The following is a 56,880-nucleotide window of genomic DNA, read 5'->3' as shown; positions in this document are numbered from 1 at the left end:
TTCACCCTCGCTACCTCGGCTGGGCCATCAAGCTCCTCATGCGCCGCCGCCGTGGCTACCGCCTCATTGACCGCCTGCTCATCCTGCACGTCCTCTCCATGATCTACCGCGTCATCGCCTTGCGGAAGCCGCATTGGATTCCCGGCTTCGCCAAAGAAAGCGCCATGGGCGTGGACGTCGTGTTCCGGTAAGTACGACAGACACTCCTGTCTGTCGGTCAGCGCTTTCGTATCGCTCCGGGCTCACGCGAACCCATCCCGCCCACCGCTGCGGTTGGAGATGACATAGACCAGAAACTACCATGATACGCAGGTCCGTTCATCGCGAATGGGAGAGCGAGTCGAGAGCGCTAGCCGACAGGCAGGAGTGCCCATCGTACTTCAGATCTTCACGTCCCACCCCTTGCGGTACCCTTCCCTCCCCCACAGCTTCATTGCTTCCGCGTTATCCAGCACCTTGCCGGTCTTCGGATCACATTTCACCACGGTATTCGTGCGGTAGGCCATGTTCCCCAGATGGCACAGCATCGTGCTCTTCTGCCCTTCTTCGATGGGGCTGTTCAGCTTCGCATTGCCACGGATGGCCTCAATGAAATTGCCCATGTGGGCGACATCACCACCGCCAGCGCCTTTGCCCTTGCTCACTTCGACACCTTTCAGGTCGTAATTGATCCATGAATCACGTGCGATGGCCATCGTGCCGTTGTCGCCATAGAAGATCACTTCACCGAGTGGCTTCTCTGCTGCGCGTGCGTGGCAGCTGCTCTGCACCCACTCGATGCCGGCGTGGCCGAAATCATAGACCGCCGTGCCGGTGTCCGGTGTTTCCTGTGCATCATCGTAAAAGTAGCGGCCGCCGTTGTAGGTGGTGCGCAGCGGATACTCGCCCTTGATGCCCCAGCGCAGGATGTCCAGTGAATGGATGCCGTTGTTGCCCAGCTCGCCATTGCCCCAATGCCAGAACCAGTGCCAGTCATAGTGCGCGAGCGATTTGAAATCATGCTTCGCATCATCCGGCACCGGGCCCTGCCAGAGATCGTAGTCGATGTCCGGTGACGCAGGTTTCTCATTGGAGGCCACGGACTTGCGCGTGTTGTAGTAGAAGCCACGGCCAAAGCGAACAGGTCCGATGGCACCGCCGTGCAGCGCCTCAATCGCCTCCTTCATCCAGGTGCGGCGCTGATTGCCCATCTGCACCAGGCGGTCATACTTCTTCGATGCCGCCACGATCATCTCCGCCTCATGCGCGTTCTGGCTGCCGGGCTTTTCCACATAGACGTGCTTGCCAGCCTGCATGCACAGCAACGCGGCGGGTGTGTGCCAGAAATTCGGCGTGGCGATGAAGACGGCGTCCAGCGTCTTGTCATCCAGGAACGAGCGAAAATCCTTCACGCCCACGCAGGACACCTGCTGCGTGCCATTCACCACCTTGAGACCTGCTTCGAGGCGTTTCGGATCCGCCTCCGCCAAGTAGGCGATCTCCACGCCCGGGATTTTCAACAGGGCCTGCACATGCTGCATGCCACGCCCCAGCGCCACCACCGCCACTTTGATCTTCCTCCCCGCTGCATCCGCAGCATAGAGTTTCGGCAGCGCAGACACCGCGGCCAGCGCGGACGTTTGGTGGAAAAAAGTACGGCGGTTCATGAGGGTGAGACCAAATCGCCCTCCAAGGGGTCTGTCTTGCACGCCAACCGCATCGTTCTCGGCAGCAGCCACCCTTCGTCACCGATTGGGGTCACAAAAAATCTGCGGGTTCCCTGAATCTGCGGGAAAAATTCTGAAGTGCGTACCCCAGCAGCCCCGGAAAGGAAGCCGCCGAGGAGGAGCAGGATTGCCAAAACACCCTTTTTGCGCCAATGATGGGCGCTCATGACTTTCGCCGAACTTCACCGCATCTATCACCAGCCCTTTTTCGACCTCCTCAAGCAGGCCCGCGCTGTGCATGACGAGCATTGGACCGGCAACGAAGTCCAGCTCTGCACCCTTCTCAGCATCAAGACCGGCGGTTGCAGCGAAGACTGCGGCTACTGCGCCCAGAGCGCCCGCTACAGCACCGGCCTGCAAAAGGAAGACCTCATGCCCAAGGAGCAGGTCATGGAGCGTGCCCTCGCCGCCCGTGCCAACGGCTCCACCCGCTTCTGCATGGGCGCCGCCTGGAAGGGCGTGCGCAAAGGCACCCAGAAATTCGACCAAGTGCTTGACATCGTGCGCGATGTTTCCAAGCTCGGCATGGAAGTCTGCGTCACCCTCGGCCAGCTCGGCGCGGAAGAAGCCACCGATCTCAAGGAAGCAGGCGTCACCGCTTACAACCACAACGTGGACACCTCCCCGGAGCACTACCCGAACATCGTCACCACGCACACCTTTGACGACCGCCTGCGCACCATCCGCCACGCGCAGGATGCGGGCATGTCCGTCTGCTGCGGCGGCATCCTCGGCCTCGGCGAGACCATCGAAGACCGCCTTAAAATGTTGGAGGTCATCTCCAACTTCAATCCCCAGCCCGAGAGCATCCCGATCAACGCCCTCATGCCCATCAAAGGCACCCCGATGGGTGACAACGAAGTCGTCGATGCCTTCGCCTTCGTCCGCATGATCGCCGTCACCCGCATCGCCGTGCCCAAGGCCAAGGTGCGCCTCAGCGCCGGTCGCACGAATTTGAGCCGCGAAGCCCAGGCCCTCGCCTACTTCGCCGGAGCCAACTCCATCTTCTACGGCGACAAACTCCTCACCGCCGCCAATCCCCGCGCCAACGAGGACATGAAACTCCTCCGCGACCTCGGCCTCGCCCCTCAGGCACCGAATCCCGCCATGGAAGCCCCCGGCACCAACGAAGACCGCCCCCTCATGCCTTGCTGCAACGAGGATCACGCCTGCGAGATGGAGCCGGCTCAGACAAACGGCTGCTGCTAGTAAAACCTCAAACGGTTTCGCAAGATGAGTCTCCGCATGAAAGCCATCATTTCGGGTGTGGTGATCGAGGGCATTCTTTTGGCGTTGATGTTCTCGGGAGTTGCAGAAGGTGGCTCGTGCAAACCCGAAGGATTTGGCCTGAGTTTGATCATGCTGCATTATCCAGCGATCATTCTACAGCCATATCTGCCGCCACTTTTTCCGTTCTTAATTGCAGTAGCTCTGTGCGTCGTCGCTTGGAGTGCCGTGGTTTACGTATTGCTTCGGCTGGTACAATTTGGAAAGACACTGCTGTGATGAGTCTCCGAACGAAAGCCTTGATCTCGGGATTGGTGATCGAGGGCATTTTGTTTTCGTTGATGTATCTGGATGGATGGGGCCATGCGGACCCAGTTCATCGCTGGGTTTTATAATGAGGCTTTTTCATTTCCCGGTGGCATGCTGACCGCTCCTTTTCATGGATGGGACCGCCTGTGCCTGAAGCACCCAAGTTATTTATCTGCTCCAGTGTGTTTTGGATGTTCATCAGCTACGCATTTCTTGTCACGCGAGACAGACCTTGAACTCCAACGGGGATGCCCATTGTTCTCAAATAGAGAACTTAAACCGCGAGTGCATGCGTGACTGTGGGATGGGTGTGGCGACAGCCCGCCCGTCCGCGAGCGTGTGACAGGTCCCATGGCCTAAGATCGTCCTCGCCGTCGGCCGGTTTGGCGGAGGGGACCATGGGCATTGAAATGTCCTCGACGCCAAACACAGCCAACCTACGGCCAGCGCGCCACGCCTCATCCAGGACTATTCGATGGATGCTCGCTGCTGAAGCTCAGTGTAAAGCTCCTCTTCGTCAGGCGACCAAAGCAACTCCAGATGCTGGAGTTCCGAAAATCTTTCGAGAAGCTTGCCAAGCCGATTAACGGCTGCTGCGTCAGCTGAGATGGAGAAGCGTGCGCTTCCTTCATCCGGCTCTTCCTCATGATTATTGAAAGTGAATTGAATGGAACAGTGGCCAACACGACCAACCGTGTAAGCTCGAATGATCAGATGCCGATAGGTTCGATCTTCCTTGCGAGGACTGCCGTATACAAACTGTATCTCGTCGCCGATGTGGTTTGGAAAATTCTGAAGAGTCACAGCGAATTCCTTCAAACTGTGGACCCCGGTGTAGAAATCGAAACCACCTGAAAATCGGCCATTTTCCGCACTGAGGTTGAGCTGCACATGATACGGCTCCTCGTAGGGAAAGCGTTGGATGCGAATGGAACTCATAGCGGATAAGAGCTGATCACACCGCCGCCTTCAGCAACCGCGCCAGATACATCCCCGCTGTCTTCCCCACCTCCACCACCTCCGCGTGGTGCAGCGTCTGCGCTCTTAAACCAGCGGCCCAGTTCGTGAGCATCGAAATGCCCGCCACTTCCATCCCCAGCGCCCGCGCTTGAATCGCCTCCGGCACCGTGGACATACCCACCGCATCCGCCCCCAGCGTGCGCAGCATGCGGATCTCCGCAGGCGTTTCATACTGCGGGCCGAGCACTGCGGCATACACACCCGCGTGCAGCTTCAGGCCCATCTCCACACTCGCCGCATGAAACCGCTCACACCATGCCCGCGAATAGACCTCGCTCATGTCATGGAAGTTCGGCCCACCCAGCAGCGGCGTCGTGCCCATGAGATTGAGGTGGTCGGTGATGAGCATCAAACCGCCCACATGAAAGTTCTCATCGATCGCACCCGCCGCATTCGTCAGCACGACACGCTTCACGCCGATCTCGTGCATGAACCGGATGCTCGCCGTCACCTCATGCGCCGTGAGGCCCTCATACAAATGCCTCCGTCCCTGCGCGAGGAGGATGGGCTTGCCGTGATGCTGCGCCAAAACAAACCGCCCCGCATGCCCCGGCACCGTGGAAGCACTCAGCCCCGGCACATCCGCATAGGCGACTTCGCACTCGATCCCAAACGCATCCGCCACAGCGCCAAGCCCCGACCCCAACACAATGGCAGTTTCAGGACGCGCGTTTTGAAAATCAGTGAGTGACATGGCGAGAGCAAAGTGGTCCGCACAGTCCCCTGTGCGGTCAGCCGAACGTCTCCTGACGCTCAAACCCGCACACAAAACAGCGCACACCCACTATCTGCCCGCAATCCGCTCCTTCAACTCCTCATACAACCTCTCCACCTGCCGCATCGCAATCCCTGCCGCCTTCGCACGCCGCACCGGCTCACCCCAAATCGCCTCAAGCTCCACCTCGCTGCCCGCCAGAAAATCAATGAGGCTGCACGGCTTGTACGCAGTCATCGTGCGCGTGCGCTCAATCATGTCATCGATCAGCGTCAGCGGAATCGCATGACCCAGCCGTCCTGCGGTGTCGATGATCTCCCGCATCAGATCACGCACGCGCTGCTCCAACACCGCATCAGCCAAAATCGCCGCTGTGTCCTTGCCACCCGCAACAATCGAAAGCCCATTGAACGGAATATTCCAGACCAGCTTCTTCCACCGCGCCGCGATCAGACTGGACTCCACCTTGCACTCAATGCCACAGCGCCGGAACTCCGCCGCCACCGCCAGCGTGCGCGCCTGCGGTGCACCGCTGTGTTCGCCCAGTGCAATCTGCCCCTGCGCGATGTGATGAATCACTCCGGGCGCAATGCGGTTGATGCATACGAAACAAAGACCACCCAGCACACTCTCTGTACCAAAATGCTGCGCCAGAAAATCATCGCTACCGAGTCCGTTTTGCAGCGTCAAAATCATCGTGTCGTTCTTCAGCAGCGGCGGCAGCAGTTCCAGCAGCGCCTCATTCGCCGTCGCCTTCATCGCAACGATCACCAGATCACACGGCCCGATCTCCACCGTGCTGCGGTGGCCGTTCACCTGCGGTAGATCAAAGTCACCGAGATGACTGAAAATCTTCAATCCATGCTCCTTCACATGCTCATAATCTGACCGCAGCAAAAAATGTACCTCACTCCCATGCTGCGCCAACCGGCCCCCATAGTAGCAGCCGACCGCGCCGGAGCCGATGCGGGGATGATGTTGTTCCATGTCAAAGGATCCATCATTCATGATGAAGAAGCACTTGTCACAACTATGAATTTATAAAGCCATTGCTTAGCAATGGGGCAGAACAAGTAGAGGCAAGTAGATTGGAATGATCTTGTATCGACGGATAAAAATTTTTATTCTCTGCAAAATTGACCAAGAACCTCTCGAATCACATGAAGCAGAGATACCCAATCATCATATTGCTTTGGATCACTTTGACAGCTGTGTTTGGCAAAGCCGCAGACGCACTCGCCCCTCCCATATCTGTCTTGAAGATGATTGCACCCGCAAGCGTCTTTGGCAAAGATTGCGAAGTTGACGAAACCGAAGTCGATGAGGTGGTTCTTGAGCTCATGGACGGCGAAATACCTCCCGAGCTCAAGCAGCCTGTAAGCATGCCAACGATGGTTGTCGTTCCTTACTCCGAGCCAGATATTGAGATCAGTCTGATTTATCACAATTCTGTCGAAGATGCTGAGCAGGGTTTTGCGGCAGCACATCAATTGGACAAAGGCGGTGGCCTGTTGAATGTGAGTGAAATCAAAAATGAATTTGGAGTGCCGCTTTACAAGGCAGATGCGCTTCGAAGAAGCTTCCTGATCGTTGCAAACAAGCACAATATTCGCGTCATCGTCAGAGATGTTTTTGGGTTGCTTGATGGGGCGAAGCGAACCGAAATCATGAAACAGCAACTGGGGTATCTGGATTCAGTGGCAGAGGGATCCAAGAAAGAACAAGCCCTGAATCTGCCCACTGAAATGCGATCCTGGACGAGCAAGGATGGCAAGGTCATGACCGGCAGAGTCATCTCCGCCGACAAGTCTTCCAAGACGGTGGTTTTTGAGCGCAATGATGGAGTCAAGTTTCCGGGTTTCAACCCGCAGAACCTCTCCGCTGCCGACCAAGAGTTTTTGCGTTCATATTTAGGAGCCCCATAGGGCTGTGATTTTAACGACTCAATATTCCACGCGTAGAATTTCAGTCCGACGAGTAAAGCTTCACTTCACCATCAAATAATGCCGCGTCTTCCCATGCCTCTGCTTGTTCGTCAGCGGCGGCAGGTCCAGATGGAAAAAATGCCGCAGCGTCTTGGTGTGATGCTTCAGCGTCTGCTTCGCCGCCTCCTTCAGCTCCTTCCACCTTCGCCACGGATGATCCGGCGCATGCGTGATGTGCCTCAGCAGACTGAGCCATTCGACATACGCACGGGAGATGTCCCCTTCCGCAATGCCTGCCTTCAAATCCTGCGCGCCGGGCTGCTCGGGATGCAGCAGGGCATCAAGCAACTCCGCCGCGCCTTCGCCATAGTCATCTGGCAAACCGTTATCGAGATAGCCGTGATGATTCACGAAACCATAAGTGCCGCGACACACCGCCGCGAGACGTTCGGAACCGCAATCGAGCGGCAGGTCAAACTTGGAGCCGCTGCGCAGGTTCGCTAGGTGATGCACCAGATCGTCCACCGGATAGCTCTCATCTTCGAGCGCCGCGACAATCGCCAGCCCCTCACCGTGCTGGAAGAAGCTGAAAATTTCACCGCGTCGCGTCGGCACGCCACCCGCATCGATCAGCCCAAGCGTGCGCCACGCATGAATCGGCGATCCACCACGCGGCTCGCGGTCGGTCGTTGCGGTCTCGGCCATGTGGACCCCAGTTTCGTTCTTCACCACAATGCTGCGTCCCTGTGGCGCGAAGAGCAGCATGCCATGACCGTCCTCGTAGGCCATCACCTCGATCGGCGCGAGATCGAAGCACGCGAAGACCAGATTTTCCTTCGTGATGGTGCCGATGAATTCGGGAGCCACATCCTTGATGACGTCTTCCCCATTCGCGAGGATGGCGTTCGCAAGTTCACCGGCATGCAGCACGGTGATTTCCTCCAGCGGTATTGTCTCCAAAGTGCGCGGCACTTTGAGCAAGCGTCGAATCGCCTTCGTCGGCTTCACATCATCTCCCACCGGCGTGCCGAGGCTGATTTCGACCCCGTAGGTCACTTCTGCTTCGCGGCGGATTTTCCCCACACGGCCGATCCCATGCGCAAACTTCGCGGCGAAAGCCGGGACCTTCAGCACCCCATGCACACGGCTCAGCGGCACGCGTTGCAGCGCATGATTGTGCCTGCGCTCCCACTCGCCCTGCGAGTTCATGACCTGCTTTTCCGTGGCTTCGAGTCCGAAAAGCGCCTTCGCATTTTCATGCTGCGGATGGACGACGTTCGGATCCAGTTCTTCCAAGCCGAGCAGCGGCGGTACTTTGGCAAACAACCTCCCGGCAAAGCGCGTCGCGGCCTCAAAGGGATTCTCCTGCCGCAGTGCGGCGTGCTTCATCACGCGCAGGAAAATCGGCCATGTGAGCAGGGTGCTGCGATGCAGCCGCGCAGGCCGCGCATCAAAGATGGAAGGACTGTCACGGCTGGTGATCACGTGGCCTTTGTCATCGAGTCCACGACGTCCGGCGCGGCCATACATTTGCAGCAGTTCATCCGGCGCGAGTTTGTGCTCGCTCTTCCCGTCATGAAACGTCGTGCCCGCCACATGCACGCTGCGCACGGAGAAATTGATGCCCGCCGCGAGTCCCATCGTTGCTGCGATGACTCGGAGCTGCCCCGCTTTCGCCAGCGGCTCGATCACGCCCGCCCGCGCGCCATACGAAAGCCCGCTGTGATGAAATGCCACGCGCTTCTCCAGCAGCGTGGCCAGATCCTTGCCACACACGGAACGTTGTTCCGCCGTGAGTTCCAGCGGATCACCCATCGGCAGATCCGCCGCAAGCCTTCGCGCAATCGACTCCGCCTCCTTGCGGCGCGGTGCAAAGATCAGCAGCGGCGCGAGATCAGCGATCATCACTGCCGCAGCAAAACGCGGCCAGTAGTTTTCGAACTGTCGCTGTCGTTGCGGCAGCGTCTCCATCGGCACTTCTTCCAGTGGCACGGGCCGCTCACGCGTCATCACCACTTCCGCCTTGCGACCCAGACTTACCAGCCACGCCGCCACATCCTCAGGATTCGCCACCGATCCACTCAGCAGCAGCAAGCGCGTCCCCTGCGGTGCCAGCGCGATGGCCGCTTCATAGTGCGCGCCACGCGAATAATCCGAGATCATCTGATACTCGTCGATCACCAGCAGCGCTGGCCCCTCTCCACGCACCAGCCGCTCGATCTGCGTCTCCAGCGTCGCCACCACCACCGGCGCATCCACATTCTCCGCGATGTCTCCCGTAGCGATGCCCACATTCCACTTCGCCTCCTTCCACTCCGCGTACTTGTCATTCGCCAGCGCCCGCGTCGGCACCGTGTAGATCGCCTGCCCTTGTAAATGACGCCCCTGATGCAGCAGCTCAAAAATGTACGTCTTCCCCGCTCCCGTCGGCGCACTCACCACGACATCGCAACCCGAACGCAGCAGATTCACCCCCTGGTGCTGCCAGGGGTCAGGAAGTTTGAGTTGGTTGAGGGACGGGAGCACAGGGTTTGTCTAGACGTGGCGATGTTGGTGTCTAGAATCAATTCATGATCTGCATCGGATTCAGAAAGTTCCTGCCCATCGTCCGCAGTCAGCCAGGAATCTTCCCTCATGCATTACGCATGTCCTTCATGTCCGGCCTCCTCATGCTGCTGGCCGGATGCAATGCAGGCACCATGACCGTCGGCCACTACGACGGTACCACAGGGAAGACCAGCACGTCCGTTTATTCGAAGTATTACGACAACGGTGACTGGCTGCTGAAGGACAAGCTTGGAATCGTCATCATCGTGGATCATGAGAAAAAGAACATCCCCATCGCCCACGGCGTGGCGCAGTCTCTGGGAGCACTCGGGCCCGCCGATTCCATGGCCTCAGGCAAGGTGTTCGTCGCTCTTTGGAACTTCGACTCCGCGCCTCATCCCGTGAAGTTCAAACGCCTGCTCGCCAGCGGCGGCCAGCTCGACTTTGAAAATCAGGTGCTCACCGCCACTCCGCACGAACAGACGGAAACAGAGGTCGGCGTCATTCCGATCTCCAACTACGGTGAATCGGTGCGCGTCACTCTCGAATTGGAGGTGGCAGAAAAGCCACGCCGCATCGTGCTCGACCTGTCGCGCCGCACGCGGCAGCAGTTGGATCAGTTTTTTTCACCTGGCTCTGTTCGCCCCTACCCCTGGGGCGCACGCAGCGTCAAAGGGTGACTTGCTTCACCGCATCGATCAGCATCCGCAGATTCTCCCGCGCCCGCGATTCAAACCGCTCGCCTGCCCATGCGGTGAGGTAGATGCGTCCACGTTCAAGAAACCCGGTCAGAATCTCCGCCCGCTTCTCCGCATAGACTGTCTCCGGCACCCAGCCATATTCCTGGCGAATCTGCCGTTCATACTCCATCACGCGTTCCATCGGCTGTGCAAAAATCGCGAGATCAATGTCGATGATCCACGCATCATCCACACCCTCTCCCGGCTCGTGCGACTTCGTCAGCATGATCAGTCTCGCCACCTCGCGCGCCATGGCACTTTCTCCCAGCGCCTCCACCGCCATCTGCGCACTGAGAGCTTCGTTTTCACCGCCTTGCGGATCATACACCGCATCATGAAACCACAGCGCCATCTCAATGAGGTCTGGCTCCGCGATCAAGCCGGTCTGCCTGGCATCGTCGAGAGTGCGCAGGCATTCTTCGAGATGCTGAAGTGTGTGGTACGCACGTTGAGGCTCTGAGTAGGCGACAACGAGTCTCTCATGCCACGCGCCACCCTCTGCAGAAAGGCCACAACGCAGGCATAGAGGCAACCAGCTTTCCAATGAGGTCCTGTGGCTGAGCATACAGGCCTACGGATGGAATGCGCATGCCGATGCGTCAAAGTGAACCTGTATTCCAAGAGTTATTCACAGTAATCAGCTCACCCCCGCGCTTGAATCCAGATCGCAGCACGGTATCGCTGAGTGCACATGGATTGCCGCCAAAATGAAATCGTCTCCAGCCTGATGACCTCGTACCAAGAGGTGGGCGGGATCAACCACGTCGATTGCGGCAATCTGCCGTCCAAGCGCGCCATCGCCACGCTCTGCGAAGATCTGCTGCACCTGCTGTTTCCTGGCTTTTTCTCTGATGAAGCGGTCTCTTCCCAGGAACTGGAGCTGATGACGAACGAGCTCGTCGCCAGCATCCGTGAGCGCCTGAACGTGGAGGTGCGCCGCAGCCTGCGTCTCAATGGCAATCCGGAAAATCGTGATGTCGAAGCCGCCGACATTGTGTGCAGTTTCTTGATGGGCCTCGCCGAAGTGCGTGCGCTGCTGAAGATGGATGTCGAAGCCGCCTATGCTGGCGATCCCGCAGCACGTGGCTTTGAAGAAATCATCCTCGCCTATCCCGGACTCGAAGCCATCGCGATCCAGCGCACGGCCCATGTGCTCTACCTGAAAAACGTGCCGGTGATCCCACGCATGATGACGGAGTGGTCGCACAGCCGCACGGGTATCGACATGCATCCTGGCGCGGAGATCGGCACGCATTTCTTCATTGACCACGGCACCGGCGTGGTCATCGGGGAGACCTCCACTCTGGGAAATCACGTGAAGCTGTACCAAGGCGTCGGTCTTGTGGCACGCTCCCTTGCCGCCGGGCAGGCACTGCGCGGCAAGAAGCGCCACCCCACGCTGGAAGACCACGTCACCGTGTATGCCAATGCGACGATTGTCGGCGGCGACACGGTCATTGGTGCGCGCAGCACCATCGGTGCGAACGTATTCATCCTCGAATCCGTGGCCCCAGACATGCTCTACGCTCTGGGTCAGCAGGAACACAAGGTGCAGGAAAAAAAGAAGAAGTGAGCATGTTCGATCTCTCCCAGCTGAATTTTGATTTCTCAGCGCTGCCGCACTGGGTGCCGTTCCGCACGGTGCGGGATCTCACGCCCGTTCCTGCACCGGCAGCGTCCGCGGAGGAAGCCATCCCTGATGGCCGTGATGAGGTACTGGAGGAGCAGACGCGGGCCATGCTGCTGGCGCTGGATCTTCCGGGCGGAGCCAAGCTCGTCACCGTGGCGTGGAATGCGCGCCTGCGCAGCACGGCGGGCTATGCACGCTATCCAGGCTGGGCCATTGAGCTGAACCCCCTTCTGCGCGAATTTGAAGGTCAGGTGGAGCGCACCTTGAAGCATGAGCTCGCGCATTTGATCGCCTATCACCGCAGTGGCCGCCGCCGCATCGAGCCGCATGGCCGCGAATGGCGTCAGGCCTGTGCGGATCTCGGCATCGCCGGTGAGAAAGCCCAGCACCGCCTGCCGCTGCCGCGCAAGGAGGTCGAGCGCAAGCTGACCTACGCCTGCCCCGTCTGCCACACCCCGGTGCAGCGTGTGCGCAAGTTCAGCCGCCCCACCGCCTGCCTGAAGTGCTGCAACCTTCACGCCGGCGGCCAGTATGACGGCCGCTTTCGTCTCGCGCTGGTGACCGGAAAATAATTGGCTGCGCGCGCGTCTTTCCCCCAAACTCGGGCAGACGAGCTGCGTTTATGCTTGACCTAGGTGCTCCTACCCGCTGCTTTAGCGTCACTCAACCCTCTCGTCATGAAAACCGTCTCGCGTTTCCTTACTCTTGCTTCCGTCTGCCTGATCGCTGCCACCAGCGCCACTGCACAGCTCGCTGAAGAATTTCACACCTGGACGAACACCTCCGGCAAAACGGTGGAGGCGACCCTGATTTCGGTCGATGCCGTCGCGAAGATGCTGAAGATCAAGACGAAGGACGGGCGCGAGTTTGATGTGGCCATCGCCAGTCTGAGTGCGGCCGATTTTGAATACGCGAAAGGGCGCTATGCCGCGATGCAGGCCGCCCCTGCGGCCGCACCCGCCGTGGCGATGCCTGCGACGCCAGCCGGTACACCCCCCGCCGCTGCACCCAAGGCAGGCGCCAAAACCGCCGCTGCCGTGAAAAAGCCCGCGCCTCCGAGGCCTGCGATCACGGTGGTTCCTGTGTCGAAATTCAAGGCCCCCTCGACCAATGATTACCTCAGTGGCATCGCCAAAGTGCGCCCGCGCCTGATTCACAACGCGGCTGGCTGGGCGGCGCTGAAAGGGCAGATCGCAGCGGATCCGGTGCTGGCAAAAATGATGGAGGCCATGAAGGCTTCCGGAGAGGATCTGCTGCTGGATCCGGAGCTGACACGCATCAATGGCGAGACCGGTGGTGAAGGCCCGAAGGCCGTTTATCGCATGGGTCTGCTGGGCGCGCTGCACTTCTGCGACGGCGATTTGAAATGGCAGGACAAAGGCACCAAGGAACTCATCGCCCTGACAGACAAAATCACCTTCCGCGACTGGCATCCTGATCTCATCGACAATTTGACCGATCTCGTGGTGGCCACTTCGCTGGGGTATGACTGGTTCCGCGCAGGATTAAACGCTGAGCAGGCGGCGGTCATCCGTACCTTCATGACAGAGAAAGGCATCGGCGCCCTGATCGCTCATCTGGAGGGTGAAGAAATCCCCGAGAGCGCCAAAGGCACCTCCGGCGGCCAGACGGGAACAAAGTCAAAAGCACCAGCGAAAGCTCCGGCAAAGGCCCAAGCGAAACCGGATGTGAGCAAACTGCTGCCAGACAGCAAGCAGATGGCCGCCGCCTCCGCGCTGCTGATCTCCGCCATCTGCCTTGCAGATGAGGACCCGGCCATTGCCAAAAAAGCGGCGGATGCGGCAGCCAAGGTCTTTGGCAAAGGCATCGTCCGTTTTGCTCCGGCAGGTGTCTGGCCCGAAGGCCTGCAGGCCGGTGAAACGGTGATGGATTACGTCGCGATGCTCTCAGAGTCCCTCAAAGCGGCCTCCGGACGTGATCTCAACATCAGCCTGCTGGAAGGTATCCCGCAGTTCAACACCGCCCGCATGCACATGATGGGGCCCAGCGGTCAGACTTTCAATTTCGGAGATTCCACAGGCGCTGCATCCACCCGTCCCTGGGTCGCCACCTGGCTGTGTGGCATCGCGGGAAATCCCGGCATCCGTGCCGTCGCCGCCACTGGCAAGCAGCCGGTGACTGCCTCCTATTTTGGCCAGGTCGGCAACTTCATCTATTACAACCCGCATGCCGCCGGAGACGGCACGGCGGATTCGATGGACTACGCGCAGCCCGGCGGCTTCGTGGCCACCTCGCGCTCCGGCTGGGAGAAGACGGATTATTTCATCGCCGTCAAAGGTGGCGAAAATGAAAACACGACGGCGCAGCTCGACATCGGCAGTTTTGTGATGGAGGCAGGCGGGCAGCGCTGGGGCATCGAGCTCGGTGCTGAGACAGACAAAGCACCCGGCTTTGAAGTCAAACCGGGCGCGGACCGCACCAGGCGCTTTGAACTCTACCTTGAAAACACACTGGGTCAGAACACGCTGGTCATTGACGGCAGCCAGCAGGAGCTCGACGCCAAAGCTGCGGTGCTGCTCGGTGCCTCGACACCGGAACTCGGCCTTGCTGTGGTCGATATGACCAGGGCCTACTCCAAACCGGCGAAGGATGTTCATCGTGGCGTCATGGTGGTGCGCGGGGTGAAGCCCTACATTGTGGTGCAGGATGACCTCCTCATGAAAAACACCGGCAACATCACTTGGAGCATGCACACGATGGCGGAGATCAGCGCCACCGGCACCACCGCCAAGCTCACTCTCGGGGGCAAGACTCTCGTCGCCACCATTGTGTCACCCGCCTCGGCCACCTTCAGTGCAGGCATACCGCCTGAACCCGCTACCGAGCAGTCCCGCGATCTGGTGAAAGCCAACATCCACGTCCTCAAGGCCTCGGTCGATGGGGCCAAAGGTCCGCAAAGCCTGTGCATCACCTTTGCCATGGATGAAGCCCCTGTGCACACGGCCACGCCGGTTGCGACCTGGGTGAAGAAGTGATCGATTATGCGCGCGGGTGCGCGGCTTCATAGACTTCCTTCATGCGCTGCGTGGAGACGTGTGTGTAGATCTGCGTGGTCGAAAGGCTCGCATGACCCAGCAACTCCTGCACGCTGCGCAGATCCGCGCCATTGTTCAGCAGATGCGTGGCAAAGCTGTGGCGCAGCTTGTGCGGGGTGAGGTGGACGGGCAGGCCGGAGGCACGCCAGTATTTCATGATCACATCGTCCACGGCCTGGCCGGTGATGCGGGTGCGCAGCTTGCTGAGAAACAGCGCACCGTCATGCACGCCAGCCTTCGCACGGTAGCGCTGCACGGCTTCGAGTGCTTTGGAGCCGACGGGGCAGAGCCGCTCCTTCTTGCCTTTGCCGAAGACTCGCACAGTTTCGGTGTAGGTGTCGATGTCCGCCACGTTCAGGCCCACGAGTTCGCTCAGACGCATGCCGGTGCTGTAAAACAGCTCCAGGATCGCCGTGTCACGCTCGGGTGCCCACACGGCGTCACGCTTGGATTTTTCCAAGCTCAGAGGCAGCGCCAGCATGGCCTCCACCTGCGTCACGGTGAGCACCACGGGCAGCTTTTTTTCGCGCTTAGGCAGTTGCACTTCCAGCAGCGGATTGGCCTTCCAGCCGCGCCGACGTGTGAGCCATTTGAAAAAACTGCGCAGCGCTGCGAACTGCAGCCGGATCGTCGCCCGACCGCGCTCGCGCTTCATCAGATCAAACAAGAATGCGCGGAAGTCATCGGCGGTGAGTTCGCTCCAGCCTTTGAACGGCGTGCGCCATTCGCGGAACTGCCGCAGGGCCAGCTCGTAGTTCGCCAGCGTGCGTTCCGAGGAGCGGCGCTCCACCTCCATGAACTCCAGAAACTCGGCGGCGAGCTTGTCATCCATGGCGTTTATCCTCCGGTCTGTTTCGCACGGCAGACGCTGCAGATTTCATCGCCGGAGTCCAGCACACGGAAGTCCAGTTGTGCATCATCCAGCTCCGTTTTTTTGCAGACCGAGCATTGGTGGAAAAACGTGCCCTCGGGGGGCTTGGCAGATTCAAATTTCCCACGGCGTGAGGCGACCTGGGCCATGCGCGCCCGTTCGCTGATGAAGCCGGGGCCAAAGGCGACGAAAAAGTTCAGATGCGCCAGCAGCACCGGGAGCAGCAGGGCAGGATTGCCGATGACGATGAAGGCCGTCATGCCCGCGCTCAGTGCCGCCACCCATTTCATTTTGACCGGCAGGATGAAGTAGATGTAAATTTCCTCATTCGGAAACAGGGTCGCGAAGGCGAACAGCAGTGTTTGGAAGAGAAACATTCCCGAGGCAGGCCAGTGAAAAACCAGCGCTCCCACGGTGACGGCAAACATCCAGCCGAGGACGTAGAGATTGACGCGAAACGCACCCCAGGCCGACTCCAACCCTCGCCCAATCCACATCATAAACATCGCGCCGATCAGCGCCCAGATGAGCGAAAAATTGCCGGGGATGAATACATGGGTGAACAGCCGCCAGACCTCGCCGTGCATCAGCCGGTTTGGGTTCAGCTCAAGAAACTGCAAATACGCTGCCGCACCCTCCGGCGACATCACCATGACCATGAAGAGCACCAGCAGTTGAAATCCGGCAATGATCTGTACGAGACCGGGAATGGCGAAACGACCGAATTTGGACTCTAATTTGGAAATGATGGGCATGTCAGTTGTGTTGGTAGTCCGGTTTCAGCCCGGAGCCAAGAAAAGAACGAATGTCACGCCCAGCGCGGCGAGCCAATCGCGCGCGCCGAAGCGATCGCCGTCGCCGGTGAAGCGCAGTAGTTTGAAGAGGGCGCCCGTCGGGCAGCCGTAGCGGCAGTACGCAAGCGGGGTGAACAGGGACCACAGCAGGCCCACAATGGCGATGAGGATGCTCGCCCAGCCAGCCACGCGAAACAGATAGGCATCAAAGGGCTCCAGCGCGTTCAGATTCACCGGCAGTGCCCAGGCCACGCTAAAGAGAATGAACGCGAGCAGCACGAAGGGCAGTTTGGACAGCCGCTTGTCGAGCGCTCTCGAGGGCGACCACTGCCAGGGCAAACGCCGCACCAGAAGCTGCTGCAAGGCACCGTGCGGGCAGATGTGGTGGCAGTAGAGCTGCTTGCTGGTGAATACGGGCCCCAGCAGCGCCACGGCGGCGAGCAGCACCAACCCGTGGGCATTCTTCCAAGGGGTGCCGTGAGTTGCCCAGCCTGCCAGCAGTCCCTGGGACAGCATTTCACCCGCAATGAAGCCGCCATAGACCACCAGCAGTACATGATGCAGGTGGCGGCACCACGCCCGACCGCGCAGTGGCGTGAAGGCCATCACAAAAGCCGCCAGCAGGATCGCCACATGTCCGCTGTCCTGCCAGCGCCATCGAATCTGCTGCCACCAGCCGCTCCGGGCCACCTCCTCATGAAGCAGTGACTCAGCGCGCACCCGTATCCCTTCCGCGATGCCATAGCTCGTCTGAGTCGCCCCTGAAACACCTTCGACGCCGGCGGCATTGAAGTCGATGTGCGCGATCTTTTCCGTCGTCATGCCATCAAACGTTTTCAAAAACGCCTCATCGCCGGTGACGTAGCCTACATACTGCTCCGTGTCATAGCTCCGCCGCAGGGCGATGCCGCGCAGCGTCGTACCGCTGGGATCCATCAGCATGAAGGTGTCGCTCGGTCCTTTGTAACCGACTGTGCCATCGGAGGCGGGAGCGGTGCGCACTGCCAGCGCGATCACCGCACCTTTCGCATCCAGCACTTCTTGGGAACCGGGGTGCGCTTTGGCTTCGCGCAGGGTCGCCGCGTGCGGTTCGAGCTTCTTGACCTCATCCAGTGTGATCGCGTCAGGAAACCGCAGCGAAGTCGTCGCGCTCCTGCCCAAGCGGCGCAGCACCCCTTCGGCAATCGCGCTGCTCGTCAGCGTCGCCCCAGAAACGGCATGCGGTTGCAGGTTCGCGAGCTCGGCGGCTTTCTTGTCGGCGAACTGCTTGAAGAACGCTCGTTCCCGCACCACCTCCGCCAGGTGATCCGTCGTGTCGCCGCTGCTCAGGATGCGCAGCCCCAGGACCTTGCCGCGTGAGTCGAGCGCGATGAGCGTGTTCGTCGGCCCGGAGTAGCCGATGATGTCATCCGCCTCCGGTGAAGTCTGCATGACATGGCCAAGGGTGATGCCCGAGGCATCCTTCACCGCCTGCATGCCGTTTTGAGATATCAGGGTCGCAGCGGCAGGGAAAAAGTCATGCACCCGGTCTACGGTCAGCTCCACCGCCGCAGGCGAGTGCGAGCGCCGGATGGCCATGACCACCAGCGCCAGCAACGCCACGCGCCAGAGGCGCAATGCGAGGGATTTCCAGCGGTGGGTGGAGGGCATGGCAAATCGTTAGCAGGCAGGCGCTGAAAGAGAAGTCTGCGTTGCCAATTTATCAGGCACCGGGCTTGAAATCAAAATAGGAGAGCAAGGCATTGGCGACCGGGCTGAGATTGGCGGCGCGGCGTTTAATGACACTGATGACCCGCTGCGGTTCGGGGGCGAGGAAGGGCCGGATGGCGACGGTGGCGGATGCGCCTCCCAGCATGGCGACGGCCATGGCGGGAACGATGCCTAGACCGAGACCGGCACCGACCATGGCCAGCAGGGTTTCCAGTTGCTCGCATTCCAGGCGGTCTTCTCCGCGACGGATGCGGCACACGCTCAAGGTGAGATCGCCGAGGCAGTGGCCGTCGCTCAGCACGATGATTTCCTCCTTGGGCACTTGATCGAGCGCAATGGGGGTGGTCTTGCGGGCGAGTTCATGGGTGGCGGGGATGGACCTGGCGAAAGGTCCGAATTTTGGCGGGCAGGAGGTATGGGGCGAGGGTAATGATGAATACACGCAGCCGGGCAATCTTTTCCGCCTCATGAGCGCGGATCAGCAGCTTTTCAGCAACATCGCCGCTGCGATGTAAGGGGTGCCGGAGGAAATCGTGCGCCGTCAGCTGGGCCACTTCCACAAGGCTGACCCCGCTTACGCCGCGGCGTGTGGCAAAAGCCGTCGGCGTCAACTGGCAGCCTGCCGCTTAACCTCAAAACCAACTCTAAGGGCGATTCTTCCGCTGTCAGGGGCCAGCCGTTTCAGCCACTGAAGGCAGCAGGGCGACAAGGCCGCTTTAGGTCTCGACTTCGATGTCTCGTTGAAAAAGAGCGACATCAAGGTCCCCTCTGTGCTGTTCATCACTCGAGTAGGCGATACGATCCAGGTGCACGCTGCCGTCTCCTTGAAACGTAACCCTTCCTGATCATGCCCGCTTTCATCCACCACATCGCCACTGAGACGCCAGAACACATCTACAGCAACGAGTTTGCGCGGGAGCGCATGAAGGGCTGGGTGTCTGAGCCGCGGGCCAAACGGCTGATCGAGATGATTTATGAACGCACGGGCATTGAGACGCGCTACAGCGCCAGCGCTGACTTCATGAAGGATGATGGCGAGCTGTTTCACACCCTGCCGGATGGATCGATCAACTCGCCGACGACCGGCCAGCGCAATGCGCTGTATGCCAAGGCCTCCCGAGAACTCGCGGTGAAGCTGGCGCACAAGACGCTGGCGGAGTGCCCGCAGTTTGCGAAGAGCGACATCACGCATGTGGTGTTTGCCTCGTGCACGGGGTTTGCGAATCCGGGGCCGGATTACCACATCATTCGTGAGGTGGGGCTGAATGAGAGTGTGGAGCGCTATACGGTGGGGTTCATGGGCTGCTATGCGGCGTTTCCGGCGCTGCGGATGGCGGCGCAGTTTTGTGAGGCGAATCCGCAGGCGGTGGTGCTGGTGATGTGCCTGGAGCTGTGCTCGCTGCATTTGCAGGTGAGTGACAAGCCGGAGAGCATCGTGGCGAATGCGCTGTTTGCGGATGGGGCGGCGGCGGCCATCGTCAGTGCCCGCGAGCCGGCGCGTGACCGGCCTTTTTACCGGGTGCAGGGCTTTCATTCAGCCCTCGTTCCTTCGAGCGAAGCGCACATGGCCTGGGATATTGGCGACCACGGCTTCAACATGGTGCTGTCGGCCTATGTGCCAGAACTCATCGGCAGCAACATTCGTGCGATGCTCGGCGGCATCCTCGACCGACGCGGACTGAGGCTGGAGGACATCGACGAATGGGCGGTGCACCCCGGAGGGCGTGCGATTCTTGACCAGATCGAGGAGCAGCTCGCCCTGCCCGCCGCTGCGCTGGAGATGTCCCGGGGCGTGCTGCGTGACTATGGGAACATGAGCAGCCCGACGGTTTTGTTTGTCCTCAAAGGCTTCCTTGAGGAGGCGGAAACGGAGCGCGCCATGACCTGCGCCATTGCCTTTGGTCCCGGACTCACGGTGGAAACGGCGGTGCTGGAACGCTGTGGCGCGGCGATCCCGGCAGCGAAGAAAGCCCAACCCGCTGCGCTGGTACACGCAGTGGTATGAGCACGGGCGCTGACAGCCCGGCGGCAGCCACCGACTTTGACGTGATCATCGTGGGTGGCGGTCCCGTGGGTCTGCTGCTGGCCTGCCTGCTTAAGCAGCAGGGCATGCGCCTCCGCGTGCTGGAGCGCCGTGCGGAACCCCTCGCTTACTCGGCGGCCATCGGTATCACTCCGCCGTCATTGCAGATCCTGGACAAGCTGGGCATCGCCGCCGAGTTCATCGCCAGGGGTGTGAAGGTGCGCGACTGCCTGGTGCATGGCCAGAGTGGCCCGCTCGGCTGCGTCTCGTTTCGCGAGATTCCGGACGTGCACCGCTTCATTCTTTCGCTGCCGCAGGTCATCACCGTTGCGATCTTGCAGAAGCATCTCGGGCAGGAGTTTCTCGAAGCAGGCTGTGAAGTCAGTGGCGTGCGGCAGTTTGCGGATCATTGCCGCGTGCAGGCCGGCGAACGGACTCTCACAGCACGTTTTGTGGTCGGGTGTGATGGCAGCCGCAGCCGCGTGCGCGAGGGCATTGGCATGCGGGCACCGGGGCATGTTTATGGCTGCCACTTTGTCATGGGCGACTTCATCGACCGCAGCAACTTTGGCGAAGAAGCGCATTTGTTTTTCACGGCCACCGGCGCGGTGGAGTCTTTCCCGCTGCCCGGCGGCCAGCGGCGCTGGGTGGTGCAGGTGGAAGCGCCGCTGGAGCCGCCACGACCCGGGCTGATCAGTGAACTGATCAAACAGCGCACCGGCCTCGATATTGCAGCCACCGACCAGCTCAGTGAAAGCCCTTTTACCCCGCGCCGTCACCAGTGTGACCGCTACTACGAAGGGCGCATCATCCTTTGCGGGGATGCCGCGCACGGCATGAGCCCGATCGGTGGTCAGGGCATGAACACCGGCTTTGCCGATGCGGAATTCCTCGCCGCCATCCTGAGCCAGGGTGACCCTTTGGCACTGCTGCCGGCGTATGACCGCTTTCGGCGCAAAGCGGCCCAAGCAGCCATCGCCCACGCTGAATGGGGCATGTGGTTCGGAACGTGGCGCGGCAGGGCGAAGTCCATGCTGCGCGATGTGCTTTTGAAGTACCTGCTTTGCCGGGGCCGCATCTCTAGGTACGTGAGCTCGTTTTATGCGATGCTCACCATTCCTTTCAACACTCTCGAACGGGTGCCTTTGGCCAGTCTGCCTTTGCGGCGGCTCAGGGCGGAGGGAGGCCTGCTGTAATCGAGTAACATACAGCCTGAATACCCTAATAGGCCCACCCAATGGAAGTGTTGGTGCTGCCTGACACGGGTGCCTAGTCTTCTTCCATGCTGGAAAAGCGTTGAACCAACTCTATAATTGACTAAACAGCGCCATGGCCGTCAGCGACGATAGAAAACAAGAGATCATCAAATCCCTCAAACGTTGCGGTGAGGAGACGGTCGCCTCTGCACTTCGCTTTGAAGAGAGCAAGAACCCCGACGAGCTGGACGCCATCATTCTCGGCGTCCTGGCGCGGGATGCGGCCAATCCCCGGCCTGATGGTGTGGCATCGGTGACCGATGACATGAAGCTGATCGATGACATTGGCATGGATTCCTTTGGCATGATCGAAGTGGTGATGACGGCAGAAGAAGTGCTCGGCCTCACCATTGCCACGGAAGACCTGAGAGGCATCATTACCCTGGGTGATCTGAAGAAGTTTCTCCGTTCCAAATTCGGCGCGAGTGACTCATGAAGCGGGTGGTCGTCACCGGGCTGGGATTCATCTCCAGCATCGGCAACAACCGTGCTGCGGTGACCGAAAGCCTGAAAGAGGGTCGCTCGGGCATTGAATTTGTCCCGGAACTGGCCGCCGCGAATGACCGCGTGAAACTGGCGGGTACGGTGAAGGGTTTTGAATTTTCCACACCTGATCCGCTCGACTGGACCTTTCCGGAGCATGTGAAGCTGAGCCGCGCGCAATTGCGCACGATGGTGCCGAATGCGGTGTTCGCTTTTGCCGCCATGCAGGAGGCCATCGCGGATGCCAAACTCGAACCCACGCAGGTTTCAGACCCTCTGACCGGCTTGTACTGCGCCTCGGCCGGTTCGCCTTGGATGACGTATCTGGCGATGGATTCGGTGATCAAGCGAGGGCCGGCACGGACTTCGGCGCCCGTGGTGATTAGCGGCATGCCGAATTCGCTGCACCTCAATCTCACGGCCTTGTTTGCGATCAAAGGCGCGTCACTGGCTTTCAACAGCGCCTGCGCCTCGTCCTCACACGCCCTCGGTCACGCCAGTGACATGATCCGGATGGGGCGGCAGAAAACCATGTTTGTCGTCGGTGCAGAAGACGCCCAGCTGCTGCATACCATTTTGCCATTTGCGGCGTTGCGGGCCTTGAGTTCCCACAGTGACCCTGCGCTGGCACCACGTCCATTTGATGCAGGCCGTGACGGCTTCATCATCACTGGTGGCAGCGTTGTCCTGGTGCTTGAAGAGGCAGAGCACGCCGCCGCACGCGGTGCCACAGTGTACGCTGAGGTCAAAGGCTGGGGCCAAGCTTCGGATGGCTACGATGTGGTGGCACCGGATCCGACCGGCAGCGGGCTGGCACGCGCCATGACCAACGCGCTGCAAGATGCCGGTCTGAAGGCCACCGAGATCGACTACATCAACGCCCATGCCACCGCGACCAGCGCCGGCGACACGGCCGAGCTGAACGCGCTTAAAACCGTTTTTACGGGCGATGTGAGACCGAAGGTCAGCAGCACCAAGGCGCTGACGGGTCATGGACTCTGCCTCGCGGGAGCTCTGGAGGCTGGCATCTGCTGTCTGGCTTTGAAGGAAGGCTTCATGCCGATTTCGGGGAAAATTCAGCAGCTTGATCCCGCCTGCGAAGGAGTGGACATCCTCACCAGCCCGACCGATCAGGTTCCCCATGTCGCGATGAGCAACTCCAGCGGCTTCGGCGGTTCGAACGTGACGCTGATTTTCTCGCGGCCTTGACCTCAACGGATTGAAATAATGCAAGAGCGTATCCTCCAGCCCGAATTGCTCGACACGCTGCCGCAGGACGACCCCGACGCCATCCGTGCGCGTGAGGAAATGCTGCAGGTCAACGGCATCATGGGCAATCATCGCTGGATTGAGCGCATGATCCGCCGCCATCGGGAAAGCGGCTGGCGCATCACGGAGCTGGGTGCGGGAGACGGGGCGCTGTCCATGCGGCTGCTGGCCTCCGGGTGTTGCACGGTGGCGGCGCTGCATGCCTTTGATCTGGCAGCCAGGCCTGCACACTGGCCAGCGGCGGCGCACTGGACGTGTGGCGATGTGCTGGCGCAGGCGCTGCCGGAAACCGAGATCGTGGTCGCAAATTTGTTCCTGCATCATTTCACCACGGAACAACTGCACCTGCTGGGTTCGGGGCTGTCCCCCATGACGCGATTGATCGTGGCGGCGGAGCCGGCGCGGCGGTGGATTCACAGCATCTCCGGCAGATTGTTTTGCGAGCTGGCGGAGCTCAATCATGTGCAGCGGCATGACATGCAGGCGAGCATTCGAGCGGGATTTCGCGGTGACGAATTGAGGGATGCGCTGGGACTTGGCAAGGAATGGCAGGCGTATGCGCATGAGCACCCGCTGGGAGGCTATCGGTTCATGGCCTGGCGCTAAGAACCGGGCGGCGAGGCATGACGCCCGTTGCCGTGGGGCAGGAGTGCATTCATACTGCGGCAACATGATCCGGCCCCATACGCCGCCAGAAACACCCGACGACAAGCCCGCACGAAGCGGAGAGTCGAGTGGTGCATGGGCGTCCCCGTGGGAACTGGATCTGGAGTGGCTGGATGCGCCGCCGGGGAAAAAGACCCGCTACGTGGAGGAGAGGAAGGCCCCTGCCCCGCCGCCGCGTAAGCCAGCGGCAGCGCCCGCGCCACCGGTGCAAACGCCGACGGAGGCTGCCAAGGCACCTGTCGCGCCGCCTTCCAGACTCGTGCCGAAGGCGCGGCCCAAGCGCGTGGTGGAGCGTGATGCCTCATGGTCCACGCTGGCCCTCCTGAGCATGGGATTGCTGGCCTTGGTCTTCATCGCCTGGCTGTATGTGGATGATCGTGCTCCGGGCTTTGACGAAGATCTGCTCTTGAACCGGCCGGTCGATCAGGCGACTTCGATTCAGACGCCTGACAAGCTGCGCAAGTTTTTGCAGGCGCTGGTCCCCTTTGAGAATACGGAGCTTGCTGGCAAACCACCGTGGCTGTGGGACACGCCCACGCTCTCGCGCATCGTGCAGTCAAACGGTGTGGCGCTCGACAATCTGCGTGATCTGCTGGAGGACGCCGACTGGCATTCCGCGCATGCGGCATGGCATGCCACCGACCCATGCGAAGACCCGCGCTGGCGTCAGGCGCTGGTACTCAAGCAGGCGGAGGCGGCTTACCTCTCCCGACGCATGCATGAGGAAGAGGCGTTTACTGCGGCGATCGATCTCGCTGAACTCGGCTGGCGGCTGGAGCAGATCTGGGCCTGGCCGTCCTGCTACAAGCGCTCGCTGGAGGCGCAGACACTTGCCGCGCAGACGCTGGCTGATCTGCTGCGACAGACCCGTCTGCCGGAGGCCACGCTGCGGCAGTTTCAGCGCCAGTTCAATGTCTGCCAGCCCACGACGGAAGTACTGGAAGGCGCGATGAATGCGTTTTACGTGCATGAGAAAAAGCTCATTCTCGGCCCGAAAAGTGGCGAGAATCTCGACACCATGCCGGGCGGTGTACAGTTGCAACGTCCAGGCCGTTTGTTTTTCAAACCGTATGAAACCCTGCAGCATTTCGCCACGGCGTTCCGGCAGATCAAAAGTGATGTGGAGACGCCGCTGGTACTCACCGCTGAAGTGCGGCTGAAAGACGACGCTGCCGCCGAAGCCTCCTACCAGCCGAATGCCGCCGGGATGGTGTACTACCATCAGCGAATGAAGGCCTACACTTCTCTGCCCGCAGAGCTTGGGATTGCGCGCACCCGTGGGAATTTGATCATCACCTTGTTTGCGGTGCGGCGCTGCATTGCCGAGAAGAAAATGCTGCCTGGCACCCTCGAACAACTGCGCACCTTTAACTTCCTGCTCGATGTGCCTGTCGATCCCTACACGGGTGCACCGCTGCAATACAGCCTCGCACGCGGTCTGATCTGGTCCGTGGGCAATGATCTGAAATCCGCCAACGGAGTGGCTACGGAACCGCCGATGAAGGACCCGGCTGAACCGACGGTGGAATTGGGCATCGCCGTGGCGGGGGTGGCGAAGTAGGCTTTGGTTGTCGCAGAAGGCAGTCTGTGATAATCTTTGCCACATGAGTGACCGCCAGCTTTTTCCTCGCATCACCTCTTCACCGGACATCTGTCACGGCAAGCCGTGCATTCGTGGGTTGCGCTACCCGGTGGAGTTTGTGCTCGAACTCTTGAGCAGCGGCATGACGAACGAAGAAATTCTGGCCGACTATGAGGACTTGGAAGCGGATGATTTGCGGGCAGCTATTTCCTGGGCGGCGCAAGTGACACGTACAAAGCGCATTGAACCTGTGCTGGCATGAAATTCATCGTGGATGCGCAACTGCCGCGACGGCTGGCGCACAAGATGAGGGCGCTCGGCGCGGACGTCGTGCATACGCTTGATTTGCCCGCTCGCAATCTCACTGCGGACAGTGAGATCCGCCGCATCGCTGCTGCCGAGCAGCGGGTGGTCGTCACCAAGGATCGTGATTTCGTGGACAGCTTTCTCATGCACGGCGAGCCTGCCAAGCTGCTGTTTATCACGACTGGAAACATTCCGAATAAGCAGCTTGAACAGTTGGTGAATTCTAACTGGCAGGGGTTGCTGCAAATGCTGGCCCAAGGCGACTATGTGGAACTGAGCCGCACTTCATTGGTGCTGCACATTTAAACATCTGAGACTTCTTCAGTTGCGACGCGACGGGACTACTTCCACCGCATGCAGCGGAAGGGATGATCGTCGATCAAGTTTGCCTGCACGCCGGTGAGGCGGTCGGCGTGGTAGAACTGTACGCCGACGTAGTGATAGATGGGGAGGATGACAGCTTCGTCGGTGACGAGGAGTTTCTCGGCTTGCTGGAAGAGGGTGTTGCGCTGATTGAGATCGGGCTCGCGGGCGGCGGCTGCGATGAGTTCATCGTATCCAGCGTTGGCCCAGCCGGTGCGGTTGTTGCCGCTGGCGGAGAGGAACATTTCCAAGAACGTGCCGGGGTCGTTGTAGTCGCCCACCCAACTGCTGCGACAGAGGGCGTAGTTTTTCTCCTTCATTGAAGCGAGGTAGATCTTCCATTCCTGCTTGGCCAGATCAACGCTGACACCGAGGTGCTCCTGCCACATGGCCTGCAACTCGACGGCGATGTTGCGCTCGACGGGTTTGGGGAAGTAGAGGTATTCGACGCGGGGGAAGCCTTTGCCGCCGGGATAACCTGCTTCGGCGAGGAGCTTGCGTGCGCGTTCGGGATCGAACTCGGGGCCGGGTGGAGGCTGGTAGTTTTGGCCGGTGCCGGGCGGGGTGAGGCTGAAGGCGTTGCGCTCGCCGAGCTGGGTGATTTTTTCGGTGATGCGCTTGCGATCAATCGCCAGTGAGAAGGCGAGGCGGATCTTGGGATTGTCAAAGGGGGCGCGGGTGACGTTGAAGCGGGTGAAGTAGCTGCCGAGGAAGGGGCCGGTGTGGAAGTAGGACTGCTGCTTGAGTTTGACCGTGAGGGAGGTGGGGACCATGCCCTTGTCCATGATGAGATCTGCCTGGCCGGTGAGGAAGTAATTGATGGCGGTGTTCGGCTCCGAGATGGGCAGGATTTCGATGCTCTTCATCGGCACGTTGGCGGCGTCCCAGTAGCGCTCATTGCGGCGCAGTACGATGCGGTCGTCCAGCAGCCAGTCTTCGAGTGTGTAGGAGCCATTGCCGATCAGGGAGCCCGGCTTGATCCATGCGGTGCCGTGCTTTTCAATGATGCGCTGCGGCACGGGGTAGAACGCAGTGAAGGCGCAGAGGTCGATGAAGTAAGGCGTGGGATTTTCGAGCTCGACGCGGAGGGTGCGGTCATCCAGCGCTGTGACACCGACCTGCGCGAAGTCCTTGAGCGTGCCTTCGTGAAAGGCCCGGGCGTTTTTGATGACATAGAGCTGGCTGGCATAGTCGGCACCGAACTCGGGGGTGAGTACGCGCTTCCAGGAGTAGAGGAAGTCCTGGGTGGTGAGGGGTGCGCCGTCGCTCCATGTGGTGTTTGGGCGCAGGTGGAAGGTGTAGGTCTTGCGGTCCGGCGTCATCTCCCAGCGCTCTGCCATGCCGGGCTGGGGCTTCCCTGCCTCATCAATGCGGCAGAGGCCTTCGAACAAAGCCGAGGCGATGCGCATGCCGACTTGGTCGGTGACGATGTGTGGATCGATGCTCTCCGGCTCCGCGCCATTGATGAAGACGAGGTCTGCACGCGGCCTTGACTTGCCGCAGGCGGCGAGGGAGAACAGAAGTGCGGCGGCGAGGACGAAACGAATCACGCGAAAAGCTAGCACACAGTGGCGGCAGTCCGCAGCACAATCCTTGCAACCTGCTGCAATGATTTGCCTTCACGCAGCGTTCCCAGCATCCAGCTTTTTTCCAAACTCATGCGCATTCTCTGCCTCCTCACGCTCCTTGCTGTCTCCGCCCGTGCGGAATTGAAACTCCCGGCCATCATTGGCGATAACATGGTGCTGCAGCAGAAGCAGGCGAATCCGGTGTGGGGCTGGGATACGCCGGGCACGGAGGTGACGGTGAAGTTCGCGGGTCAGACCAAGACCGCCAAGGCTGGAGCGGATGGCAAGTGGACGGTGAAGCTGGATGCGGTGCCGGCGAATGCGAAGCCTGCGACGATCACGATCAAGGGCAGCAGCAGCAAGGAACTGAAAAATGTGCTGGTGGGCGAAGTGTGGATTTGCTCGGGGCAGTCGAACATGGGATTCAATCTTTCCAGCACCTGGGATGCGGATCTGGACATCGCGCAGGCGAAGTATCCGCAAATTCGCCTCATCTCGGTGCCGCAGGTCGGCACGCAGGAAATCCAGGACGATTTCAAGGGTCAGTGGGAGGAGTGCAGCCCGACCAATGCGGGGGTGTTCACCGCCGTGGGTTATCATTTTGGCCGTGTGCTGCATGAGATGCTCGGCGTGCCGGTGGGTCTGATTGACAACGCCTGGGGCGGCAGTGCCTGCGAAGCCTGGGTGAAGCGTGATTTGCTGGAGAAGGACCCGCGCTTTGCCGCGATCATCGCCCGGTGGAAGCAGACGGAGTCCACCTTCACGCAGGAAGCTTTCGAGAAGCAGGTGGCCGATCACAAAACGAAAGTGGGCGCATGGGCCAAGGCACGTACGGAAGCCACCAAGGCGGGGAAAATGTTCACCGCTCAGGCACCGCGTGCGCCGCAGAATCCCATGGCCGGCCAACATCGTCCGGGGAATCTGTATGCGGGCGTGCTGCATCCAACGATAGGTTATGGCATCAAGGGCGTGATCTGGTACCAGGGCGAGTCGAACGCCAGCCGTGCGAAGGAGTATGGCGAGCTGTTTCCCTTCATGATCGAGCATTGGCGCAAAGAATGGAAGCAGGGTGATTTCCCCTTCTACTGGGTGCAGCTGGCCGACTTCAAGCCCTACCAGACGGAGCCCGTGGAGAGCGACTGGGCCGAGCTGCGCGAAGCGCAAACGCGTACAATTGGCAAGCTGCCGCACACGGGCGAGTGCGTGATTACTGATCTCGGTGAAGCGAACGACATCCATCCGAAGAACAAGCGCGACGTGGCGGAGCGCCTTGCGCGCTGGGCTTTGGTGAAGGATTACGATCAGAAGCTGCCTTATCGCAGTCCTGAGCTCAAAGACGCGAAGTTTGACGGCGGCAAAGCGCTGCTGACTTTCGACTACACCCCGCAAGGCCTGCGCACGGTGGATACGGATGAGGTCAAAGGCTTCGCGATCTGCGGTGAAGACAAGAAGTGGGTGTGGGCGAAGGCCAGCATCATTGGCGGCTCGAAGAAAGGCACGAACCAGATCGAAGTGAGCGCCGCAGGCGTCGCCAAGCCCGTGGCCGTGCGTTATGCTTGGGCGGACAATCCTATCTGCAATGTGTATTCCGCTGAAGGCCTGCCGGTGACGCCATTCCGTACGGATGATTTTCCGATGATCACGGACCCGGCCAATCCGAACAGCTTCGAGGCGCAGAATGCCAAGCGTGTGGAAGACCTCAAGAAGCTCAACGAGGCTAAGAAAAACGCCGGGAAAAAATAGGCGCTGTTTTGCGCTGAGATTATTTCTTCAGCAAACTTGTGTTAGAAGCGGCGGGGGAGCGTATGTTTGTGACTTCACGTCACCCGAATGAACACCCGACCGCTTCTGTCACTTTTCGCCCTGGCTCTGCTTCCTTCTGCCCTCTGCGCGCAACCCGCCATGGCACCGCCCCCGGCGACTCAGGCCATCGATGTGAAATCAGGCGCATGGGAAGGCATCGTGAACATTGATGTTTCGGTGCTGGTCCCCGATTACCGTGAGCCGTGGAACGCCGGGCAGCCCAGTGGTGGCAGCGGCACCGGATTCCTCATTGGCAAAAACCGTTTTCTGACCAATGCGCACGTCGTCAGCAATGCCACGCGCATTCTGATCCGCACCACCAACGATCCCGAGCCGCATCCGGCCAAGATTGTCCACATCGCGCATGATTGTGACCTGGCGCTGATCGAGGCCGAGGACGGCAGCCACTTTGACAAGCTCAAGCCGCTGGACTTCGGCGGCATTCCGCAGCTCAACACCGAAGTGATCGCGATCGGTTATCCTATCGGCGGTGATCGCATCTCCGTGACGCGCGGCGTGGTGTCACGCATTGACTTCCGGCCTTACAGCCATACGAGCGTGGACTCCCATCTCGCGATTCAGGTGGATGCGGCGATCAATCCCGGCAACTCCGGCGGTCCGGTGATGCAGGAGGGCAAAGTCGTCGGCGTGGCCTTCCAGGGCTTCAGCGGGCGTGTGGCGCAGAACGTCGGCTACATGATCCCGGTCCCGGTGATCAAGCGCTTCCTCAAGGATATTGAAGACGGCCGCTACGACCATTATGTGGATCTCGCGGCGAGCGATTTTCCCATTGAAAATCCAGCGCAGGCCAAGGCGCTCGGCACCCAGGGCGAAGGCGTGGGCGTGATGGTCGGAGACGTGGAGCCCCAGGGCAGCGTGGGCGATCTGCTGAAAATCGGCGACGTCATTTTGAGCATTGATGACAATCCGGTGATGAACAACGGCCTCGTGCGCTTCGAAGGCGAACTGATGGACATGAATGAAATCGTCGAGCGCAAGTTCGCCGGCGACACGATCAAGCTGAAGTACATGCGCAACGGCAAAAAGCTGGAAACCACCGTGACGCTGAAACGTTTTGATCCCTACGTCCGCCTCGGTGCGCAGTACAACCAGCGTCCGCGCTACATCGTCAACGCCGGTCTCGTGTTTCAGCCGCTGGACCGCAACCTGATGGACGCGCATCAAATGCGCGACGACACGGTAAACTACGTCTTCGACAACTTCCTGACCGACAAGCTCTACGTGGAGCGGCCTGAGCCCGTGGTGCTGACGAACGTGCTGCCAGATGAAGTGAACACCTGGATCACTCCGTATGCGCACAGCATCGTCGATGAAATCAATGGTGTGAAAATCAAATCACTCAAGGATGTGCAGACCGCGCTGGCCAAAAAGGACAAACCGTTCATCGAGATCGTGCTGCTGGAAAAAAACCGCCCGCTGGTGCTCAAGCGTGAGCTCGCCGAAGACGCGCATAAACGCATCATGGCGACCTACAACATCTTGGAAGACTCCTACCTTGGCGATGAATAGCCGCACGATCCGACTTTGAACCTTTCAGCCTCGACGCATCCATGAAGCTTTCCCAGATTTCTCTTTTCCTCGTACTCGGTGCAGCCACTCTGCCAGCGCAGACACCTGATGCCCCCAAAAAGCAACGCGCAGTCGCTGTGACCGAAGGTCCCGCCGTCGCGCTGCAGGTGGTGCAAAACAACTCGCTGGTGCGGGTGAACGCGACTTCCCAGCCTTTCAGCCTGCATCTGCCCTGGCAGAAGGAGTCTCCCTCAAGCCGGCGTGGCCTGGGCGTGGTGCTTGCTGGCAACCGGGTGCTGGTCACCGGGCAGATGGTGGCGGACTCCACTTACATTGAGCTCGAGCTGCCGGAGAAAGGCCAGAAGATCCCGGCCAAAGTGGTGGCAGTGGATTATGAAGCCAACCTGGCGTTGCTGGAGTCGGTGCCTTCAGACAGGCAGAAGGCCTTTTTTGCCGGACTCAAACCGATGGCGGTGGACACCAGCGCACGCATTGGAGACACGGTGGATATTTTGCAGACGGGACGTGTGGGCGAGCTGATCAAAAGCGAGCTGAAGATCGGCAAGGTGCTCACGCGCCGCTACAATGTCGAAGGCTCGGGCTTTCTGGTCTATGAGGCCAACAACATTGTGCGCAGCGAGGCGAACAGCTTCACCCTGCCGGTGGTCAAAAACGGCAAGCTCGTCGGCCTGCTGCTGAGCTATGACTCGAAGAACCAGGTCACCACCATTCTGCCCGCACCGATCATCGAGCACTTTTTGAAGGATGTGGCGGACGGCAGCTATGGAGGCTTCCCCAGCCTCGGCATGGAACTGCAGTCCACCTTGGACGAACAGTACCGCGAATACCTCGGGCTCAAGCCTGATGCGCCGGGCGTGCTCATCAGCCTGGTCATGAAAGGCGGCTCCGCTGAGAAATCCGGCATGAAAAAGGGAGACATCCTGATAGCCATCAATGGCTTCGCCATCGATTCACGCGGTGACTACAAGGACCCGCAGTTCGGCGCGCTCAGCTCCAGCCATCTCGTACGCGGTCGTGCCTATGTGGGTGACAAGGTCGAGATCAAAGTGATTCGAGACGGCAAGGAAGTCACGCTGACTGGAGAGCTCACCCGCCGCAAGCCGGACGACTACCTCGTGCTGCCCTACCTGTTCGACAAAGGCCCGCGCTACGTGCTGATGGGCGGGCTGCTGTTTCAGGAGCTTTCAAGCCCCTACCTGGACGCCTTTGGCGAGGAGCAGCGCGGAGGTGCCATCCTGCGGCTCTCACACGTCGCCTCGCATCCTGAAAAGTATGAGGAGGACGGCCGCAAGAAGCTCGTGTTCCTCAGCCTCGTGCTGCCCACTCCCAGCGCGCAGGGTTACGAAAAGCTCGGCGGACAGGTGGTCAACAAGGTGAACGGCAAGGCCATCAACGACCTCAACGATCTGGCGGATGCCTTCAAGAGCGCGAAGGACGCCGTGCACGTCATCGAACTCAATGACTTTCCGCACATCATCTATCTCGACACCTTCAATGCGGAACGCGACAACATGCGCCTGCTCGAAGGTGCCTACCGCATCGGCAGTCTGAAGCGGCTGGAGTAGTTTGTTATACCAAGAGCAGATGAACATGAGTCTGAATGAATGGCAGACTGTAAGAGAGTTTGCGGTGGTTTTCGGAGGCAGCGGTCAAGCGTAGGATGGCAGCCATGGAAGCCTGCGGCAGAGGGGTGCTGCGGGGCACGCTGCAGACGCTGCTGGAACCCGGCGTGGCATGGAGGCGTGCTGGGTTTGCTGCCCGGAATTGTCTGCCATACCCAGGGTCGCCTCGCTGAGGCTCGGCTGACCCTGGGCTGGACTACGCAGCCCATTCAGGGCTGGTGGGAAGCGGGGCTGGTTGAGGTAAAGAGAAACAGAACTGGTTCCAATGGATCGTGGTATGACCTCCTCATACCTGCCATGTCGGAAATGAGTCTTGCGAATCGCTCTATCATCCACAGCCCTTTCAGGGCTGGTGTGTGGCGGGACGAAGCGACGAAAGAGCGTAAAAGGCCCTTGCTAAGCGCCATGGATTCAGACCCTTTTCAACTGTGCGTGGTATTACTTCACCGCACCGATCAGCGTCTGCAGCCGCGACACCTGCGCCTTCAGCAGGGTGATCTCCGCTTCCATCTTCGCCCGCCAGTCCGCATCGGATGAATCCTCCGCCACCGCAGCAGCCGGGGCATGGGCGGAGAGGGTGGCAGCCTCTGCGCCTGCCACCTCGCCACAGAGCAGATGCATGAACTGCGCCACGCGCTGGCCCGGGCCGGCGGGGATGCATTGCACCAGCGGGCCTTCATTGAAACCGATGAGCTCGGCCAGCGTGTTTTCCACGCTGGGCATGTCGGGAAATTCAAACAGGCGTTCGGTGCGCTGGCGCAGCTCGCCTGCGGTCTGTGAGCCGCGCAGCAGCAGCATGCAGAGCAGCGCCATGTGGGAGCGGTCCAGTCCTTGCAGCTTGCCCTTGAGATTGTGCCGGTACTTGAGCGTGCGACCGCCCACGATGTTGACTTCAAAGACGTAGCCGTGGGATTTCATCGACTCCAGCGCCCGCAGCACGGTGCGTTCGTCATAGCGGACGATGGGGTCGCGGTTCGTGGTCTGATTGCAGGCCGTGACGAGCGCATTGAGCGTCATCGGATAGTGATCCGGCAGCGTGATTTCTTTTTCGATCAAGCATCCCATGACGCGGGCGGCTTCAGGAGTGAGCGTGAACAGGATGGCGGAGGTGACAGATTCGGCGGACATGTGAAAGAGCTTGGAAAAAGCGGGCATCATCCACGGCTGCAGGCTGCTTTCAACTGCCGTCAGGGTTGGTTTTAAAGAGATGCTTAATTATTTTTAAATACTTCTGAATAGTTCCCGAGGGGCCGCGTCGAAGCAGGTGTCATGAAATCGAAAATTCTGCTTCTGGGCGGCGCAATGATCGCCGCGCTATCGCTTTCCTCTTGCGATATGTATGGATATCCCGGCTATGGCAGCGTGGGATACGGTGGCGGCTACGGCGGCTACGGCACAAGTTACAATAACTATTACTCCAGCTCTCTGCTTGGCCTGGGTGGCTACGGGGGATACGGCGGTTATTCCAGGCCCTATGGCTACAGCAGTTATAATCGTGGCTACTTGAGCCCCTACCGCTCCTATGGCAACGTTGGCTACAACCGGGGTTACAGCACACCCTTCTTGAGCCGCCCCTATGTGCCCGCTTTTAACCACAGTTACGGCGGTTATTCGCCAGGCAGACGCAGCTTCGCCAGCCATCACATTGGCGGTTCTCCATTCGGAGGTCATTCCGGACGTGGCGGATCCTTCGGTAGCTTCGGAAGCGGTGGTCGCAGCATGGGTGGTGGAAGTCACAGCTTTGGCAGCGGTAGCCACAGGATGAGTGGTGTCGGTGGACACAGCGGCGGTCATCATCATTGATCTTCCTTCGCGGTCCGCTCCAGCCTCTCTCACGCAGCGCTCAAGGTTTCTTGGGCGCTGTTTTTTTGTGCTTCACATAGTTCGGCCACTCGATCTTTTTTCCCTCGGCTCCGGTGAACTTCCACACCGGCCAGATCGGAGCCTCATTCTGCACATCAGCGTATTTGGCCTGCAGCAGTTCCTTCAGCTCCGCCAGCTTGGCGGCCTCGGTCGACGCCAGATCGTTCTGCTCGCCGATGTCTTTGCTGAGATCAAACAGCATGAAATCCTGCAGCACGGCCTCCTTGAAATCGCGTTCGGTTTGCTCGGTGATGTCGTTGCCTCGTGTCGGAGCTGGCTTGTCGAGCGCCGCGAGGATTTTCCAGCCGCCCACTCGCATGGCAACCTTGGGCTCGCTGGAGGCGCGGTTGAAGTGCCAGTAGAGCGGCGTCTTGCGCTCCACCTTGTGGCCTTCCAGCACTGGCAGCCAGCTGGCACCGTCGATCACGCGGTCTTGCGGAGCCTGCAGTCCGGCGACAGCGCACATCGTCGGCAGGAAATCCACGCCGCTGATCGGCTCATCGCTCACCGTGCCGGGCTTCGTTTTGCCGGGCCAGCGCAGAATGCCAGGGATGCGGATGCCGCCCTCCCACATGCTGCCTTTTTTATCGCGCAGCGGCCCAGAGGAGCCGTGCGGATGCTGCGCGGTGATGGCCGGGCCGTTGTCGCTGGTAAAGAGGACGAGGGTGTTCTCCCGCAGTCCCTCATCATCCAGCTTTTTCATCAGTCGGCCAAAGGCATCATCCATCTGCGAGATGTTGCCATGATGGCCATTGAAGCTGGGATCGTCCGAATGATAGAGCGCGGAGTACCTAGGATCCGAGGATATGGGTTCATGAGGCTCATGAAAGCAGACGTAGGCAAAGAAGGGCTTGCTGTTGTCCCGTGCATCCAGCCACCGCATGGCCTCATCTGCCACCAGATGCGCAGCGTAGCCTTCGAGCTTGCCGACCTCGGCGCTGTTGCGCACAAAATTGTCCGGGTTGTGGTGATTGGGGTAGGCGTTGTTATGCGTCGCGAACCAATGATCAAAGCCATGATCATTCGGCTGCGGCTGCGTGGGCTGGTTGAACTCACCATTCATGTGCCACTTGCCGGCATGGCAGGTCGCGTAACCCGACTCATGCAGCAGCTTCGCAATGGTGATCTCACTGCGGCGCATGTGCACCGGCGACTCCTCGGGAATCCAGTCCCGCACGCCCACCCGCGTTGGGGTACGGCCTGTCATAATTGCTGTGCGTGAAGGCGAGCAGTTCGGATGCCCCGCATAGCAGGAGGTGAAGCGCAGTCCCTCGGCGGCAAATTTGTCCACATTGGGCGTGAACACATCCTTTGATCCGTAGCAGCCGAGATCGCCGTAGCCGAGATCATCATCCAGCACGAGCAGGATGTTCGGTCGGTCTGCGAACGCGATGGAGGTGCAGGCCAGCGCAAAGAAAGTGAGCAGCAGTTTCATGACTGCCGTGAACGTGCTCAGCGCTGCACTTGTTCCAGCGAAAGCATGCGCCACTCGCCTTCCGCAAGATCGCCGAGTTCATACGGACCGAAGCGTTCGCGGTGTAACTGCTCCACATGCCAGCCCTGGCTGGCGAACATGCGGCGCACCTGATGGTAACGGCCTTCGGTGATGGTGAGGCGGGCGGTCTGGCTGGAAACGATTTCCAATTTCGCCGGCAGGCAGGGTTTGTCCTCGCTGCGGAGCATGAGATCGCCTTTGGCAAAGATGTCGATGAGAGCGGGATCGAGTTCGCGCTCCACTTCGACGAGATAGGTTTTCTCGATGTCTGACTTCGGAGAGGTGAAGCGATGCACGAGGCTGCCGATGTCCGACACCAGCAGCAGTCCGCTGGTGTCTTTGTCGAGACGGCCCACGCTCGTCACCGCCGGATTGCGATCCGGCCAGTGCGCGGGCAGCAGTTCATAGATGTTTTGGCCTTCCTCCTCGCTGTGCGTGCAGGAGTAGCCTGCGGGCTTGTGCAGCATCGCCAGCAGGCCGTCAGGCGCTTCGAGCGGTTCGTCATCGACGGTGATGAGAGCGGAATCCACGCGCTGGTCCGAACGCTTCAGCACGGTGCCGCTCAACTTCACGCGGCCCTCTTTGACAAAGGCCATGGCCTCCCGGCGTGAGCAGTAACCGAGGGCGGAGAGCAGTTGATCGAGGCGGCGCATGTGGGATTGGGACAAAGTGGGGCGGATGCTCCCTGCTCAGCGAGTGATGTCATGCGGGAAATGCACCCTGTGGGGATTCTCCGTTTGGGCATCGAAGATCAAAATCACCTGGCCTGAAGTTGCGCCGCAAGGGTGCGTGCGGCGGCTTCCCAAGCTTCCGGCGGGCTGCTGCCAAAGGCGGTGACCATGCGCCAGGTGCCGGTGAAGTCGGCGGGCACGGTGGCGTTGTTGAAGCACTTGAGGTAAAACTTCCGGTAGGTGCCGGGCACGTTCCAGATGGTCGCGATCTGACCTCCCAGCTCCGGTGCCTGCAGCAGGCGCGACACGGCGAACTGCCCGCTCTGCGGCTCATACACAGCCATCCAGTCCACACGCTCATTGATGTAAAACTTCCGCACCACCTCCGTGTCATCGCGCAGCGGGCCGGAGATCTGCTTTTCAGGCGCGGCATCGCTGCCCGCGAGGAAGGCGGAGACCGTGGGCCGCCACGCGTGCATGAAGTGGTACACCAGCTTCAGCGGCACAGCCTCGGCGGTGTGGACGGTGGTGGTTTCATACAGGCGGTGGTCTTTGATCTCGGTGATATTTGTCAGATCAAAGGCGCGGATGCGTGACTTCCGCTCCAGTCGAAAACCGCCGCCCTTGAGCTCTGCCGTGGGTGCTTCGATGAGTTTATCATCGAGGAAAAAGTCGAGTGCCTGCAGCTTCTCGGGTTCATTTTCCAGATGCGCGGTGCCGATGAAGCCGACATCAGGAAATGAGAACACGGTGCCGTAGGCGCTGCTCTCGGTCGTCATCGGCTTGCCGCGAAAATCAATGCGGCCAGGCGTCCACTGCGTGACCTGGCGCAGCAGCAGCGTCACATCCCCGCAGGTCACGGTGATGCGCGGCAGATCGGGGCCGAGATTGGGCTTGAAGGGCTCTTTGGCAGAGACAAAAATCGTGAGCGCGAGGCCCAGCACCGGGGAGAGAAAACGTGGAGAAACAAACATGCGCAAGGACTACGCCGCAGCCGCGCGGCCTTTCGATCAAACATTCGCCGGGTGTTATTTCTGGAACGACTTCAGGAGATGGAACGGTTTGGCTAGAGATACCTGTCGGGTCTCGTTCTAACAGATGCGATCCTTCCCAACCCGCACCTCATGAACCAACCATCGTACTCCCTGAAAAGAAACTTTAGCCGGCGGGAATTTGCTGCGTTGTCGTCATCCGGCCTTTGCAGCGTGCTGACGGGCACGGTGCTGCAAGGTGGCAAAGCTGCCGATGGGGAGCATGATCCAGCAGAGAAACGCCTCGTGCTGCTGGGGCTCAATGCGCTCTCCCGCGCCCATGAGATGAACTACTTCACGGATGGTCATCGCGGGGCCAGTCTCGTTTCCGCGCACCTGATGTGCGTGGACAACCAGATGGACGACAAAGCCACGGCCCGCATCGCCCAACTATTCGACCTCAACTGGGCTTCATCGCCGCTTTGCAAACCCTTTCCTGAGGAGGCGCCGGACCCCGCGTTGATCAGCAAAATCGGCCTCGCGCTCGCGGGCGGCCAAGGTGTGCTGCGCGAAGTGGGGCACAACGCCATCTTCGCCATGCTGGCGATCAAAGGCTTCCGCATGCTGCCCAGCGCCGCCACACCCAAGCGAATCGACGGCGTATGCAAACTCATCCGCGCCATCAAGCCCTGGCGTGACATCGACCCGCGCCCCGAGGTGGATCCCCCGCCCTTCTCCGACACAGCCGCCGCGTCGGAATTCGTCCTGCGTGAGGCCAGCGCGACCGTGGATCGCTTCATGGGTCATGGACAGGGCTTCACCGGGCACATGCTCACCTTTGGCCAGGCACTCGTCGAGCTCGCCGCCATGGGCGATGTGGAATGGGCCGAAAGCTGCCGCACTGCCTTCCGCAAGTACGTATCCGTCACGCGCAACGGACCTCAACCGGAGGACAAGACCCGCGCGGAGCACAAACCCAGCGCGCTGCGCCCGAACAGCGCCGAGTACTGGGAAAAGCGTGGCGACCACGCCGTGGACATCGGGCACGTCTTCAAGTACCCCTACAGCTACTACGACCTGCTGCGGCATGTGGATAATCCCGCCCTGAAGCAGGAGTGGGAGGGGAAGGCGTATCACCTGTTTTAAGCTGGATTTCAAGACGACTGCCATCGCGAACCCTTCAAGAATTGCAGCCCGTATCTGCGACGGGTGCCGAACTGCCTTTCGATTCCTGTTCCGACGTGGGGAGTTCGCGGCCTAAAAGGGGTGGGTGCGAACGAATTTTTCAGCGAGGTTTCCGCAGATAAGCCTTCCCGAATCCATAGGATCGTAAAATAGTTGCAGCGCTGCGGCTGCGAGAAATCCGCCCCAGCGCAGATCGGCTCCAGTTTGAACGCCATGTTCCCCTCGCGCGGATCGAACAAGCGCAGAGGAATGCCCTTCGCTGGCCTGCGGTCATTCATCCGGGTTCGGCGCGAACACGAGCAATCCGGCCTCGGGGCTGCGCGGGAGGAGATCAAGTCGGAGGAAGCGGAGGCTGTGCACAGGGCGTGGTGGGCTGGCTGCTACGTTCATAGAAATCGCGTGCAGAAGCAAGGCAATCCAGGTGCCGGGGAAGCAGGCCGGCAGGTGATCTCGGGTCAGCAGTTCGCGGTGCCTGAGGGGCGATAGGGGGCAGCAGAACAGAGGATCAACGCGGTCATTTACGCGGCTTTTTTGCGCTCTTCTTTGCGGGCGCTTTTTTCGGTTTCTTTTTTTCGAGAGTGACGCGCGCCTTCTCGGCGAGTGCTCCATACCTGGCCCGCACTTTGTCCAGATCATCCTCCTCCATATCCTCCAAATCCAAAAGCTCATTTTGGGCTCCAGAGACGGAGCGGATCAATTCGTCGAGTTTGACGTGCATGGCTTCAGAGTCACGGTTCTGACTGTTCTGAATCAAAAAAACCATGAGGAACGTCACAATCGTGGTGCCGGTATTGATGACAAGCTGCCAGGTATCACTGAAATTGAACACCGGACCCAACACAGCCCAGATGAGAACGATGATCCCTGCAAGACAGAAAGCCGCGGGTTTACCTGCGGCTCGTGAGATGAATTTGGCAAAGATGCCGAAGTAAGTCTGCTTGTGCGGTTTCATGAGATGAATGGTTTAAAACCTGGATTAACTTTTGACCCTTCGGCTCCGTGTAGAACTCGTGACCTAGAACAGTCCTGTGCTGGCAATATCGACTCTGGGCTGCATCGCGGACTTATGCGTCCACTGTCCTGCCCTGCCTTCAAGCTGAACTCCCGCCGTCACGGTCTTGAGATTTGGCCAAGCCACAAAAAATCCTGCGCAGCGAGCCGCGCAGGATTTTCGTGGAGTGGGCGTGGTGCCGGAACTCAGGCTTTGGGGGCCTTCTCTTCGCCGATGGTGCTGATGTCTTCAGCGCCCTCGTCTTCGAAGATTTTCTTGGCGCGGTCGATAAGGTCGCCATTGGCAGCATGCACGGAGATGAGGTAGTTGCCCTTCTTGAGGCTGTCCTCATAACGTTTGGCTTCGATCTCGGGAATGCCGAGGCCGATCAAGCCGCCGACTACGCCGCCAGCGGTCGCGCCGACAGCAGCACCGCTGAGGGCTGCCATGATGGGGCCGGCAGCGATGAAGGGCCCGAGGCCAGGAATGGCAAGCGCGCCGATGCCCGCCAGCAGGCCGATGGTGCCGCCAGCCAGGCCGCCGGTGGTGGCACCTGCGGCGATGCCTTCAGAGGCCTTGGTGGACTTCACATGACCGAAGTCACCGTGGCCGGAGGTGTCTGGCAGCAGGACGGAGATATCGCTGGTAGGAAAGCCGCTGGATTGCAGGCGTTCAACGATGCGTTCAGCCTGACCCATGGTGGTTGCGATGCAGAAGACAGATTTGTGTGACATAATGGTAGGATTTGAAGGGTTGGATTTTGAGAGGAAAGTGGAGCTTCCGTTACTTGGTTTTGACTTCGAGTTGGTCGATCACCTGCGCCTCTCCGGCGTTGGCTTTGGCATAAGCGGCGATTTTCTTTTTTTCGTCGGCATTGTTCACCGGGCCACGCAGCATCACCTTTCCTGCGGCGGTGATGATCTTCACGTTTTTGGCGGTCATGCTCAGCGAGTCATCGGCCATGACGGCTTTGCGGATGTCCTGGGTGATCTTCAAATCTGCCGGGCTGTTGGACTGGTCGAAAGGCGTCATGGTCTCGCCGGACCGATCACGCTCATTTTTTTCGGTGTTATCCTGTGCCGGTTTCTGGTCTGCCGCGAGAGCGGCAAAGTTGAGGGCGGTGAGCGCGGTGAGCGCAAGTCGTAGGCTGGTGAGAGGTGGTTTCATTTGGGTTGCCTGGTTGCGGCACGGAAACTTCGACAGTGCGTGGACACGCGGCTGTATAATGACTCTGCTTTTTGGCACCCTGTCATCATCGTCAGTCTAATTCCTGATGCCCGGTCACCAGGCGGAGATGGATGTCCCCCAATCAGCACACATCCCCCCCTCACCCCACAATCCCTGGCACCAGTTCCCCATGCACATCTGTGAGGCGGAAGTCGCGGCCTTGGTACCGGAACGTGAGACGTTCATGGTCGAGGCCGAGGAGGTTCAGCACGGTGGCATTGAGGTCATGGGTATGGACGGGGTTTTCGGCAATGTTGAAGCCGAAGTCGTCGGTGCGGCCATAGACCGTGCCGGGCCGCGTGCCGCCGCCGGCCATCCACATGGTGTAGGCGTCTTTGTGGTGGTCGCGACCTGCGGAGGTTTTGACGCCGTCGCCATTCGCGCCCTGGCGCAGTGGAGTGCGGCCAAATTCGCCGCCCCAGATCACGAGGGTTTCATCGAGCAGCCCGCGTTGTTTCAGGTCCCGCACCAGCGCGGCCATGGGCTGGTCCACGTCCTTGGCTTTGGCGGTGATGCGCTGCTTGAGGCCGCCGTGGTGGTCCCAGTCGGAATCAAAGAGCTGCACCATGCGCACGCCGCGCTCAATCAGGCGGCGGGCGAGCAGGCAGTTGTTGGCAAAGGAGGCCTTGCCGGGCAGCGCACCGTACATGTCTAGAGTGGCCTGCTTTTCCTGGGAGATGTCCATGAGCTCCGGCACGCTGGTCTGCATGCGGTAGGCCATTTCGTACTGGCTGATGCGCGTGGCGATCTCGGGATCTCCCACGACGCCGAGCTGCTGCTCATTGAGCGCTTTGACGGCATCGAGCACACGACGGCGGTCGGTGGTGCTTTGGCCCGGCGGATTGCCGAGAAAGAGGACGGGCTCGCCGCTGCCACGAAAGGGGATGCCCTGATACACGCTGGGCAGAAAGCCGGTGCTCCAGAGCGTGGAGCCTGCGCCGCCGGGAGGCCCGGAAAGCAGCACCACGTAGGCGGGCAGATCGCGGTTCTCGGTGCCGAGGCCATACGTCACCCACGCGCCCAGGCTGGGCCGGCCGCCTTGGCCAAAGCCGGTGTGCAAAAACATCTGCGCCGGGGCATGATTGATCTCATTGGTGTGCAGGGATTTCACCACGCAGATGTCATCCGCCACGGTGCCGAGGTGCGGCAGCAGTTCACTGAGTTCCAGCCCGCTCTTCCCATGGCGCTGGAATTTGAACTCGGTGCCTGCGAGCTTCAGCTCACCGCCGATGAAGGCAAAGCGCTTGCCTTTGGTGAGTTCTGCCGGGCAGACCTGACCGTCCATCTTTTGCAGCAGCGGCTTGTAGTCGAACAGATCGAGCTGTGAGGGCGCGCCGATCATGTGCAGGTAGATGATGTGCTTGGCCTTCGGCGCGAAATGCGGTCGCGGCCCCGCCAGCGCAGGCGCAGCCGGCAGATCACGGGCGAGCATGGAGCCCAGCGCCGCAGAGCCCAATCCCAAGCCGGACTGCCGAAAGAACTGGCGGCGGGAGACATCAAAAAAGGCGGGCGGAGTCATGACGTGGATAAAACGTGCGGAGAAGGCGGAGATTACGGGAGTGTTTGTGGGATCGGCACTTCAACAATCGAAAATCGAATGCTCGACAATCATCAATCCCATGAGCGTTGGCGTGTGCGTGATTGAAGATTGATGGGCACGGATCGTTGATTTTTGAGATGGGGAAGGAGGATTTGCTGTGAAGCTGCGGATTCGAGTTGCCGGGTGTGATAGACCGAAGGATAAATACCGCATGGCACTGGGAACCAAAAATCGACTGCATGAGACGGGTGTGGCCTGCAAGACGTACCTGCGTGAGCAGCACGGCGACCAGCTTGATCTGGTCACGGAATTCATCGCGGAGATTGAGGGCACCGGCTCCAAGCAGGATCTGTCGGCCTGGAATCAGTTCAGCGATCTGCGGCGCAATCAGGCCGAGATGCTGCAGCGCGTGGAGGCTGCGTTTCAGACCTGGCTGACAGGCGGCTAGACGCTGCTGGAAACTCCAGCACATCGCAGGGCGGGAAGCGCTGTGATGAGGTGGCCCTGATGGGAGGTGCGCCATTCAGGGCCATGCGACCCATGATACATCCTCGGCAGAAGATCGAAAGACTTGCACCCGATGAGCGCTTTTTACTTTCATGCTGCTTCGCCACGCCTTGTGCTCCGCTCTTCTCATCGCCCCCTGTCTCGCTGAATCCAACTGGCCGCAGTTTCGTGGTGAGGACGGGCTTGGCATCGGCACGGGCAGGCCGCCTGTGGGATTTTCGAGTGAGAAGAATCTGAAGTGGCAGGTGGAGGTGCCGTTTGGGCATTCGTCTCCCTGCATCTGGGGTGGCAAGATTGCGCTCACCGGGCTTGATGGCGGCAAGCTCGTCACGTTTTGCCTGAATCGTGCGGATGGCCGTGAGCTGTGGCGTGAGGCGGCTCCCTCGGAGAAAGTCGAAGGCACGCATCGCATTGGCAGTCCCGCCGCGCCGACGTGCTGCACGGATGGCGAGCGCTTGATCGCCTACTTCGGCTCCTACGGAGTGCTGGCGTATGATTGGACCGGCAAGTTGCTGTGGCAGAAGCCGCTGCCTGCACCCGTCGTGGAGTTCGGCACCAGCGCCTCGCCCATCATCGTGGATGGCAAAGTGATCATCGTGGCGGATCAAGACGTGGGCAGCTACATGATCGCGCTGGATGTGAAGACCGGTGCGGAAGTGTGGCGCGTGGACCGCAGCGAGTTCCGGCGCGGTTTCTCGACGCCGTTTGTCTGGAAACATGATGGCATGGAAGAGCTGGTTGTGTGCGGCTCGCTGTGGCTGCGAAGTTATGATGTGAAGGACGGTAAGCAGCGCTGGTCGGCCCGAGGCATGGCGCGCGTGGCCAATGCGAGTCCCGTCGCAGCTGATGGACTGCTGCTCGTCTCAAGCTGGAACGTTGGCGGCGATGAAGGGGAACGCATCGAGATGGAACCGTTCGAGGCCTTCGCCGCCGTGCAGGATACCGACAAGGACGGCCTGCTCACTCTCGATGAATTCCCCGCCGGTCCGATCAAAGGTCGCTACTCGCAGATCGACGCGGACAAGGACGGCAAGGTCACCAAGCCCGAGTATGAATTTGTACGCGGCATGTTCGCCGACGCTGTGAACCAAGTCTTTGCCATCAAGCCCGGCGGCAGCGGCGACATCACCAGCACGCACGTCGTCTGGCAGCAGAACAAACACCTGCCGTATGTCTCCTCACCCGTCGCGGTGAATGGCCGCGTCTTGACGATGAAGAGCGGCGGTCTCGCCTCCGCCTACGACACGAAAACCGGCAGCCCCATTTACCAGGCCGAACGCGTCGATGCCTCCGGCGACTACTACGCCTCCGCCGTCGCCGCCGATGGCCACGTGTATGTGATCTCGCAGCGCGGCACCGTCGTCGTGCTCGATGCCACCAGCGACAAACTGAACGTGCTCGCCCGCAACGACCTCAAAGCGCCCGTCTTCGCCTCACCGGCCATTGTCGATGGTGTGATCTACATTCGTACCGACAAGCATCTGTGCGCGTTTGGGGAGTCAAAGTAGCCCTGTTCCTGCGGAGCAAGGGGGCAACGCAACGGCAAGCCGCTTGGGACGACCGTGAGCTGTTGGTAAAGCGGAGCGTTCCCTTGTTGCACAGCAACAAAGCTACTTTCATACGCGTAAAGGTATGATGCGTCACCTCATGCTACCACTCTGGTTTTTTGCCGCCTCACTTGCCTGGAGTGCCGACAGCGCCATCGACATCGGCTCGCGCCGTGAATTGTTTGTGGATGATTTCCTGATCGGCCAGCTCAGTGGCAAGGCGGAGCAGCGGCTGCATCAGCCACAGATTCAGGAGATCGTGATGAAGCATGATGCGCCGTGGGAGGGCAGTGGCAGCGGCTACCACAGCATCTTCAAAGACGGCGACAAGTACCGCATGTACTACAAGAGCTGGCAGCTCACCGTGACGCCGGGCAAAGTGAACACGGGCGAGCATCCGCTCTTCACCTGCTACGCGGAAAGCGACGATGGCATCCACTGGCGCAAGCCGGAGCTGGGTCTGCATGACTTCAAAGGCTCGAAGGCTAACAATATCGTCATTCCGCACGGCAAGATGGGCAACGTGAACCCCGATGGCGGCCATCCTGCCGTCTTTAAAGATGAGAATCCCGCTGCGCCTGCGGATGCGAAATACAAGGCCATCGTGCGCTCGAATAAGCCGAAGGGATTGCTTGCGCTGAAATCTGCCGATGGCCTGCGCTGGTCGCCGATGGCGGATGCGCCAGTCATCACTGATGGTGCGTTCGATTCGCAGAACCTCGCGTTCTGGGATGCCAGCAGCGGCGTTTACCGCGCTTACTGGCGCTACTTCACCGGAGGCACCACCGATGAAAAGAACTGGAAGCCCTCCGGCGATCGCGCCATCCGCACCGCGACCTCGAAGGACTTCATTCATTGGGAGAATCAGCACGATCTGAGCTACGTCGATTCCCCCAGCGAGCAGCTCTACACCAACCAGGTGAAGCCCTACCACCGCGCACCGCACATGCTCCTCGGCTTTCCCACGCGCTACGCCGAGCGCGGTTGGACGGACAGCATGCGCGCCCTGCCTGAGTCCGAGAACCGCGAGTGGCGCTCCAAGGCCAGCGACCGCTACGGCATGGCCATCACTGAAGGGCTGTTCATGAGCAGCCGCGATGGCGTGAAGTTCAAGCGCTGGAACGACGCCTTCCTGCCACCCGGCATCGAACGCCCCGGCACCTGGAACTACGGCCATCAATACATCGCCTGGCATCCCGTCGAGACGAAGTCCGCGCTCGAAGGCGCGCCCAATGAGCTGAGCTTCTACGCCACCGAAAGCTACTGGACCGGCAAGAGCAGCGAACTGCGCCGCTACACGCTGCGCATGGACGGCTTCGTGTCTGTTCATGCTCCGATGAGCGGCGGCGAGTTGATCACCAAGCCCTTCACCTTTACCGGGAAGAACCTCACGATGAACTTCGCCACTTCTGCTGCGGGTGGTATTCAGGTCGAGATTCAGGATGCCGGTGGCAAACCCATTCCTGGATTCGCGCTCGACGATGCGCAGCCCACCTTTGGCGATTCCATCAACCGCACCGTGACTTGGAAAAGCGGTGGTGATGTGAGCTCACTCGCTGGGAAAGTCGTGAAGCTGCATTTTGTGCTGAATGATGCGGACCTCTACTCGATCAAGTTTGAGTGATGTTCGGGGCGTCACCATGCCCCTCCGAAAGCCCGTAGGGCTGGCACAACATTAGCCGTGGGTGCTAACCCACGGAACTGCGCGATCTATGCCCGCCGAAATCAGTGGAACCGCGTAGCGGTGACACAAACCTCCGCCATACCCCTCGGCCCCGTGCTGCATCGCATCATGCGAGGTATTTGTCGTCGTATTTGATCCGCGCCTCGCTGAGCATGCGCCGGTATTCTTCCAGATAATTCGTGTGCTGATGATGGACCTGCTGGTCTTTGATATAACGGATCACCGCATCCTGCTCATGGACGGAAATCGTGAAGGCACCGTAGCCGTCCTGCCAGCCGTTAAATCCGGGAAAGATGCCTTCCTGGCTGATCCAGCGACTGGTGCCAGTTTTCAGCTCGCGCATGTAATCCGCCAGCGCCAGTGACGGATGCAGGCCCGTCAGAATGTGCACGTGATCATCCATGGCGTTGATGCGGTAAAGGTGGCAGTTCAGTTGCTGATGGATGCCCCAGACGTAGCGGAAGTACTCCTCCCGCCGATCTTCAACTAGAACCGTTGCACGCTTCTTGGTTGAGAACACGATGTGGTACAGGATCTGCGTGTAGGTGTTGGCCATGGCGGGAGCTGAGGGCTGCGCGGAGGTTTGTCTCACCGCTACGCGGTTCCACGGAATTGGCAACGGCGGGCTGGTCGCATACCGTGGGTTGGCACCCACGGCTACGGTTATGTCAGCGCTACGCGCTTATGGGTGATGGCTGAAAATTTATCACCGCAAAGAGGTAATAAAAAGGCGAGGGGAAATCCCCCTCGCCAGATTCGAAAAGTCAGAAGTGACTTGGGTACTGCGAATCACACCTTCGCCAAAATCCCATTGAACGTCGTGCTCGGGCGCAGGGCGGCATCGGCCTTGGCGTTGTCGGGTTTGAAGTAGCCGCCGATTTCGACTGGGTTCCCCTGCACGGCAAGGAGTTCGGCGACGATCTTGGTTTCGTTGGCGGTGAGCTCTTCGGCGATGGGCTTGAAGTGGGCCTGCAGTTCGGCGTCGGCGGTTTGGGCGGCGAGGGCCTGCGCCCAGTAGAGGGCGAGGTAGAAGTGGCTGCCGCGATTGTCGATGGTGCCTAGTTTGCGGCCGGGGCTGCGGTCGTTTTCGAGGAACTTGCCGGTGGCGGCGTCGAGGGTGTCGGCGAGCACCTTGGCTTTCGGATTGCTGAAGTTGTCAGCGATGTGCTCAAAGCTGGGGGCGAGCGCGAAGAATTCGCCGAGGCTATCCCAGCGGAGGTAGTTGTCTTCGAGGAACTGCTGCACGTGCTTCGGCGCGGAACCGCCGGCACCGGTTTCAAACAGGCCGCCGCCGTTCATGAGGGGAACGATGGAGAGCATCTTGGCGCTGGTGCCCACTTCGAGAATCGGGAAGAGGTCGGTGTTGTAGTCGCGCAGCACGTTGCCGGTGACGGAGATGGTGTCTTCACCCTTGATGATGCGCTCCAGGCTGAAGGTACAAGCTTCGGCAGGAGTGAGGATCTGGATGTCGAGGCCGCTGGTGTCGTGATCCTTGAGATACTTCTCCACCTTGGCGATGATCTGCGCGTCATGGGCGCGGGCTTTGTCGAGCCAGAAGATGGCGGGCACACCAGAGGCGCGGGCGCGTTTGACGGCGAGTTTCACCCAGTCCTGGATCGGTGCGTCTTTGGTCTGGCAGGCGCGCCAGATGTCGCCTGCGTCCACGGTGTGCTCCAGCAGCACGGTGCCTGTGCTGTCGGTCACGCGGATGGTGCCGTCGGCGGGGGCTTCAAAGGTCTTGTTGTGGCTGCCGTACTCTTCGGCGGCCTGGGCCATGAGGCCCACGTTGGGCACGCTGCCCATGGTCTTGGGGTCGAGTGCGCCGTTCTTTTTGCAGAAGTCGATCACGGCCTGGTACACACCTGCGTAGCAACTGTCTGGGATGACGGCGAGCGTGTCCTGCTCCTTGCCGGCAGCGTTCCACATCTTGCCACCGCCACGGATCATCGCAGGCATGGAGGCATCGACGATGACGTCGCTCGGCACATGCAGATTGGTGATGCCCTTGTCGCTGTTCACCATGGCCAGCGCCGGGCCGTTGGCGTAGGCGGCCTGGATGTCGGCCTCGATCTCAGCCTTCTTGTCCGCTGGCAGTTTGCCAAGCTTCGCGACGAGATCGCCGAAGCCATTGTTCAAATCGACGCCGATCTCAGCGAACGCAGCGCTGTGCTTTTCGAGGAGGTCTTTGAAGAAGACGCGCACGGCGTGGCCGAAGATGATGGGATCGCTCACCTTCATCATGGTGGCCTTCATGTGCAGGGAGAAGAGCACGCCGTCCGCCTTCGCCTTGGCGATCTGGCTTTCGATGAACGTGACGAGCGCCTTCTTGCTCATGCGGGTGGCGTCGAGGATTTCGCCAGCCTTGAGAGGGGTCTTGTCCTTCAGCACTTTCACCGTGCCGTCCTTGCCGATGAATTCGATCTTCACGTCGGTGGCAGCTTCCACGCAGACGGACTTCTCATTGGAGAAGAAGTCGTCCTTGCTCATGGTGCCCACGCTGGTCTTGGAATCAGCGCTCCATTTGCCCATCGAGTGCGGGTGCGCCCTGGCGTAGTCTTTCACAGCCTTCGGTGCGCGGCGGTCGGAGTTGCCCTCGCGCAGCACAGGATTCACAGCACTGCCCATGACCTTGGCGTAGCGGGTCTTGATGTCCTTCTCTTCGTCGGTCTGCGCGTTCTCAGGGAGATTCGGCACGGCGTAGCCCTTGCTCTGCAACTCGGCGATGGCGGCCTTGAGCTGGGGCTGGGAGGCGGAGATGTTGGGCAGCTTGATGATGTTCGTCGTTGGTTCCAGGCAGAGCTTGCCAAGGTAGGCGAGGTCATCGGTCTGCTTCTGTGCGTCTGTCAGGAAATCGGGGAAGTTCGCCAGAATGCGGCCTGCCAGGGAGATGTCGCGCGTTTCGACCGTGATACCGGCTGGCTTCGTGAAGGCCTGCACGATGGGCAGGAACGAGTAGGTGGCCAGCAGGGGAGCTTCGTCGGTCAGGGTATAGATGATCTTCGCGGACATGATTTAGAATGGGGAATTGAGAGCGTAAGAGCTAAACGCGACCACGCCGCAACGCAAATCCAAGGTGCGCTGCTTCCACATCTGGCGCACTGAAAACAAGAGAAGCGGACCCCTAGGGTATCCGCTTCTCCGCAGTCTCTTCGCACAAGGCGCCCTCTCAGCGCGCGGCCGTAGGCTGGCTCATGAGCAGGGCGTCTATTTTGTCCATGCACTCGTTCCAGCCGGTGCTGTGGTTGCCTTTGCTTGCGGCGGATGGGAAGCCGGTGTGGGTGAGGCTCAGCTCGGTTTGATCGCCGAGGGCCTTAAGCTGTATGGTCACGACGGATTCGCAGTCCGCCCAGTCTGCATCGCCTTCATACGTCCAGGTGAAGGAGATCTTGGCCGGTGGCGAGATCTCACGATAGGCCCCCGTGACGATGAAGGTCTCGCCGCTCTCTGGATTTCGAGTTTCGAGGCGGTAGCTGCCGCCGATGCGGAAGTCCGTGGTGCAGGTGGTGACTTTGCTGCCGCAGCCAAACCATTGATTCATGGACTCGGGAGTGGTGAAGGCGGCAAACACGCGCTCGCGCGGGGCTTTGAACAGGCGCGTGAGTTCCAGGGTGTCGTTTTCGGTGGTGGTCATGAGGTGATGAATGGAGAGTGTGGCGCAATTAATTAACCAAATGGTTAAATATACAAGCGGAAATTTTAGGCGGGCAGGCAGATTTCGCTCACCTCAGCGTCGCGCGGATCGCAGGCACCAGCAGCTCCGCAACGAGCTCCTGACCGAGGTCGTTCGGGTGCATGCCGTCCAGCAGCATCCCTTCGATGGTGGTCTGATGCTTCGCGGCAAAGTCCGGGTAGGCCGCGCGGACATCCACCAGGGGGACTTTCAGTTCCGCAGCGAGTTTGCGCAGGGCTTCGTTGTAGCCCGCGAGGGTGGCGGAGTCGAAACCGTCTTCGGCAGCCGGATCGTAGGGTGGTTTGCCATACACATCCTTGAGCTTCGGGGTCCAGCGCAACGGATTTGTCGTCATGAGGATGACCTTGGCCTGCACATCTTGGGCAGCGGTGACCATGCAGCGGATGTTAGCAAGGTATTCGGCCAGCGGTACTCGTGGTGCAGTGGCGGGTGGGTTCTTCCAGACATCCACGGCGGAGTCATTGATGCCGAACTGCATGACCACTACCCGTGGCTTGTACTTGAGCACATCATTCTGCAAACGTTTGAGCCCGTCCCGCGTGGTGTTGCCGCCGATGCCTGCATTGATAACCCCGAGCGTGGAGCCCACGCCTTGCAGGGTCGTCTCCACCCGTGTGGCATACACTTTGAGACTGCCGCGTGGTGCGGTGGTGGAGTCGCCAAACATGATGATGCTGCCGGGCTTCGGCTCTGCCTTGGGCGGCGGGACAAAGACCGGAATTTCACCGGCACCGAGGTCGGCGGTGTGGACCTTCATCCGCAGACCGCCCTGCATCGTGGTGATCCACAGTTCGCCTGGCTTACGCTCATAAAGGTAGGGATAGGACACCCGGCTACCCGTCGCGTAATTCGCCGCCACGATGACCGGCTTTGACCACGTGGCGGTTTCATCGTCCGAAAAGGCGAGCGACAGCTCCACCCGGCTGGAACTGTTCTTCGGATCATGGCGCGGTGGCGCATTCCAGAGCAGCGCGATGCGGCCGTCGCTCAACCGAGCAAGCTGCGGGCAGCAGGTGACTGAGGCGATCTTCGTGGTCTGCAAGCCTGTCCATTTCAAGCCATCGCGCGAAGTCGCCTCCCACAGAAAGCCCGACTCCGTGCGCAGCAGCAGATACAGCGAGCCATCTTTGCGCTCGATGACCGTGCCCTCCAGCGAGCCCGCATGGTCATGCGTCCCCACGCCGTAATCTAAGACATCGCCACGCTGCCAGCTTTTGCCGAGATCATCCGAAACCCACATGACCGTGGCATGCCGCCACTGCGGGATGATTTCCTGACCCACGAGGACGATGCGGCCTGACTTCATCTGGATCATGGAATGAATGCAGCCGCACCATGGGGTGCTGAGCTTCACTGGTGGTTCCCAGGTTTTGCCATCGTCCGTGCTGCGGCAGGAGTAGGTCGGCAGCACAAAGGCCTTCCAGTCCACGCCCGGTTCACCCCAGTGCCAGCCTTTGGGCTCCTTTCTTTCCGCGCTGTTCATCCATGCAGAGATGATGACTCCTTCGCGGGTGCGCAGCACCGCGCGTTCGCTGCTGACGGAAAACTTGGCAGGCTCTGCAAACAACGCTGCGCTGCTCCACGTGCGCCCTTCATCAACAGTGCGCAGCACGTTCTTCGCATCGATGCACAGCACGCCGCCATCAGCAGCCGTGACAAACGGCCCTTGATGCGTGAACGGAAGAGCTGCCGCCTTGGGATGCAGCTTGGGTGAGTCAGCGGCGAAGGCGGTGGCAGCGCTGAGGAGCAGCAGGGGGGAAAGAAATTTCATGGTGGTTCATTTCTACGAGTTAAAACAGGAGCTTGTACTCATGGCGCTCTGGTTCTGCAAGCAGACCAGCAGCAGCACGGACACTTCCGCCCGTAAAGAGCGCCTCGTTCGCGGGCAGGACTGCCCGCCCCCATCTTCCTCAGGCGATCAGGTTCTCACCGCGATTCTCCTTCTGCTGGAGCGTCACGGGCCAGCCGGGAAATTGATTCGTGGGCTTGCCGTCTTTCACGTCGATGAGGAAGCGGAAGGACTCGATGAAGTAGGTCTTCTTTACCGTGTCGAAGGTGATGAAGCCGAAGCCGCTGCCTTTCTCGTGCGCCTTGTCGTAGCGGTTCGCCGCCTGGCCGACCTCGGGATTGCCCACGGCATAGACGTAGGCCTTGTTGCCAAAGCCATCGATGTATTCGCCCGTGTTGGCCTGCCCATGCTTGGGCCGGTTTTCATGCGGCATCTTGAGCTCATCTGGCCGCCACCAGCGGGGATAACCGGCAGAGATGGCGGGCGTGCAGAAGGACCAGTTGCCATCGCGCTGCTTGTCCACGCCGTACTGCGTCAACGTAGTGATATGCTGGTCGCCATTGATGTGCAGCGCCATGGAAGGGCGCATGATTTCCACCGCGCGATTGCGCGGCGTTTGCGGCCAGCTGCCGGAATCGAGATCCGCTTTCAAGTAGCCATCATAGGCGCCGTGGTGCGTCGCCACATTGGCAAACACCGTCTGGCTCAGAACCGCCTTCAGCGTGTGCCCGCGCCAGTCCTGCGCCCACTTTTTGAGAAACTCCTCCTGCCGCTCTCCCAGCAGCACGAGGCCCGGCTTGTCGAGCTTTGAGGTGTCAAAATTCGCCTCGGGCACATGGTCGGCGCGGCCACCGCCCGTGTCCACATGCTCCGGTCCGCTCTTCCACTGGCGGTCGGCAACAATCGCAAAGCTGACGCCGCCGTACACCATGTCTCCATAGTACACGCTGATGTCCTGCAGCACCGGCTTGGAATCATACGCATCGGGATGATGCGCCACGTTGGTCCGGTGTACTACGTTGACCATCTTCGCGGGTTCGATGTAGCCGCCCTTGGAGGATGCACCCGTATCGCCCACCTCCATCTTCTTGCCGCCCTCTCCCCAGATGTTGCCCTGGAAGACATCGTGATCATCTGGCAGGCACAGCGTGGGCGCATTGCGCATCACTTCGCGGAAGGCCCAGCCGTGCTGGTAGAATTTGCGCAGGTAGTTCAGGATCGCGGGCCCCGCAGGCTCACGGATGATGCCAAAGCCGCCGTGGTTTTCATAGATTTGGTCACCGGAGAAGAAGACGAGATCAGGATCCAGTTTCAGCACATTCTCTGCCACAGGCGCATAAGGGAAGCCGTAATCATTCTGGCAGGTCAGCGCCGCCATGCGCAGCGGGCGGCCCTCAGGGTTTGCTTTGATGGTGCCGGTCCACTCATGCGGCGTCTCGCTGCCGTCCGTGTGCTTCTCACGATACACCAGCTTGTAGGGTGTGGCCTGCTTTGCATTCCACTTGGGGATACGGAACGTCGCCACCCACGCATCCGGGTCCAGCTTCGCCTCACCGAGCGATTTCCACGCGCCTTTCTGCTGCATCTGCAACTCGACCACCTGGCTGTCCTTCGCCCCCATCGGTCCGGTCAGTGCGCTGAGTTTCATCACAAAGCCATCGTCTATGCGCGAATCGCTCAACGAGTACATCGACCACAGCAGCGGGCCGAACCGGTTGCCCGGCGTCACCGTGAATGCATTGCCATCCATGGCCCAGTTTTGGAAACGGTAGCGTCCTGCGCCTCCAGCGCCCGTTTTGGCTTTGTTCTGGTTCTTCTTCGCTCCTCCCGCAGCACCGGCGGCGAAGTTGTTGGCGATGGAGACATTGCCGAGAATCTCATCCGCACTGAATGGATGCATGACTGTCCCCAATTTGGCTCCCGAGTCCACGTCGTATGCTGTGAGCACCAAAAGACTCTTGTCGGTCTCAGTCGCCCCTTGGAGCGTCAGACGCACCTGCTTCAAAACGCTGCCCTCTTTGAGCGGCGCAGTTTTTGGCCCCAGCACAAGTTGATCGCCCTGCCATCCCGCGTGGATGCCCTTCTGCACGAAGCAGTTGCTGCGGTGCTCGTTGATCTCGCTGCGAATGCCGATGCGGAAGCCCGCGCCGCCGTCGGACTTGCCGATTTCCAGTCGTGTCAGGGTCACGCTCATGGTGAACCCACCGCTTTGCGTCAGTTGATGTGTCAGCGAATGCACGCTGCGGCCGCCGCCCATGTTCAGGCACTCCGCACCGCCTTCACTCACGCGCCAGTCTTCCATCGGGTTCGCCCAATACTCCCCGCCCAAAAACACCCGGTCATGCGTCCTGGCCCAGCCGTCGGTTGGGGGCGTCGCTTGTTTCGTTGCGGCTTCGGCTGTTTCACGGGCACCGAAGCCCATGAGCGTTCCTGCTGTCATCAACTTAATGCCAGTGCGTCGAGAAATGTTCCTTTTCATCAGCCCGTTGCAACGTCGGTGATGGGCCGTACCCATCACTGAATTTCGATTTTATGAGGGCGGACAGACCCAGTAAAAATCGAGAGCATGTTGAATGTGAGGGTGATCGAATGACTCGCCAGGGTCGCGCAGAAGAAAAAGCAGGAACATCCTCACACTCAGCCGCTGCTCAGGCGACAGCAGACTGAATTTGGTTTGATCGACGACGATGGCGTGGGCCAGATGAAAGGTGATGCCCATGCCAAAGCCCTGCAATTCCAGAATGAGAAAGGCTGGCAGATGAAACCGCATCCCTTCCGCATCGAAAAAGCTCAAACTGCTATGACAGCCATTGAGTTCTTCGGCGGCAATGCGCCTCCAGTCCTCCTTTTCATCCTTTTCTCGATAGGCAGCGCAGGTCGCCGCATTGGCATAATCATCCAAACCTAAGGCTTCATGCAGGCCAATACCTGTGCCAAGCTTCACGTCGTGAAAAGCCGTTTCGATGATCCCACATAGTTTCATCGCCTCCTTGCCACGTTCCATCTGCTGCCCCGCCAGCCTGATCGTTTCGGCTTCATAGCCGCACACCTTCATTTCAGCGATCTCTTCTGCCGTCGGATATTTCATGGACGAGAAAGGCTTGGTTTGCCCATCACTTCGCAAACTCCACCACAGTGCTCACCATCGCGCCGCGTTCATCGCTGACGGTGATGAACCACGTGTTCGCCTCGGCAGGAGGCTTGGGTGCGGTGATGGTGTGGCCTTCGATCTTGGCAGGGACGGATTTCCATTCGCGCTTGGAGCGCAGGCCGGTGTCGGTGGTATAGTTGAGTTCGGCCTTCTTGAGTGCCGTCACCGATTCACACGCGACTTTGACTTGGTCGCCTTCGATCACCGGCTTGCCAGGAACCGGCAGTGGCTTCCCAACGCGACACTTGGAATCAATGAACAAGCCAATCTCCTGCGGTGCCCACCCGGGCGGATGGCCGTGCGGCATCTTGATCTGGATGCGGAGGTACTTCTCCCCCGGCACGGCGTTGTAGCTCTTCATGTAGCTGTCGAGCACGTAGTGTACGTCATTGGTACCGTTCACGAAGAGGATGGGCACATGGCAGCGTGGCAGCAGGCTGCCGGGATCATATTCCTTTACCCACTTGGCCTTGAATTCGCCGAGCTTGTCGATGCTGGGCTTTTGCACCGACTCGCCTTCATGCAGGAAACCGCAGCCATAGACGGGCACGGCAGCTTTGAAGCGATCATCGAGCGAAGCGACGAGGCAGGTCGTGTAGCCGCCCCAGCTGATGCCAGTAACAGCGGTGTGCTCCGCATCTACCTCAGGGAAGCTGCGCAGCAGAGAGTGCGCACGCATCACGCTCGCAGCAGCATGAAAGGGCCAGTCGTCGCTCGTGTCTGGCGTGAGCACGCAGTCAAATTTCTCAGGATGCCCATGCATCGGTCCGCCATTGGGCAGGCGCGTGCGTACACCGCGGTGCCCGTTGCCAATCGCCATGCCGGTCTTGGGATCAAACTCAGCATCAGGCGGACGCGAGCCGCTCAAATCCATCGCGATGGCCGCATAGCCGCGCTTCGCCCATAGGTGCACCCAGTCCGCAAACGCCGTGCCGCCACCGCCATGAATGAGCACCACTGCGGGGAACTTGGTGCCGGGCTTGGCCTCGCCCAGGGTGATCGGTGAGGCATAAAACGCGAAGACCTCGGTATCCTTGCCCAGATACTTTTCGCCGACATAGGTCAGCGAATGAATCGGCTGATCTTGCCGCACCCACTTCATCGCGGGGACGTTGTTTTTGAGGGCATCCAGATCCCACGGTCCGACTTTTTCGGCGTGGAGTGATGTGGCAAGACAGACTGCGGCGGTGAAAAGAGAAAACCTCATGGCGGAAGATCAAACGCTGCCATGAACTCGATTCAGCATCTTTTTTCTGCAAACACAACCGCCGCAGCGAGCGACTCCACGCACTCACTACGGCGGCCGAGGGTTTAAGGGGGAAGAGGAAGGGTTCTCAACTCTTCTTCGGACGCTCCAGCACATCGTCCTTGGTCGTGAGAGCGATGGCGACGACCTGGTCGATGAGTTCCTGACGGATTTTAAGATCCTTCAAAGTGTTCACCAAATTTTCAGCGATGGCGTTGAACTGCTCCTCCGTAATTCCCATGCCCTCATGGGCTTTGCGCATGTCCTTGCCAGTCCATGGCAGCGGTCCGCCGAAGGCGGCGCTGAGGAATTCCTTCTGCTTCCGGCGCTGCTTGTCCATGCTCACGTCATCGAAGAAATGCTTCACGCGGTCATCGGCCAGCACCTTCACATAGAAGGCGTCGATCGCAGCCTCCATGGCGCCTTTGCCTCCCAGCTTTTGGTAAAGGCTGTCCTCGCGCGCCTTCAGCCACTTCGTTTTGCACTCCTCTTTGGCAAAGGCCCACTTCCGACCTTCATACTCGGTGGTGATCGCGGGATCGACCACCGTGCCGGTGACCGGGCAGACGGTGTTCGTGAG

51 protein-coding genes and 1 pseudogene (2 of these 52 cut by a window edge) are annotated in these 56,880 nt (G+C 60.0%); 25 read left to right on the top strand and 27 right to left on the bottom strand.

Features of this window, described 5'->3' with window-relative positions; translation table 11 throughout:
• On the top strand, positions 1–191 hold the 3' portion of the coding sequence (locus PSV43_RS23100; RefSeq protein ID WP_300203347.1) for a hypothetical protein. It extends 1,540 nt beyond the left edge of the window; 191 of the gene's 1,731 nt are visible here — the last part of the coding sequence; the start codon falls outside the window, past its left edge; its stop codon occupies positions 189–191.
• A 189-nt stretch (positions 192–380) separates the two neighbouring features.
• Here the strand turns inward: PSV43_RS23100 and PSV43_RS23095 are convergent, their stop codons facing one another.
• Positions 381–1,646: a Gfo/Idh/MocA family oxidoreductase gene (locus PSV43_RS23095; protein WP_300203344.1), complete on the bottom strand. Its 1,266-nt coding sequence runs from the start codon at positions 1,644–1,646 to the stop codon at positions 381–383.
• 225 nt (positions 1,647–1,871) lie between these two features.
• Between PSV43_RS23095 and bioB the strand changes: the two genes are divergently transcribed.
• Complete coding sequence (bioB, locus tag PSV43_RS23090) at positions 1,872–2,915, top strand: biotin synthase BioB (RefSeq protein WP_300203342.1); 1,044 nt, start codon at positions 1,872–1,874, stop codon at positions 2,913–2,915.
• A 36-nt stretch (positions 2,916–2,951) separates the two neighbouring features.
• Positions 2,952–3,212, top strand: coding sequence for a hypothetical protein (locus PSV43_RS23085; protein WP_300203340.1), 261 nt, complete (start codon positions 2,952–2,954; stop codon positions 3,210–3,212).
• Between the two features lie 498 nt (positions 3,213–3,710).
• Here the strand turns inward: PSV43_RS23085 and PSV43_RS23080 are convergent, their stop codons facing one another.
• The 3 genes from PSV43_RS23080 to PSV43_RS23070 all read right to left on the bottom strand — a co-directional run bounded on the left by PSV43_RS23080 (position 3,711) and on the right by PSV43_RS23070 (position 5,985).
• A complete protein-coding gene (locus PSV43_RS23080) occupies positions 3,711–4,181 on the bottom strand; it encodes a hypothetical protein (RefSeq protein ID WP_300203338.1) in 471 nt (156 codons plus the stop codon).
• Between the two features lie 16 nt (positions 4,182–4,197).
• On the bottom strand, positions 4,198–4,956 hold the full coding sequence (locus tag PSV43_RS23075) for a purine-nucleoside phosphorylase (RefSeq protein WP_300203336.1): 759 nt from the start codon (positions 4,954–4,956) through the stop codon (positions 4,198–4,200).
• Positions 4,957–5,046: 90 nt separating this feature from the next.
• Positions 5,047–5,985 (bottom strand): 2-dehydropantoate 2-reductase, encoded by a 939-nt coding sequence (locus PSV43_RS23070; protein WP_300203334.1) that lies wholly within the window; start codon positions 5,983–5,985, stop codon positions 5,047–5,049.
• Positions 5,986–6,137: 152 nt separating this feature from the next.
• Here PSV43_RS23070 and PSV43_RS23065 point away from each other — a divergent pair, with 152 nt between their 5' ends.
• Positions 6,138–6,902, top strand: a complete 765-nt coding sequence (locus PSV43_RS23065; protein ID WP_300203332.1) for a hypothetical protein — start codon at positions 6,138–6,140, stop codon at positions 6,900–6,902.
• Between the two features lie 60 nt (positions 6,903–6,962).
• On the opposite strand, the gene PSV43_RS23060 is transcribed toward PSV43_RS23065, so the two are convergent.
• Positions 6,963–9,428, bottom strand: a complete 2,466-nt coding sequence (locus tag PSV43_RS23060; protein WP_300203330.1) for a DEAD/DEAH box helicase — start codon at positions 9,426–9,428, stop codon at positions 6,963–6,965.
• A 128-nt stretch (positions 9,429–9,556) separates the two neighbouring features.
• On the opposite strand from PSV43_RS23060, the gene PSV43_RS23055 reads away from it, so the two are divergent.
• On the top strand, positions 9,557–10,129 hold the full coding sequence (locus PSV43_RS23055) for a hypothetical protein (protein WP_300203328.1): 573 nt from the start codon (positions 9,557–9,559) through the stop codon (positions 10,127–10,129).
• On the opposite strand, the gene PSV43_RS23050 is transcribed toward PSV43_RS23055, so the two are convergent.
• Positions 10,119–10,721, bottom strand: a complete 603-nt coding sequence (locus PSV43_RS23050; RefSeq protein WP_300203326.1) for a hypothetical protein — start codon at positions 10,719–10,721, stop codon at positions 10,119–10,121. The two genes, PSV43_RS23055 and PSV43_RS23050, sit on opposite strands and share 11 nt — an antisense overlap.
• A gap of 159 nt (positions 10,722–10,880) precedes the next feature.
• Here PSV43_RS23050 and PSV43_RS23045 point away from each other — a divergent pair, with 159 nt between their 5' ends.
• From PSV43_RS23045 to PSV43_RS23035, 3 genes are all read left to right on the top strand, one after another.
• The gene (locus tag PSV43_RS23045) at positions 10,881–11,762 is read left to right on the top strand and encodes a serine acetyltransferase (protein WP_300203324.1); all 882 of its coding nucleotides are present in this window, start codon (positions 10,881–10,883) and stop codon (positions 11,760–11,762) included.
• Between the two features lie 2 nt (positions 11,763–11,764).
• Complete coding sequence (locus tag PSV43_RS23040) at positions 11,765–12,391, top strand: SprT family zinc-dependent metalloprotease (protein ID WP_300203322.1); 627 nt, start codon at positions 11,765–11,767, stop codon at positions 12,389–12,391.
• A gap of 105 nt (positions 12,392–12,496) precedes the next feature.
• On the top strand, positions 12,497–14,815 hold the full coding sequence (locus PSV43_RS23035) for a heparinase II/III family protein (RefSeq protein WP_300203320.1): 2,319 nt from the start codon (positions 12,497–12,499) through the stop codon (positions 14,813–14,815).
• Positions 14,816–14,819: 4 nt separating this feature from the next.
• On the opposite strand, the gene xerA is transcribed toward PSV43_RS23035, so the two are convergent.
• From xerA to PSV43_RS23015, 4 genes are read right to left on the bottom strand one after another with little or no spacing between them, the layout of a single operon-like run.
• Complete coding sequence (gene xerA / locus PSV43_RS23030) at positions 14,820–15,707, bottom strand: site-specific tyrosine recombinase/integron integrase (RefSeq protein WP_300203318.1); 888 nt, start codon at positions 15,705–15,707, stop codon at positions 14,820–14,822.
• Between the two features lie 5 nt (positions 15,708–15,712).
• Entirely contained in the window at positions 15,713–16,501 is a 789-nt protein-coding gene (locus tag PSV43_RS23025) for a hypothetical protein (protein ID WP_300203316.1), read from the bottom strand.
• A gap of 24 nt (positions 16,502–16,525) precedes the next feature.
• Positions 16,526–18,190, bottom strand: coding sequence for an FMN-binding protein (locus PSV43_RS23020; RefSeq protein ID WP_300203314.1), 1,665 nt, complete (start codon positions 18,188–18,190; stop codon positions 16,526–16,528).
• A gap of 52 nt (positions 18,191–18,242) precedes the next feature.
• The gene (locus PSV43_RS23015; RefSeq protein ID WP_345784686.1) at positions 18,243–18,719 is read right to left on the bottom strand and encodes a LysR substrate-binding domain-containing protein; all 477 of its coding nucleotides are present in this window, start codon (positions 18,717–18,719) and stop codon (positions 18,243–18,245) included.
• Here PSV43_RS23015 and PSV43_RS26165 point away from each other — a divergent pair.
• The 9 genes and pseudogenes from PSV43_RS26165 to PSV43_RS22975 all read left to right on the top strand — a co-directional run.
• Positions 18,676–18,942: pseudogene (locus tag PSV43_RS26165) on the top strand (catalase-related domain-containing protein); the annotation flags it as partial. The gene PSV43_RS23015 and the pseudogene PSV43_RS26165 overlap by 44 nt on opposite strands.
• Positions 18,943–19,097: 155 nt before the next feature.
• Positions 19,098–20,255, top strand: coding sequence for a type III polyketide synthase (locus PSV43_RS23010; protein WP_300203310.1), 1,158 nt, complete (start codon positions 19,098–19,100; stop codon positions 20,253–20,255).
• Positions 20,252–21,469 carry an NAD(P)/FAD-dependent oxidoreductase gene (locus tag PSV43_RS23005; RefSeq protein WP_300203308.1) on the top strand — a complete coding sequence of 406 codons (1,218 nt, stop codon included), beginning with the start codon at positions 20,252–20,254 and terminating at the stop codon, positions 21,467–21,469. The genes PSV43_RS23010 and PSV43_RS23005 overlap by 4 nt, the downstream gene beginning before the upstream one ends.
• Positions 21,470–21,602: 133 nt before the next feature.
• Positions 21,603–21,965, top strand: coding sequence for a phosphopantetheine-binding protein (locus PSV43_RS23000; protein WP_300203306.1), 363 nt, complete (start codon positions 21,603–21,605; stop codon positions 21,963–21,965).
• On the top strand, positions 21,962–23,221 hold the full coding sequence (locus PSV43_RS22995) for a beta-ketoacyl-[acyl-carrier-protein] synthase family protein (protein WP_300203305.1): 1,260 nt from the start codon (positions 21,962–21,964) through the stop codon (positions 23,219–23,221). Before PSV43_RS23000 ends, PSV43_RS22995 begins: the two co-directional genes overlap by 4 nt.
• Positions 23,222–23,239: 18 nt before the next feature.
• Positions 23,240–23,887 carry a class I SAM-dependent methyltransferase gene (locus PSV43_RS22990; protein ID WP_300203303.1) on the top strand — a complete coding sequence of 216 codons (648 nt, stop codon included), beginning with the start codon at positions 23,240–23,242 and terminating at the stop codon, positions 23,885–23,887.
• A 64-nt stretch (positions 23,888–23,951) separates the two neighbouring features.
• Positions 23,952–25,508 (top strand): hypothetical protein, encoded by a 1,557-nt coding sequence (locus PSV43_RS22985; protein ID WP_300203301.1) that lies wholly within the window; start codon positions 23,952–23,954, stop codon positions 25,506–25,508.
• Between the two features lie 43 nt (positions 25,509–25,551).
• Positions 25,552–25,791, top strand: coding sequence for a DUF433 domain-containing protein (locus PSV43_RS22980; protein ID WP_300203299.1), 240 nt, complete (start codon positions 25,552–25,554; stop codon positions 25,789–25,791).
• Complete coding sequence (locus tag PSV43_RS22975) at positions 25,788–26,141, top strand: DUF5615 family PIN-like protein (protein WP_300203297.1); 354 nt, start codon at positions 25,788–25,790, stop codon at positions 26,139–26,141. The genes PSV43_RS22980 and PSV43_RS22975 overlap by 4 nt, the downstream gene beginning before the upstream one ends.
• Before the next feature lie 35 nt (positions 26,142–26,176).
• Here PSV43_RS22975 and PSV43_RS22970 read toward each other — a convergent pair whose 3' ends face one another.
• Positions 26,177–27,748: a peptide ABC transporter substrate-binding protein gene (locus PSV43_RS22970; protein ID WP_300203295.1), complete on the bottom strand. Its 1,572-nt coding sequence runs from the start codon at positions 27,746–27,748 to the stop codon at positions 26,177–26,179.
• A 108-nt stretch (positions 27,749–27,856) separates the two neighbouring features.
• Between PSV43_RS22970 and PSV43_RS22965 the strand changes: the two genes are divergently transcribed.
• The 3 genes from PSV43_RS22965 to PSV43_RS22955 all read left to right on the top strand — a co-directional run bounded on the left by PSV43_RS22965 (position 27,857) and on the right by PSV43_RS22955 (position 32,685).
• Complete coding sequence (locus PSV43_RS22965; RefSeq protein ID WP_300203293.1) at positions 27,857–29,509, top strand: sialate O-acetylesterase; 1,653 nt, start codon at positions 27,857–27,859, stop codon at positions 29,507–29,509.
• A gap of 159 nt (positions 29,510–29,668) precedes the next feature.
• Positions 29,669–31,099 carry a S1C family serine protease gene (locus PSV43_RS22960; RefSeq protein WP_300203291.1) on the top strand — a complete coding sequence of 477 codons (1,431 nt, stop codon included), beginning with the start codon at positions 29,669–29,671 and terminating at the stop codon, positions 31,097–31,099.
• 41 nt (positions 31,100–31,140) lie between these two features.
• The gene (locus tag PSV43_RS22955; RefSeq protein WP_300203289.1) at positions 31,141–32,685 is read left to right on the top strand and encodes a PDZ domain-containing protein; all 1,545 of its coding nucleotides are present in this window, start codon (positions 31,141–31,143) and stop codon (positions 32,683–32,685) included.
• Positions 32,686–33,180: 495 nt separating this feature from the next.
• Here PSV43_RS22955 and PSV43_RS22950 read toward each other — a convergent pair whose 3' ends face one another.
• Entirely contained in the window at positions 33,181–33,870 is a 690-nt protein-coding gene (locus PSV43_RS22950) for a YceH family protein (protein WP_300203287.1), read from the bottom strand.
• Between the two features lie 207 nt (positions 33,871–34,077).
• Here PSV43_RS22950 and PSV43_RS22945 point away from each other — a divergent pair, with 207 nt between their 5' ends.
• The gene (locus tag PSV43_RS22945) at positions 34,078–34,545 is read left to right on the top strand and encodes a hypothetical protein (protein WP_300203285.1); all 468 of its coding nucleotides are present in this window, start codon (positions 34,078–34,080) and stop codon (positions 34,543–34,545) included.
• A 40-nt stretch (positions 34,546–34,585) separates the two neighbouring features.
• Here PSV43_RS22945 and PSV43_RS22940 read toward each other — a convergent pair whose 3' ends face one another.
• The 3 genes from PSV43_RS22940 to PSV43_RS22930 all read right to left on the bottom strand — a co-directional run bounded on the left by PSV43_RS22940 (position 34,586) and on the right by PSV43_RS22930 (position 37,745).
• Positions 34,586–36,040, bottom strand: coding sequence for a sulfatase (locus PSV43_RS22940; protein ID WP_300203283.1), 1,455 nt, complete (start codon positions 36,038–36,040; stop codon positions 34,586–34,588).
• 17 nt (positions 36,041–36,057) lie between these two features.
• Positions 36,058–36,753 carry a pseudouridine synthase gene (locus PSV43_RS22935; RefSeq protein WP_300203281.1) on the bottom strand — a complete coding sequence of 232 codons (696 nt, stop codon included), beginning with the start codon at positions 36,751–36,753 and terminating at the stop codon, positions 36,058–36,060.
• 104 nt (positions 36,754–36,857) lie between these two features.
• Positions 36,858–37,745 carry a hypothetical protein gene (locus PSV43_RS22930; RefSeq protein WP_300203279.1) on the bottom strand — a complete coding sequence of 296 codons (888 nt, stop codon included), beginning with the start codon at positions 37,743–37,745 and terminating at the stop codon, positions 36,858–36,860.
• 150 nt (positions 37,746–37,895) lie between these two features.
• On the opposite strand from PSV43_RS22930, the gene PSV43_RS22925 reads away from it, so the two are divergent.
• On the top strand, positions 37,896–38,888 hold the full coding sequence (locus PSV43_RS22925; RefSeq protein WP_300203277.1) for a hypothetical protein: 993 nt from the start codon (positions 37,896–37,898) through the stop codon (positions 38,886–38,888).
• Between the two features lie 553 nt (positions 38,889–39,441).
• On the opposite strand, the gene PSV43_RS22920 is transcribed toward PSV43_RS22925, so the two are convergent.
• The 4 genes from PSV43_RS22920 to PSV43_RS22905 all read right to left on the bottom strand — a co-directional run bounded on the left by PSV43_RS22920 (position 39,442) and on the right by PSV43_RS22905 (position 42,664).
• Positions 39,442–39,879, bottom strand: coding sequence for a low affinity iron permease family protein (locus PSV43_RS22920; RefSeq protein ID WP_300203275.1), 438 nt, complete (start codon positions 39,877–39,879; stop codon positions 39,442–39,444).
• Between the two features lie 245 nt (positions 39,880–40,124).
• Complete coding sequence (locus tag PSV43_RS22915; RefSeq protein WP_300203273.1) at positions 40,125–40,652, bottom strand: hypothetical protein; 528 nt, start codon at positions 40,650–40,652, stop codon at positions 40,125–40,127.
• 49 nt (positions 40,653–40,701) lie between these two features.
• Positions 40,702–41,085, bottom strand: coding sequence for a BON domain-containing protein (locus tag PSV43_RS22910; protein ID WP_300203271.1), 384 nt, complete (start codon positions 41,083–41,085; stop codon positions 40,702–40,704).
• A gap of 160 nt (positions 41,086–41,245) precedes the next feature.
• Positions 41,246–42,664 (bottom strand): DUF1501 domain-containing protein, encoded by a 1,419-nt coding sequence (locus PSV43_RS22905; protein WP_300203269.1) that lies wholly within the window; start codon positions 42,662–42,664, stop codon positions 41,246–41,248.
• A gap of 232 nt (positions 42,665–42,896) precedes the next feature.
• Here PSV43_RS22905 and PSV43_RS22900 point away from each other — a divergent pair, with 232 nt between their 5' ends.
• The 3 genes from PSV43_RS22900 to PSV43_RS22890 all read left to right on the top strand — a co-directional run bounded on the left by PSV43_RS22900 (position 42,897) and on the right by PSV43_RS22890 (position 46,363).
• On the top strand, positions 42,897–43,133 hold the full coding sequence (locus tag PSV43_RS22900) for a hypothetical protein (protein WP_300203267.1): 237 nt from the start codon (positions 42,897–42,899) through the stop codon (positions 43,131–43,133).
• 151 nt (positions 43,134–43,284) lie between these two features.
• Positions 43,285–44,700 carry a PQQ-binding-like beta-propeller repeat protein gene (locus tag PSV43_RS22895; RefSeq protein ID WP_300203265.1) on the top strand — a complete coding sequence of 472 codons (1,416 nt, stop codon included), beginning with the start codon at positions 43,285–43,287 and terminating at the stop codon, positions 44,698–44,700.
• A 139-nt stretch (positions 44,701–44,839) separates the two neighbouring features.
• On the top strand, positions 44,840–46,363 hold the full coding sequence (locus PSV43_RS22890; protein WP_300203263.1) for a hypothetical protein: 1,524 nt from the start codon (positions 44,840–44,842) through the stop codon (positions 46,361–46,363).
• A 166-nt stretch (positions 46,364–46,529) separates the two neighbouring features.
• Here PSV43_RS22890 and tnpA read toward each other — a convergent pair whose 3' ends face one another.
• The 8 genes from tnpA to PSV43_RS22850 form a co-directional block, all read right to left on the bottom strand.
• Entirely contained in the window at positions 46,530–46,979 is a 450-nt protein-coding gene (gene tnpA, locus PSV43_RS22885) for an IS200/IS605 family transposase (protein ID WP_300203261.1), read from the bottom strand.
• Between the two features lie 233 nt (positions 46,980–47,212).
• The gene (locus PSV43_RS22880) at positions 47,213–49,432 is read right to left on the bottom strand and encodes an NADP-dependent isocitrate dehydrogenase (protein ID WP_300203258.1); all 2,220 of its coding nucleotides are present in this window, start codon (positions 49,430–49,432) and stop codon (positions 47,213–47,215) included.
• Positions 49,433–49,589: 157 nt separating this feature from the next.
• On the bottom strand, positions 49,590–50,054 hold the full coding sequence (locus PSV43_RS22875) for an SRPBCC domain-containing protein (RefSeq protein WP_300203256.1): 465 nt from the start codon (positions 50,052–50,054) through the stop codon (positions 49,590–49,592).
• Positions 50,055–50,142: 88 nt separating this feature from the next.
• The gene (locus PSV43_RS22870) at positions 50,143–51,885 is read right to left on the bottom strand and encodes an exo-alpha-sialidase (RefSeq protein ID WP_300203254.1); all 1,743 of its coding nucleotides are present in this window, start codon (positions 51,883–51,885) and stop codon (positions 50,143–50,145) included.
• Between the two features lie 139 nt (positions 51,886–52,024).
• Entirely contained in the window at positions 52,025–54,343 is a 2,319-nt protein-coding gene (locus PSV43_RS22865) for an alkaline phosphatase D family protein (RefSeq protein ID WP_300203252.1), read from the bottom strand.
• 90 nt (positions 54,344–54,433) lie between these two features.
• The gene (locus tag PSV43_RS22860) at positions 54,434–54,991 is read right to left on the bottom strand and encodes a DUF6714 family protein (protein ID WP_300203250.1); all 558 of its coding nucleotides are present in this window, start codon (positions 54,989–54,991) and stop codon (positions 54,434–54,436) included.
• 25 nt (positions 54,992–55,016) lie between these two features.
• Positions 55,017–56,261, bottom strand: a complete 1,245-nt coding sequence (locus PSV43_RS22855) for a PhoPQ-activated protein PqaA family protein (RefSeq protein WP_300203248.1) — start codon at positions 56,259–56,261, stop codon at positions 55,017–55,019.
• A gap of 127 nt (positions 56,262–56,388) precedes the next feature.
• A protein-coding gene (locus PSV43_RS22850) for a group 1 truncated hemoglobin (protein WP_300203246.1) crosses the window boundary here: on the bottom strand, positions 56,389–56,880 show its 3' portion. Its footprint extends 102 nt past the window's final position; 492 of the gene's 594 nt are visible here — the last part of the coding sequence; its start codon lies beyond the right edge, outside the window — the gene reads right to left on this strand; the stop codon is at positions 56,389–56,391.

Source organism: Prosthecobacter sp., from assembly GCF_029946185.1.
Classification (GTDB): Bacteria; Verrucomicrobiota; Verrucomicrobiia; order Verrucomicrobiales; family Verrucomicrobiaceae; genus Prosthecobacter.
The sequence above is the reverse complement of the archived record's forward strand: the minus strand, read 5'-3'. Positions and strand labels throughout refer to the sequence as shown.

Excerpts from the sequence above, each read along its gene's own strand:
- PSV43_RS23095 (WP_300203344.1), bottom strand. The coding sequence starts at position 1,646 with ATGAACCGCCGTACTTTTTTCCACCAAACGTCCGCGCTGGCCGCGGTG.
- bioB (WP_300203342.1), top strand. The coding sequence starts at position 1,872 with ATGACTTTCGCCGAACTTCACCGCATCTATCACCAGCCCTTTTTCGAC.
- PSV43_RS23085 (WP_300203340.1), top strand. The coding sequence starts at position 2,952 with ATGAAAGCCATCATTTCGGGTGTGGTGATCGAGGGCATTCTTTTGGCG.
- PSV43_RS23080 (WP_300203338.1), bottom strand. The coding sequence starts at position 4,181 with ATGAGTTCCATTCGCATCCAACGCTTTCCCTACGAGGAGCCGTATCAT.
- PSV43_RS23075 (WP_300203336.1), bottom strand. The coding sequence starts at position 4,956 with ATGTCACTCACTGATTTTCAAAACGCGCGTCCTGAAACTGCCATTGTG.
- PSV43_RS23070 (WP_300203334.1), bottom strand. The coding sequence starts at position 5,985 with ATGAATGATGGATCCTTTGACATGGAACAACATCATCCCCGCATCGGC.
- PSV43_RS23065 (WP_300203332.1), top strand. The coding sequence starts at position 6,138 with ATGAAGCAGAGATACCCAATCATCATATTGCTTTGGATCACTTTGACA.
- PSV43_RS23055 (WP_300203328.1), top strand. The coding sequence starts at position 9,557 with ATGTCCGGCCTCCTCATGCTGCTGGCCGGATGCAATGCAGGCACCATG.
- PSV43_RS23045 (WP_300203324.1), top strand. The coding sequence starts at position 10,881 with ATGGATTGCCGCCAAAATGAAATCGTCTCCAGCCTGATGACCTCGTAC.
- PSV43_RS23040 (WP_300203322.1), top strand. The coding sequence starts at position 11,765 with ATGTTCGATCTCTCCCAGCTGAATTTTGATTTCTCAGCGCTGCCGCAC.
- PSV43_RS23035 (WP_300203320.1), top strand. The coding sequence starts at position 12,497 with ATGAAAACCGTCTCGCGTTTCCTTACTCTTGCTTCCGTCTGCCTGATC.
- xerA (WP_300203318.1), bottom strand. The coding sequence starts at position 15,707 with ATGGATGACAAGCTCGCCGCCGAGTTTCTGGAGTTCATGGAGGTGGAG.
- PSV43_RS23025 (WP_300203316.1), bottom strand. The coding sequence starts at position 16,501 with ATGCCCATCATTTCCAAATTAGAGTCCAAATTCGGTCGTTTCGCCATT.
- PSV43_RS23020 (WP_300203314.1), bottom strand. The coding sequence starts at position 18,190 with ATGCCCTCCACCCACCGCTGGAAATCCCTCGCATTGCGCCTCTGGCGC.
- PSV43_RS23015 (WP_345784686.1), bottom strand. The coding sequence starts at position 18,719 with ATGAGGCGGAAAAGATTGCCCGGCTGCGTGTATTCATCATTACCCTCG.
- PSV43_RS23010 (WP_300203310.1), top strand. The coding sequence starts at position 19,098 with ATGCCCGCTTTCATCCACCACATCGCCACTGAGACGCCAGAACACATC.
- PSV43_RS23005 (WP_300203308.1), top strand. The coding sequence starts at position 20,252 with ATGAGCACGGGCGCTGACAGCCCGGCGGCAGCCACCGACTTTGACGTG.
- PSV43_RS23000 (WP_300203306.1), top strand. The coding sequence starts at position 21,603 with ATGGCCGTCAGCGACGATAGAAAACAAGAGATCATCAAATCCCTCAAA.
- PSV43_RS22995 (WP_300203305.1), top strand. The coding sequence starts at position 21,962 with ATGAAGCGGGTGGTCGTCACCGGGCTGGGATTCATCTCCAGCATCGGC.
- PSV43_RS22990 (WP_300203303.1), top strand. The coding sequence starts at position 23,240 with ATGCAAGAGCGTATCCTCCAGCCCGAATTGCTCGACACGCTGCCGCAG.
- PSV43_RS22985 (WP_300203301.1), top strand. The coding sequence starts at position 23,952 with ATGATCCGGCCCCATACGCCGCCAGAAACACCCGACGACAAGCCCGCA.
- PSV43_RS22980 (WP_300203299.1), top strand. The coding sequence starts at position 25,552 with ATGAGTGACCGCCAGCTTTTTCCTCGCATCACCTCTTCACCGGACATC.
- PSV43_RS22975 (WP_300203297.1), top strand. The coding sequence starts at position 25,788 with ATGAAATTCATCGTGGATGCGCAACTGCCGCGACGGCTGGCGCACAAG.
- PSV43_RS22965 (WP_300203293.1), top strand. The coding sequence starts at position 27,857 with ATGCGCATTCTCTGCCTCCTCACGCTCCTTGCTGTCTCCGCCCGTGCG.
- PSV43_RS22960 (WP_300203291.1), top strand. The coding sequence starts at position 29,669 with ATGGCACCGCCCCCGGCGACTCAGGCCATCGATGTGAAATCAGGCGCA.
- PSV43_RS22955 (WP_300203289.1), top strand. The coding sequence starts at position 31,141 with ATGAAGCTTTCCCAGATTTCTCTTTTCCTCGTACTCGGTGCAGCCACT.
- PSV43_RS22950 (WP_300203287.1), bottom strand. The coding sequence starts at position 33,870 with ATGTCCGCCGAATCTGTCACCTCCGCCATCCTGTTCACGCTCACTCCT.
- PSV43_RS22945 (WP_300203285.1), top strand. The coding sequence starts at position 34,078 with ATGTATGGATATCCCGGCTATGGCAGCGTGGGATACGGTGGCGGCTAC.
- PSV43_RS22940 (WP_300203283.1), bottom strand. The coding sequence starts at position 36,040 with ATGAAACTGCTGCTCACTTTCTTTGCGCTGGCCTGCACCTCCATCGCG.
- PSV43_RS22935 (WP_300203281.1), bottom strand. The coding sequence starts at position 36,753 with ATGCGCCGCCTCGATCAACTGCTCTCCGCCCTCGGTTACTGCTCACGC.
- PSV43_RS22930 (WP_300203279.1), bottom strand. The coding sequence starts at position 37,745 with ATGTTTGTTTCTCCACGTTTTCTCTCCCCGGTGCTGGGCCTCGCGCTC.
- PSV43_RS22925 (WP_300203277.1), top strand. The coding sequence starts at position 37,896 with ATGAACCAACCATCGTACTCCCTGAAAAGAAACTTTAGCCGGCGGGAA.
- PSV43_RS22920 (WP_300203275.1), bottom strand. The coding sequence starts at position 39,879 with ATGAAACCGCACAAGCAGACTTACTTCGGCATCTTTGCCAAATTCATC.
- PSV43_RS22915 (WP_300203273.1), bottom strand. The coding sequence starts at position 40,652 with ATGTCACACAAATCTGTCTTCTGCATCGCAACCACCATGGGTCAGGCT.
- PSV43_RS22910 (WP_300203271.1), bottom strand. The coding sequence starts at position 41,085 with ATGAAACCACCTCTCACCAGCCTACGACTTGCGCTCACCGCGCTCACC.
- PSV43_RS22905 (WP_300203269.1), bottom strand. The coding sequence starts at position 42,664 with ATGACTCCGCCCGCCTTTTTTGATGTCTCCCGCCGCCAGTTCTTTCGG.
- PSV43_RS22900 (WP_300203267.1), top strand. The coding sequence starts at position 42,897 with ATGGCACTGGGAACCAAAAATCGACTGCATGAGACGGGTGTGGCCTGC.
- PSV43_RS22895 (WP_300203265.1), top strand. The coding sequence starts at position 43,285 with ATGCTGCTTCGCCACGCCTTGTGCTCCGCTCTTCTCATCGCCCCCTGT.
- PSV43_RS22890 (WP_300203263.1), top strand. The coding sequence starts at position 44,840 with ATGCTACCACTCTGGTTTTTTGCCGCCTCACTTGCCTGGAGTGCCGAC.
- tnpA (WP_300203261.1), bottom strand. The coding sequence starts at position 46,979 with ATGGCCAACACCTACACGCAGATCCTGTACCACATCGTGTTCTCAACC.
- PSV43_RS22880 (WP_300203258.1), bottom strand. The coding sequence starts at position 49,432 with ATGTCCGCGAAGATCATCTATACCCTGACCGACGAAGCTCCCCTGCTG.
- PSV43_RS22875 (WP_300203256.1), bottom strand. The coding sequence starts at position 50,054 with ATGACCACCACCGAAAACGACACCCTGGAACTCACGCGCCTGTTCAAA.
- PSV43_RS22870 (WP_300203254.1), bottom strand. The coding sequence starts at position 51,885 with ATGAAATTTCTTTCCCCCCTGCTGCTCCTCAGCGCTGCCACCGCCTTC.
- PSV43_RS22865 (WP_300203252.1), bottom strand. The coding sequence starts at position 54,343 with ATGACAGCAGGAACGCTCATGGGCTTCGGTGCCCGTGAAACAGCCGAA.
- PSV43_RS22860 (WP_300203250.1), bottom strand. The coding sequence starts at position 54,991 with ATGAAATATCCGACGGCAGAAGAGATCGCTGAAATGAAGGTGTGCGGC.
- PSV43_RS22855 (WP_300203248.1), bottom strand. The coding sequence starts at position 56,261 with ATGAGGTTTTCTCTTTTCACCGCCGCAGTCTGTCTTGCCACATCACTC.